The 57028-nt window shown below is 73.9% G+C and carries 53 protein-coding genes (1 of these 53 only partly in view); 22 read left to right on the top strand and 31 right to left on the bottom strand.

Translation table 11 applies throughout. From position 1 onward, the window contains the following. The 3 genes from ACZDWJ_RS03815 to ACZDWJ_RS03805 all read right to left on the bottom strand — a co-directional run. Positions 1–739, bottom strand: partial view of a type IV toxin-antitoxin system AbiEi family antitoxin domain-containing protein gene (locus tag ACZDWJ_RS03815; RefSeq protein WP_463519589.1) — the 5' portion only. Its footprint begins 209 nt before the window's first position; only the first 739 of its 948 coding nucleotides appear in the window; its start codon is at positions 737–739; the stop codon falls past the left edge of the window. 168 nt (positions 740–907) lie between these two features. After that, positions 908–2056 carry a class I SAM-dependent RNA methyltransferase gene (locus ACZDWJ_RS03810; RefSeq protein WP_463519588.1) on the bottom strand — a complete coding sequence of 383 codons (1149 nt, stop codon included), beginning with the start codon at positions 2054–2056 and terminating at the stop codon, positions 908–910. Continuing rightward, positions 2053–4098: an APC family permease gene (locus tag ACZDWJ_RS03805; RefSeq protein WP_463519587.1), complete on the bottom strand. Its 2046-nt coding sequence runs from the start codon at positions 4096–4098 to the stop codon at positions 2053–2055. Before ACZDWJ_RS03805 ends, ACZDWJ_RS03810 begins: the two co-directional genes overlap by 4 nt. A 116-nt stretch (positions 4099–4214) precedes the next feature. On the opposite strand from ACZDWJ_RS03805, the gene ACZDWJ_RS03800 reads away from it, so the two are divergent. Together ACZDWJ_RS03800 and ACZDWJ_RS03795 are read left to right on the top strand one after the other, a co-directional pair. Next, positions 4215–4877: a potassium channel family protein gene (locus ACZDWJ_RS03800; RefSeq protein ID WP_463519586.1), complete on the top strand. Its 663-nt coding sequence runs from the start codon at positions 4215–4217 to the stop codon at positions 4875–4877. Positions 4878–4879: 2 nt separating this feature from the next. Beyond that, complete coding sequence (locus ACZDWJ_RS03795) at positions 4880–5551, top strand: potassium channel family protein (protein WP_463519585.1); 672 nt, start codon at positions 4880–4882, stop codon at positions 5549–5551. Between the two features lie 142 nt (positions 5552–5693). Here ACZDWJ_RS03795 and galE read toward each other — a convergent pair whose 3' ends face one another. The 5 genes from galE to dut form a co-directional block, all read right to left on the bottom strand. Next, positions 5694–6716, bottom strand: coding sequence for a UDP-glucose 4-epimerase GalE (galE, locus tag ACZDWJ_RS03790; RefSeq protein WP_463519584.1), 1023 nt, complete (start codon positions 6714–6716; stop codon positions 5694–5696). A gap of 53 nt (positions 6717–6769) precedes the next feature. After that, positions 6770–7498, bottom strand: a complete 729-nt coding sequence (locus ACZDWJ_RS03785) for a DUF3159 domain-containing protein (protein WP_463519583.1) — start codon at positions 7496–7498, stop codon at positions 6770–6772. Further along, positions 7495–7857 (bottom strand): OB-fold nucleic acid binding domain-containing protein, encoded by a 363-nt coding sequence (locus ACZDWJ_RS03780; RefSeq protein ID WP_463519582.1) that lies wholly within the window; start codon positions 7855–7857, stop codon positions 7495–7497. Before ACZDWJ_RS03780 ends, ACZDWJ_RS03785 begins: the two co-directional genes overlap by 4 nt. A gap of 3 nt (positions 7858–7860) precedes the next feature. Beyond that, complete coding sequence (locus tag ACZDWJ_RS03775) at positions 7861–8502, bottom strand: DUF3710 domain-containing protein (RefSeq protein WP_463519581.1); 642 nt, start codon at positions 8500–8502, stop codon at positions 7861–7863. A 71-nt stretch (positions 8503–8573) separates the two neighbouring features. Further along, positions 8574–9053 carry a dUTP diphosphatase gene (dut, locus tag ACZDWJ_RS03770; protein ID WP_463519580.1) on the bottom strand — a complete coding sequence of 160 codons (480 nt, stop codon included), beginning with the start codon at positions 9051–9053 and terminating at the stop codon, positions 8574–8576. Between the two features lie 84 nt (positions 9054–9137). On the opposite strand from dut, the gene ACZDWJ_RS03765 reads away from it, so the two are divergent. Beyond that, positions 9138–9614, top strand: coding sequence for a DUF3093 domain-containing protein (locus ACZDWJ_RS03765; RefSeq protein WP_463519579.1), 477 nt, complete (start codon positions 9138–9140; stop codon positions 9612–9614). A 42-nt stretch (positions 9615–9656) separates the two neighbouring features. Next, positions 9657–9950, top strand: coding sequence for a DUF4235 domain-containing protein (locus ACZDWJ_RS03760; protein WP_463519578.1), 294 nt, complete (start codon positions 9657–9659; stop codon positions 9948–9950). 123 nt (positions 9951–10073) lie between these two features. Here the strand turns inward: ACZDWJ_RS03760 and ACZDWJ_RS03755 are convergent, their stop codons facing one another. The 3 genes from ACZDWJ_RS03755 to ACZDWJ_RS03745 all read right to left on the bottom strand — a co-directional run bounded on the left by ACZDWJ_RS03755 (position 10074) and on the right by ACZDWJ_RS03745 (position 12456). Continuing rightward, on the bottom strand, positions 10074–10364 hold the full coding sequence (locus ACZDWJ_RS03755) for a DUF4193 domain-containing protein (protein WP_463519577.1): 291 nt from the start codon (positions 10362–10364) through the stop codon (positions 10074–10076). 143 nt (positions 10365–10507) lie between these two features. Beyond that, a complete protein-coding gene (locus ACZDWJ_RS03750) occupies positions 10508–11335 on the bottom strand; it encodes an inositol monophosphatase family protein (protein WP_463519576.1) in 828 nt (275 codons plus the stop codon). Beyond that, positions 11332–12456, bottom strand: a complete 1125-nt coding sequence (locus ACZDWJ_RS03745) for a ferrochelatase (protein WP_463519575.1) — start codon at positions 12454–12456, stop codon at positions 11332–11334. Before ACZDWJ_RS03745 ends, ACZDWJ_RS03750 begins: the two co-directional genes overlap by 4 nt. Positions 12457–12542: 86 nt before the next feature. Here ACZDWJ_RS03745 and ACZDWJ_RS03740 point away from each other — a divergent pair, with 86 nt between their 5' ends. After that, positions 12543–13760, top strand: a complete 1218-nt coding sequence (locus ACZDWJ_RS03740; protein WP_463519574.1) for an MFS transporter — start codon at positions 12543–12545, stop codon at positions 13758–13760. A gap of 234 nt (positions 13761–13994) precedes the next feature. On the opposite strand, the gene ACZDWJ_RS03735 is transcribed toward ACZDWJ_RS03740, so the two are convergent. Continuing rightward, a complete protein-coding gene (locus tag ACZDWJ_RS03735; protein WP_463519573.1) occupies positions 13995–14630 on the bottom strand; it encodes a trimeric intracellular cation channel family protein in 636 nt (211 codons plus the stop codon). 125 nt (positions 14631–14755) lie between these two features. On the opposite strand from ACZDWJ_RS03735, the gene sepH reads away from it, so the two are divergent. Continuing rightward, positions 14756–15736 carry a septation protein SepH gene (gene sepH / locus ACZDWJ_RS03730; protein ID WP_463519572.1) on the top strand — a complete coding sequence of 327 codons (981 nt, stop codon included), beginning with the start codon at positions 14756–14758 and terminating at the stop codon, positions 15734–15736. A gap of 52 nt (positions 15737–15788) precedes the next feature. Further along, positions 15789–17798, top strand: coding sequence for an SDR family oxidoreductase (locus ACZDWJ_RS03725; RefSeq protein ID WP_463519571.1), 2010 nt, complete (start codon positions 15789–15791; stop codon positions 17796–17798). A 79-nt stretch (positions 17799–17877) separates the two neighbouring features. On the opposite strand, the gene ACZDWJ_RS03720 is transcribed toward ACZDWJ_RS03725, so the two are convergent. Beyond that, positions 17878–18696, bottom strand: a complete 819-nt coding sequence (locus tag ACZDWJ_RS03720) for a sulfurtransferase (RefSeq protein ID WP_463519570.1) — start codon at positions 18694–18696, stop codon at positions 17878–17880. 45 nt (positions 18697–18741) lie between these two features. On the opposite strand from ACZDWJ_RS03720, the gene ACZDWJ_RS03715 reads away from it, so the two are divergent. Then, the gene (locus ACZDWJ_RS03715) at positions 18742–19431 is read left to right on the top strand and encodes a thymidine kinase (protein WP_463519569.1); all 690 of its coding nucleotides are present in this window, start codon (positions 18742–18744) and stop codon (positions 19429–19431) included. Between the two features lie 9 nt (positions 19432–19440). Here the strand turns inward: ACZDWJ_RS03715 and ACZDWJ_RS03710 are convergent, their stop codons facing one another. From ACZDWJ_RS03710 to ACZDWJ_RS03690, 5 genes are all read right to left on the bottom strand, one after another. Further along, a complete protein-coding gene (locus ACZDWJ_RS03710) occupies positions 19441–20748 on the bottom strand; it encodes a phytase (RefSeq protein WP_463519568.1) in 1308 nt (435 codons plus the stop codon). 81 nt (positions 20749–20829) lie between these two features. Continuing rightward, on the bottom strand, positions 20830–21954 hold the full coding sequence (locus tag ACZDWJ_RS03705; protein ID WP_463519567.1) for an alkaline phosphatase family protein: 1125 nt from the start codon (positions 21952–21954) through the stop codon (positions 20830–20832). A gap of 5 nt (positions 21955–21959) precedes the next feature. Continuing rightward, positions 21960–22550, bottom strand: coding sequence for a DUF5998 family protein (locus tag ACZDWJ_RS03700; RefSeq protein ID WP_463519566.1), 591 nt, complete (start codon positions 22548–22550; stop codon positions 21960–21962). Positions 22551–22691: 141 nt separating this feature from the next. Further along, entirely contained in the window at positions 22692–25406 is a 2715-nt protein-coding gene (locus tag ACZDWJ_RS03695; RefSeq protein ID WP_463519565.1) for a bifunctional acetate--CoA ligase family protein/GNAT family N-acetyltransferase, read from the bottom strand. A 9-nt stretch (positions 25407–25415) separates the two neighbouring features. Further along, a complete protein-coding gene (locus tag ACZDWJ_RS03690; RefSeq protein WP_463519564.1) occupies positions 25416–28322 on the bottom strand; it encodes a glycosyltransferase family 8 protein in 2907 nt (968 codons plus the stop codon). 69 nt (positions 28323–28391) lie between these two features. Between ACZDWJ_RS03690 and ACZDWJ_RS03685 the strand changes: the two genes are divergently transcribed. From ACZDWJ_RS03685 to ACZDWJ_RS03670, 4 genes are read left to right on the top strand one after another with little or no spacing between them, the layout of a single operon-like run. Continuing rightward, a complete protein-coding gene (locus ACZDWJ_RS03685) occupies positions 28392–30896 on the top strand; it encodes a DNA gyrase/topoisomerase IV subunit A (protein WP_463519563.1) in 2505 nt (834 codons plus the stop codon). A 4-nt stretch (positions 30897–30900) separates the two neighbouring features. Then, on the top strand, positions 30901–31626 hold the full coding sequence (locus ACZDWJ_RS03680) for an LppX_LprAFG lipoprotein (protein WP_463519562.1): 726 nt from the start codon (positions 30901–30903) through the stop codon (positions 31624–31626). Further along, entirely contained in the window at positions 31623–33416 is a 1794-nt protein-coding gene (locus ACZDWJ_RS03675) for an MFS transporter (RefSeq protein ID WP_463519561.1), read from the top strand. Before ACZDWJ_RS03680 ends, ACZDWJ_RS03675 begins: the two co-directional genes overlap by 4 nt. Then, on the top strand, positions 33413–33916 hold the full coding sequence (locus tag ACZDWJ_RS03670; protein WP_463519560.1) for a beta-class carbonic anhydrase: 504 nt from the start codon (positions 33413–33415) through the stop codon (positions 33914–33916). Before ACZDWJ_RS03675 ends, ACZDWJ_RS03670 begins: the two co-directional genes overlap by 4 nt. A gap of 109 nt (positions 33917–34025) precedes the next feature. On the opposite strand, the gene ACZDWJ_RS03665 is transcribed toward ACZDWJ_RS03670, so the two are convergent. Further along, positions 34026–34400: a hypothetical protein gene (locus ACZDWJ_RS03665; RefSeq protein ID WP_463519559.1), complete on the bottom strand. Its 375-nt coding sequence runs from the start codon at positions 34398–34400 to the stop codon at positions 34026–34028. Between the two features lie 46 nt (positions 34401–34446). Further along, positions 34447–36510, bottom strand: a complete 2064-nt coding sequence (locus tag ACZDWJ_RS03660; protein ID WP_463519607.1) for a DNA gyrase/topoisomerase IV subunit B — start codon at positions 36508–36510, stop codon at positions 34447–34449. A gap of 626 nt (positions 36511–37136) precedes the next feature. Here ACZDWJ_RS03660 and ACZDWJ_RS03655 point away from each other — a divergent pair. The 3 genes from ACZDWJ_RS03655 (at position 37137) to ACZDWJ_RS03645 (ending at position 38823) form a co-directional block, all read left to right on the top strand. After that, complete coding sequence (locus ACZDWJ_RS03655) at positions 37137–37367, top strand: DUF7455 domain-containing protein (protein WP_463519558.1); 231 nt, start codon at positions 37137–37139, stop codon at positions 37365–37367. 131 nt (positions 37368–37498) lie between these two features. Continuing rightward, complete coding sequence (locus ACZDWJ_RS03650) at positions 37499–37975, top strand: DUF456 domain-containing protein (protein WP_463519557.1); 477 nt, start codon at positions 37499–37501, stop codon at positions 37973–37975. After that, positions 37972–38823: an EamA family transporter gene (locus ACZDWJ_RS03645; protein ID WP_463519556.1), complete on the top strand. Its 852-nt coding sequence runs from the start codon at positions 37972–37974 to the stop codon at positions 38821–38823. Before ACZDWJ_RS03650 ends, ACZDWJ_RS03645 begins: the two co-directional genes overlap by 4 nt. Before the next feature lie 70 nt (positions 38824–38893). Here ACZDWJ_RS03645 and ACZDWJ_RS03640 read toward each other — a convergent pair whose 3' ends face one another. The 3 genes from ACZDWJ_RS03640 to ACZDWJ_RS03630 all read right to left on the bottom strand — a co-directional run bounded on the left by ACZDWJ_RS03640 (position 38894) and on the right by ACZDWJ_RS03630 (position 41628). Then, positions 38894–40474, bottom strand: coding sequence for an RNA polymerase sigma factor (locus tag ACZDWJ_RS03640; RefSeq protein ID WP_463519555.1), 1581 nt, complete (start codon positions 40472–40474; stop codon positions 38894–38896). A 148-nt stretch (positions 40475–40622) separates the two neighbouring features. Further along, the gene (locus tag ACZDWJ_RS03635) at positions 40623–41201 is read right to left on the bottom strand and encodes an HhH-GPD-type base excision DNA repair protein (RefSeq protein ID WP_463519554.1); all 579 of its coding nucleotides are present in this window, start codon (positions 41199–41201) and stop codon (positions 40623–40625) included. A gap of 34 nt (positions 41202–41235) precedes the next feature. After that, positions 41236–41628 (bottom strand): universal stress protein, encoded by a 393-nt coding sequence (locus ACZDWJ_RS03630; RefSeq protein ID WP_463519553.1) that lies wholly within the window; start codon positions 41626–41628, stop codon positions 41236–41238. Positions 41629–41794: 166 nt separating this feature from the next. Between ACZDWJ_RS03630 and ACZDWJ_RS03625 the strand changes: the two genes are divergently transcribed. Beyond that, positions 41795–42334, top strand: a complete 540-nt coding sequence (locus ACZDWJ_RS03625; RefSeq protein ID WP_463519552.1) for a hypothetical protein — start codon at positions 41795–41797, stop codon at positions 42332–42334. A 20-nt stretch (positions 42335–42354) separates the two neighbouring features. Here ACZDWJ_RS03625 and ACZDWJ_RS03620 read toward each other — a convergent pair whose 3' ends face one another. Both ACZDWJ_RS03620 and ACZDWJ_RS03615 read right to left on the bottom strand, forming a co-directional pair. Further along, a complete protein-coding gene (locus ACZDWJ_RS03620; RefSeq protein WP_463519551.1) occupies positions 42355–43830 on the bottom strand; it encodes a glutamate--cysteine ligase in 1476 nt (491 codons plus the stop codon). A gap of 54 nt (positions 43831–43884) precedes the next feature. Next, entirely contained in the window at positions 43885–44952 is a 1068-nt protein-coding gene (locus ACZDWJ_RS03615; RefSeq protein WP_463519550.1) for a DUF4192 family protein, read from the bottom strand. Between the two features lie 111 nt (positions 44953–45063). On the opposite strand from ACZDWJ_RS03615, the gene ACZDWJ_RS03610 reads away from it, so the two are divergent. Beyond that, on the top strand, positions 45064–46470 hold the full coding sequence (locus tag ACZDWJ_RS03610) for a DNA polymerase IV (RefSeq protein WP_463519549.1): 1407 nt from the start codon (positions 45064–45066) through the stop codon (positions 46468–46470). Positions 46471–46476: 6 nt separating this feature from the next. Here the strand turns inward: ACZDWJ_RS03610 and ACZDWJ_RS03605 are convergent, their stop codons facing one another. The 3 genes from ACZDWJ_RS03605 to ACZDWJ_RS03595 are packed head-to-tail and all read right to left on the bottom strand — an operon-like array spanning position 46477 to position 48619. After that, the gene (locus ACZDWJ_RS03605) at positions 46477–47328 is read right to left on the bottom strand and encodes a 5-oxoprolinase subunit C family protein (protein ID WP_463519548.1); all 852 of its coding nucleotides are present in this window, start codon (positions 47326–47328) and stop codon (positions 46477–46479) included. Beyond that, complete coding sequence (locus ACZDWJ_RS03600; RefSeq protein ID WP_463519547.1) at positions 47325–47927, bottom strand: 5-oxoprolinase subunit B family protein; 603 nt, start codon at positions 47925–47927, stop codon at positions 47325–47327. The genes ACZDWJ_RS03605 and ACZDWJ_RS03600 overlap by 4 nt, the downstream gene beginning before the upstream one ends. Further along, the gene (locus ACZDWJ_RS03595) at positions 47924–48619 is read right to left on the bottom strand and encodes a 5-oxoprolinase subunit PxpA (RefSeq protein ID WP_463519546.1); all 696 of its coding nucleotides are present in this window, start codon (positions 48617–48619) and stop codon (positions 47924–47926) included. Before ACZDWJ_RS03595 ends, ACZDWJ_RS03600 begins: the two co-directional genes overlap by 4 nt. 77 nt (positions 48620–48696) lie before the next feature. Here ACZDWJ_RS03595 and ACZDWJ_RS03590 point away from each other — a divergent pair, with 77 nt between their 5' ends. Next, on the top strand, positions 48697–50862 hold the full coding sequence (locus ACZDWJ_RS03590; protein ID WP_463519545.1) for a S9 family peptidase: 2166 nt from the start codon (positions 48697–48699) through the stop codon (positions 50860–50862). A gap of 276 nt (positions 50863–51138) precedes the next feature. Further along, on the top strand, positions 51139–52101 hold the full coding sequence (locus ACZDWJ_RS03585) for a sigma-70 family RNA polymerase sigma factor (protein WP_463519544.1): 963 nt from the start codon (positions 51139–51141) through the stop codon (positions 52099–52101). A 63-nt stretch (positions 52102–52164) separates the two neighbouring features. Here ACZDWJ_RS03585 and coaE read toward each other — a convergent pair whose 3' ends face one another. After that, positions 52165–52749 (bottom strand): dephospho-CoA kinase, encoded by a 585-nt coding sequence (coaE, locus tag ACZDWJ_RS03580; RefSeq protein WP_463519543.1) that lies wholly within the window; start codon positions 52747–52749, stop codon positions 52165–52167. Between the two features lie 9 nt (positions 52750–52758). Continuing rightward, positions 52759–53682: an NAD-dependent epimerase/dehydratase family protein gene (locus ACZDWJ_RS03575; protein ID WP_463519542.1), complete on the bottom strand. Its 924-nt coding sequence runs from the start codon at positions 53680–53682 to the stop codon at positions 52759–52761. Between the two features lie 130 nt (positions 53683–53812). Between ACZDWJ_RS03575 and ACZDWJ_RS03570 the strand changes: the two genes are divergently transcribed. Both ACZDWJ_RS03570 and ACZDWJ_RS03565 read left to right on the top strand, forming a co-directional pair. Then, positions 53813–54508, top strand: coding sequence for a TetR/AcrR family transcriptional regulator (locus tag ACZDWJ_RS03570; RefSeq protein ID WP_463519541.1), 696 nt, complete (start codon positions 53813–53815; stop codon positions 54506–54508). Then, on the top strand, positions 54505–55800 hold the full coding sequence (locus ACZDWJ_RS03565; protein WP_463519540.1) for a class I adenylate-forming enzyme family protein: 1296 nt from the start codon (positions 54505–54507) through the stop codon (positions 55798–55800). The genes ACZDWJ_RS03570 and ACZDWJ_RS03565 overlap by 4 nt, the downstream gene beginning before the upstream one ends. On the opposite strand, the gene ACZDWJ_RS03560 is transcribed toward ACZDWJ_RS03565, so the two are convergent. Continuing rightward, positions 55763–56710, bottom strand: coding sequence for a helix-turn-helix domain-containing protein (locus tag ACZDWJ_RS03560; RefSeq protein WP_463519539.1), 948 nt, complete (start codon positions 56708–56710; stop codon positions 55763–55765). The genes ACZDWJ_RS03565 and ACZDWJ_RS03560 overlap by 38 nt on opposite strands. 93 nt (positions 56711–56803) lie before the next feature. Between ACZDWJ_RS03560 and ACZDWJ_RS03555 the strand changes: the two genes are divergently transcribed. Beyond that, the gene (locus tag ACZDWJ_RS03555) at positions 56804–56968 is read left to right on the top strand and encodes a hypothetical protein (RefSeq protein ID WP_463519538.1); all 165 of its coding nucleotides are present in this window, start codon (positions 56804–56806) and stop codon (positions 56966–56968) included. Positions 56969–57028 lie beyond the last annotated feature (60 nt).

Raw genomic sequence — 57028 nt, 5'->3', positions numbered from 1 at the left:
TCTCGACGAACAGCCCGAGCTCGGGCCACGCGAAGTCGACGCGCGCGACCAGGCGTCCCTGGTCGTCACGGATCTCGTACTGCACCTCCGGCTTCGGCAGCCCGGCCAGGAAGCAGAGGTGAAGGAAGCGGGACTCCGCGACGCTCTCGCACCGCCCGTCGGCCAGTCGGATGACGATCTGGTTGCGCAGGCTCCCGGGCTGGTGTCCCAGGCGTCGATGGGCGTCGACCAGGGCGCTGATGGTGACCAGGCCGCGATGGAGGAGGTCGTTGACGAGGACGAGCGCCGCCTCGGCGCTCAGGATCGTCACGGCGTCGATCGCGGTGCGGGCAGCCGAGGTCAGCGGCAGACCGGACACCTCGATGCGATCGATCCTGCGCAGCAGACCGCGATGCTGGACCACGCCCGCCTCGCGGCGGCCGGCACGCGAGTCCAGGCGGGTGACGTGGACGGCGGACAGGTCGAGACCCCAGGTCGGCGCCCCGAGGGCCACGGCCGCGGTCGTGTGGGACAGCACGCACTCGGAGTCAGCCTGGAGGAGGACGGCCCGCGCCGCGACGACGTGCTGCTCAGGTGCGTCGAGCGTGCGCCACGACGGGCCGTCGGCGTAGGCGCCGTGGCGGACACGATGGATCTCGCCCTTGGCGGCCATGCGGTAGATCGCGTTGACGTCGAGGCCGGAGTCGAGGAGGTCGGAGCGGCGCAGGACCGGGAGGGTCGGGATGCGGAAGGAGTCCATGCCCCTCACGTTCCGCGTCGGCGTCCACGCCAATCCGGCGGCTCTCCCGCCTGTGGAGGGAGCGGACTGCTGTGGACGCCGGGCAGGGATTGGTCAGGGGAAATTGGTCGTCGAGGCCGCCAAGTTCCCCTGACCAATGAGAAGTTCCCCGGTCAGCCGGGGAACTCCTCAGTCCCGCACCAGCAGCGCCACGCACTCCACGTGGTGCGTCATGGGGAACAGGTCGAAGGCGCGCAGGGCGTCGAGGGTGTAGCCCTGCTCGGCGAAGAAGGCGACGTCGCGGGCCAGTGCAGCGGGGTCGCAGGCGACGTAGGCGACGGCACGGGGACGACGGGCCGCGATCTGGTCGACCACGGCGCGGCGGGCGCCCTCGCGCGGCGGGTCGAGGACGACGAGGTCGAACGGCTCGTCGAGGTCGTCGGCGAGCACCCGGTCGACGGCGCCGCGCACGACGCGCGCGCCCGGAACGTTGGCCTTGGCGTGCCGGCAGGCGTCGCCGTCGGCCTCGACGAGGGTGACGCGGCGGGGGTCGCCGACGGTCTCGGCCAGGAACCGGCCGAAGAGGCCGACGCCGGCGTAGAGGTCGAGGGCGCGCTCGCCGGGCTGCGGGGCGAGCATCGCGAGCACGGTGTCGACGAGCACCTGGGGCGCGCGGGGATGGACCTGCCAGAAGCCGTCGACGGCGACCTCGAAGGTCACCGAGCCCCCGGGGCCCTCGACGACGTGGTCGGCCGGAGCGCCGGCGATGAGGCAGTCCTCGACCTCCACGACGTCGTGCGAGCGGTGCTTGCGCATGCCGCGGCGCCCGTCGCCGAGGTCGACGAAGACCTGCCGGGTGCGCCAGCGCAGGCCGGCGGCGAGGTCGGCGTCGTCCTCCCCCACCGGCTCGACGACGACGTCGCGCTCCAGGCGCGCCAGCCGCCGCAGCTGCTCGGACACGACGGCCGCCTTCAGCGCGCGCTGGGCGGAGAGGGAGGCGTGCTGGAGGTCGCAGCCGCCGCACCCGCCGGGACCAGCGACGGGGCACGGCGCCGCGACGCGGTCGGGCGAGGCCTCGAGCACCTCCACGGCGTCGGCGCGCCAGAACCGGTCGCCCTCGGCGCCCTCGGTGATCTGCAGGACGACGCGCTCGCCAGGCAGGCAGTGCCGGGTGAAGACGACGCGCGCCTCGGGCTCGGGCAGCCGGACGACGCAGTGGCCGCCGTGGGCGATCGGGCCGACCTCGGCCTCGAACCGCTCGCCGACGCGCGAGCGTCCGCGGTCGGCGCGCGGTCGGTTGGTGCGACGCCCGGGGGCGCGGCGCTGGTCGCGGCTCATCGCTGGATCTGTCCCTTGCTTCCTCGTTCGCGGACGCGGCCGGCCCGCAGGTCGCCAGGGCGCACGCGCATCTCGTCGCGCCGCTCCCGCTCGCGCGCGATCTCCGAGGAGCGCAGCTGGAACGGGACGGAGATGACCATGACGCCGGGGCTGAACAGCAGCCGGCCCTTGAGCCGCAGCGCGGTCTGGTTGTGCAGCACCTGCTCCCACCAGCGGCCCACGACGTACTCGGGGATGTAGACCGCGACGACCCCGCGCGGGTTGGCCTTGCGGATCTCCGCGGCGTACTGCACGACGGGGCGCACGAGCTCGCGGTAGGGCGAGTGGAGCACCTTGAGCGGCATCTCGATGCCGCGCTGGTCCCACTCGCGCAGCAGGCGGGCGGTGGCGTCGTTGTCGACCGAGACGTAGACCGCCTCGAGCACGTTGGGGCGGCTGGCCCGCGCGTAGGCCAGGGCCCGCAGCGTCGGCTTGTGCAGCTTGGAGACCAGCACGATCGCATGGACGCGGGTCGGCAGCACGCTGTCCTCGTCGTCGGCGGCGAGCTCGGCCTCGACGTTGTCGTAGTGGCGACGGATGCCGCGCATGACGAGGAAGAAGAACAGCATCGCCAGGATCGTGATCCAGGCGCCGGCCAGGAACTTGGTGATGATGACGATCACCAGCACGACGGCGGTGAAGGAGAGGCCGACGGTGTTGATGACCCGCGAGCGCACCATCCGTCGCCGGACGGCGGCGTCGCGCTCAGTGCGCAGCAGGCGCGTCCAGTGCCGGATCATGCCGAGCTGGCTGAGGTTGAAGGAGACGAAGACGCCGACGATGTAGAGCTGGATCAGGCGGGTGGTCTCGGCGTCGAAGAGGATGATCAGCACGATCGCCATCACCGCGAGGACGACGATGCCGTTGCTGTAGGCGAGCCGGTCGCCGCGGTTGCCCAGCGCACGGGGCGCCAGGCCGTCCTTGGCGAGGATCGAGCCGAGCACGGGGAAGCCGTTGAAGGCGGTGTTCGCGGCGAGCACCAGGATGATGCCGGTGACCGTGACGACGGCGTAGAAGCCGACCGGGAAGCCGGAGAACACCGCGTCGGCGATCTGCGCGATCACCGCGTGCTGGTCGTAGCCGGCCGGCAACGGCTTGCCGTCGATCGTGAGTCGATCGAGGTCGCCGGGGTCGACGTAGCGCAGCCCCATCTCCTTGGCCAGCGTGATGACGCTGAGCATCATCGTGATCGCGATCAGGCCCAGCAGCAGCAGCGTGGTGGCGGCGTTCTTGCTCTTGGGCCGTTGGAAGGCCGGGACGCCGTTGGAGATCGCCTCGACGCCGGTCAGCGCGGCGCAGCCGGACGAGAAGGCGCGCGCGAGCAGGAAGATCAGCGCGATGTTGGAGAGCTGGCCGTCGAAGCCGGGGTCCGGGACGATGTCGAAGCGGGCGCTCTCGACGTCGGGCAGGGTGCCCGAGAGCATGCGGGCGAAGCCGACCGCGCACATGCCGAGGATCGCGATCATGAACGCGTAGGTGGGCACCGCGAACACCGAGCCGGACTCGCGGATGCCGCGCAGGTTGATCGACATCAGCACCACCACGAGCACCGCGGCGAAGATCGCCTCGTGCCCCTGCAGGGCCGGGATCGCGGACGCCGCGTACTGGGCGCCCGAGGAGATCGACACCGCGACGGTGAGCACGTAGTCGACCAGCAGGGCGCTGGCCACGGTGGTGCCGGCGGTGCGTCCGAGGTTGACGGTGGCGACCTCGTAGTCGCCGCCGCCGCTGGGGTAGGCGTGCACGGTCTGGCGGTAGGAGGCGATGACGGCCGCCATCACCAGCGCGACCGCGATCGCGATCTTCCACGACCAGACGTACTGCGCGACGCCGGCGAGCGAGAGCATGATGAAGACCTCGTCGGGGGCGTAGGCCACCGAGGAGAGGGCGTCGCTGGCGAAGACCGGCAGCGCGATCCGCTTGGGCAGCAGCGTCTCCCCCAGCTGGGAGCTGCGGAGCTTGCGTCCCAGGAGGATGCGCTTGGAGACGTCGCCGACACTCACGTCGCGACACCCTAGACGCTCAGGGCCTCCGGAGCGCCCTCGACGAGGACACCCGCGTCGCGGCTCCTCCACCGCCGGGGCACCGCGCGCGGACGCGGGACGCTACGGTTCTGGACGTGCACGTTGTGATCATGGGCTGCGGACGCGTCGGGTCGACGCTCGCGCGCAGCCTCGAGGACCGGAACCACACGGTGTCGATCATCGACAGCGACCCCGACGCGTTCCGGCGGCTCGGGCCGGGGTTCAACGGCGACAAGGTCGCGGGAATGGGCTTCGACCAGGAGGTCCTGGAGAAGGCCGGCATCCGCCGTGCCGACGCCTTCGCGGCCGTCTCCAGCGGTGACAACTCCAACATCATCGCCGCCCGCGTCGCGCGCGAGACCTTCGGGATCGAGCAGGTCGTGGCCCGCATCTACGACCCCGGTCGCGCCGAGGTCTACCAGCGTCTGGGCATCACCACCGTCGCCACCGTGAAGTGGACCTCCGACCAGGTGCTGCGTCGGCTGCTGCCGGCCGGCGCGGAGCCGGACTTCCGCGACCCCTCGGGCACCATCCGCGTCGACCAGGTGCCGGTGCCGCAGGCCTGGATCGGCCACCGCACCGTCATCTTCCAGGAGCAGGCCCGCTGCCGGATCGCGTGGATCGACCGGCTCGGCGAGGGCATGCTGCCCACCCGGGAGAGCGTGCTGCAGGAGGGCGACTACCTCCACCTGGTCATGCGCGAGAACGACGCCGAGCACACCTACGCCGCGCTGTCGGCCGGACCCGAGGAGCACTGAGCATGCGCGTCGCCATCGCTGGAGCCGGCGCCGTCGGCCGCTCGATCGCCCGCGAGCTGATCGGCAACGGCCACGAGGTCCTGCTCATCGACAAGGCCCCCGCCTCGATCAAGCCCGAGCGCGTCCCGGACGCCGAGTGGCTGCTCGCGGACTGCTGCGAGATGTCCTCGCTGGAGGAGGCCCGTCTCGACCGCTGCGACATCCTCATCTCCGCCACCGGCGACGACAAGGCCAACCTCGTCGCCTCGCTGCTGGCCAAGACCGAGTTCGGCGTCCCGCGGACCGTCGGTCGGGTCAACCACCCCAGCAACGAGTGGCTGTTCACCGAGGCCTGGGGCGTGGACGTCAGCGTCTCGACGCCGCGCATCATGTCGGCGCTGGTCGAGGAGGCGGTGAGCGTCGGCGACCTCGTGCGTCTGTTCACCTTCCGCCAGGGCGACGCGAACCTCGCCGAGATGACGCTGCCCGCCGACTCCCCCTACGTCGGCAAGCCGGCCGGCCTCGTGCCGCTCCCGGACAACTGCGCCCTGGTCACGATCATCCGCGACGGGCAGGTCTACGTGCCCACTCCCGAGCAGCCGATCGAGGCCGGCGACGAGCTGCTGTTCGTCGTCCCCGCCGACCGCGAGGACGAGCTCGAGCGGATGCTCGCGCCCTCGACGCACGGCGGCTGAGCCCGCGTCGACCCGCGTCGATCGCGGGTCCGTCTGTGGATGGACCGGCGATTGGTCAGGGGAACTTGGGCGAGAACGGCCCGAAGTTCCCCTGACCTTCTAGAAGTTCCCCGGTCAGCCGGGGAACTTCTGCGTCCCCGGCTCAGGCGTCGGGGAACCCGTTCGGGTTCTGCGACTGCCAGCGCCAGGTGTCGGCGCACATGTCGTCGATGGTGCGGGTGGCGTGCCAGCCGAGCTCGGCGTGGGCGCGGGAGGCGTCGGCCCAGAAGGCGGGGAGGTCGCCGGGGCGGCGGTCGACGATCTCGTAGGGCAGCTCGTGGCCGACGGCGCGCTCGAAGGCGTGGAAGAGGTCCAGGACGCTGGTGCCGGTGCCGGTGCCGAGGTTGAAGGCACGGACGGGCTCGGCCATGGCGTCGAGGTGCTCGAGTGCGGCGACGTGGCCGGCGGCGAGGTCGACGACGTGGATGTAGTCGCGCTCGGCGGTGCCGTCGGCGGTCGGGTAGTCGCCGCCGAAGACCTGCAGCCGCTCGCGGCGCCCGACCGCGACCTGCGCGATGAACGGCATGAGGTTGTTCGGGATGCCCTGCGGGTCCTCGCCGATGTGGCCCGACGGGTGGGCTCCGACGGGGTTGAAGTAGCGCAGCAGCGCCACGCGCTGGCCGGGGGTGGCGTGGGTGACGTCGGTGAGCACCTGCTCGATCATCACCTTGGTGCGCCCGTACGGGCTGCTGGCCGCGAGCGCGTCGTAGGTCTCCACGTAGGGCACCGGCGCGTGCTCGCCGTAGACGGTGGCCGAGGAGGAGAACACCAGGCGCTGGACGTCGTGGCGGCGCATCGCCTCGAGGAGCGCGAAGGTGGAGTCGAGGTTGTTGCGGTAGTACTCCAGCGGCTTGCTGACGCTCTCCCCCACGGCCTTGAGGCCGGCGAAGTGGATGACGGCGTCGATCTCCTCGATCGCGAACAGCGCGTTGGTCTTGTCGACGTCGGTGAGGTCGAAGGCGTGCACCGGGATGTGAGCGCCGGAGAGCGACTCCAGCCGGGCGACGACCGTGGGCTTGCTGTTGGAGAAGTCGTCGACGACGACGACGTCGTGACCGGCCTCGATGAGGGCGAGGACGGTGTGGGAGCCGATGTAGCCGGCACCGCCGGAGACCAGGACGCGCATGCCTCGACCCTATCGAGGCCGGGCCGTCCCGCATCGACGGACCCGGCGGGCCCTCAGGTGGCGGGGACCACCGGGGTGCGGTCGCGCCCGAGGATCCACAGCATCGCGCCGAGCGTGGCCAGCTGCAGCGGCCAGCCGAGCACGATCTTGAGCACGCCGAGGGCCGCGACGGCGGTGTCGGCGTCGAGCGCCCCGCCGTGGGCGGCCAGCCAGATCGGCCCCTGGACGAGCACCCGCAGCACGCACGGGACGGCGAGCAGCCAGGTGAGGGTGGTGCACAGCCGCACGACCTGGCGGTCGGCGTGCCAGGCGGTGGGGTCGCCGGTGACGCTGCCGACCATGAAGCCCACCAGGGGCCAGCGGGTCAGGCAGCTGATCGCCATGCCGACGGAGTAGGCGAGGTTGTAGAGCAGGCCGGGCAGGAAGTACGCGAGCGCCTGGTCGTCGGCGTCGCCGCCGCCGCGCGCGGCGAGGTGCACGAAGAGCCAGCCGATGCCGATGCCGACGAGGGCGTTGACGCAGAACTGCACGGTGGTGCGCTGCACCAGCCGCACCACCAGCAGGGCCACCGCCGAGCCGACGCTGACGCCGAGGGCCCAGGTGAGCTCGCGCGTCGTGAGCCAGACGACGGTGAACAGGATCGTCGGCACGGCGGCCTCGACCATGCCGCGACGCCCGCCCAGGGCCTTGGCCAGCTGGGCGCGGACGACGGCCTCGACGGTCTGGGCCGACGCGACAGGCCGGGCCTCGGGCTGGGTCTCGGGCCGGGGCTCCTCGCTCACGGCAGCAGCTCGTAGCGCGGGTTGTAGATGACGCGCTGGCCGTCGTGCTCGCCGATGCGGCCCTCGACCATGAGCGAGACGCCGGGGCTGATGCCGGTGATCTGGCGGCGTCCGAGCCAGACGATGGTGAGCACGCCGCTGCCGTCGTAGAGCTCGGCCTCCAGGGCCGGGACGCCGCCGCGCGGGCGCAGCGTGACCGTGCGCAAGGTGCCGCGCAGCCGCACCCGGGCGCGCGTGGGGGCGTCGCCGATGCAGTCCAGCCCGGGCGCGGTGTAGGTGGTGCGCATGTCGCGCGCGTGCTGGTCGGTGCTGTTGGCCCAGGCGCTGATCGTGCGCCGCAGCCGGCTCTTCTCGCCCACGGTCTACTGCTCCAGTCGGCGCGCCTGCTCGGGCAGCGTCAGCGGCAGCGCCTCGCCCGGGGGCAGCGCCGACTGGCCGCGGCGCACGGCGACGTCGCGCACGAGGGCGTCCCAGGGCTCGGCGGCCTCGCCGCCCTGGACGGCCTCGCCGAGGAAGGTGGCGCGCAGCAGCCAGCGCGAGCCGTTGACGCCGACGATGCGGGAGGCCTGGACGCCCGTGCGGCCGTCCTCGAGCGGTGCGGTGATCTCGCACAGCAGCTCCTGGCCGAAGGAGCCCTCGGCGGGGGTGGCGGTGCCGCCACGGCGGGCCATGTCGGCGGCGATCGCCGGCCGGACCTCGCCCCACAGGTCGCCGCCCCGCGGGGCCGCGAACGCGCGCAGCTCGACGGCGGAGTCGGTGCCGGTCAGCAGCACCGACTGGACGGTGCCGCTCTCCTCGTCGACCTGGATGCGCAGCTCGGCGCCGGGCTGGGGCGCGATGAGCAGCGAGCCGAGGTCGACCCGCTCGGCCAGGGCCTGCTCGTCGAGGTCCTCGGCGTCGTAGGGGCCGGCGGGAGCGCTGGGCTCGGGGGTCCCGGCGTCCGGGGCGGCGTCCTCGCCGACCTGGGCGGCGTCGACGTCGGCGGACTTGCGGCGGAATCTCACGGCGGGCTCTCCTGGAGGCGGTAGGTCGGTGCTGCTCGGGCTGACGAAGGGCAGAGAGGAGGCGCGACGCCTCAGCGGGCGAGTCCTCCGGTAGAACCGTATCCGCCCGTGCCGCGGACGGAGTCGGGGAGGACCTCCACCTCGACGAACCGGGCCCGCTCGACGCGCTGGATCACCAGCTGGGCGATGCGGTCGCCGCGGCGCAGCTCGACGGGCTCGGCGGGGTCGAGGTTGACCAGCAGCACCTTGATCTCGCCGCGGTAGCCGGCGTCGACGGTGCCGGGGGTGTTGACGATGGAGACGCCGTGACGCGCCGCGAGCCCCGAGCGCGGGTGCACGAGCGCGACGAAGCCGTCGGGCAACGCGATCGCGACGCCGGTGGGCACCAGGGCCCGCTCCCCCGGCGCGAGGTGGACGTCGACGGTGGCATGGAGGTCGGCTCCGGCGTCGCCGGGGTGGGCGTAGGCCGGGACGGGCAGGTCGGGATCCAGGCGCACGAGCGAGACCTCGAGGGTCGCGACCGGCGCTGCGGCGGGCTCGTCGGCGGTCACGGTGCCCGACCCTAGCCCGCCGGAGCACCCGCACGGCCACCCCCTGCCCCACCTCGCCGGGGCGGGAGTGGGAGGATCCTCCCCGTGAGCACGCCCGAGGCCCCCGCGTACCGCGAGCGACTCAGCGTGCCCATCCGCTGGTGGGCCCAGGGCACGATGCTCGTGGCGTCGCTGGCGCTCGCGGTGATCGTCGCCGTCCCGCCGGTGGGCGCGGCCGTCATCACCGCCGTCGCCATCGCGCTGATGACCGGCCTGTTCGTGGCCTACGGCGCCGCGCGCATCGAGGTGGCCGACGGCCACCTGCGCGCCGGCCGGGCCCGCATCGATCTCGTGCACGTCGGCGAGGCCCAGGCGCTGGACGCCGAGGCGACCCGCCTGGCCTTCGGTCGCGACGCCGACGTCCGGGCCTACCTGCTGCTGCGGCCCTATCGCAAGCGCTCGGTCAAGGTGCGCATCCTCGACCCGCGCGACCCCGCGCCGTACTGGCTGCTGAGCACGCGGCGTCCCCGCGAGCTCGCCGCGGCCATCGAGGCCGCGCGCACCGCCCGTCCACGCGGGTGAGCGCTCACGCCCGACGCCCGCGCCGCCGCTAGGGTGGCGCGCATGGCATCCGGTGGTTCGTCGAAGTCGTACTCGATGTTGTCGGTCGTCTCGGCCCTGGTCGCGGCGCAGGTCGCGAAGCGGGCCCTCGACACGACCTGGAAGGCGGCCACCGGGCGCAAGCCCCCGGTGAACCCCGCAGACCCCGACGTCGCCGTCACCGAGGCCGTGGCGTGGGCCGTGGCCTCCGGCGCCACCGTCGCGCTGGTCCGCATGCTCGCCCAGCGCCGGGCCGCGGAGTACTACGTGAAGTCCACCGGCGAGCTCCCGCCGCAGCTGGCGGCCGACGGCCAGTAGGCCTCGCCGGCTCCGTCGCGCAGCCCCAGAACGGCTCGAGGCCCGCACCCCAGCAGGGGGTGGCGGGCCTCGTCGTCGTCCGGGTCCGGACCGCGCCGGAGGGCTCCGGGCGGGTCGGACTCGTCAGTCGCAGTCGCGGCAGATCATCTTCTTCTCGTCCGCCAGCTGCGAGCGGTGGTGCACCAGGAAGCAGCTCATGCAGGTGAACTCGTCGTCCTGCTTGGGCTTCACCTCGACCGCCAGCTCCTCATGGGAGAGGTCGGCGCCCGGCAGCTCGAAGGACTCCGCCGCCTCGGTCTCGTCCTCGTCGACCTTGCCCGAGTTCTTGTCGTGTCGACGAGCCTTGAGCTCCTCGATGCTCTCCTCGGACTGCTCTTCCTCGTTCTTGCGTGGTGCGTCGTAGTCAGTCGCCATCGTCGTTCACTCCCCTCATCCGGCCGGTCCCCAGACATCACGGCCGACAGACCGCTGTCGTCGGCGCCAGATTGTGCACCATGGCGACCGGCACGCGCACACCGGATCGGTGTCGCGGCTCGTGAACATCTGGTGACGCGTCCCTATTCCGCGTCGGCGGCGGTGAAACCGCAGGTCACGACGGCCTCGCGGAACTCCGCGAACGCCGGCGCCGGGGCGCACACCAGGAGGGTGAGGCCGCCCGCGCCGGGCAGGACCTCCGTGCGCGCGCCCGCCGCACGGGCGATCAGGCCGGCCGCGGCGTGGTCCCAGAGGTTGACGCCCTCCTCGACGTAGGCGTCGAGGCGGCCCTCCGCGACGTGGCACAGGTCGAGGGCGCAGGACCCGAGGCGACGAAGATCACGGATGCGCGGCAGCAGCCGCAGCACGGCCTCGGCCTGGATCGCACGCACGCCGCGGTCGTAGGAGAAGCCCGTGGCCACCAGCATCCGGTCCAGCGCGGCCGGGGGCGCGCAGGCGATCGCGACGCCGTCGCGGGTGGCGTGGGCGCCGTCGTCGTCGACCCAGCCGACGTACTCGACACCGGTCTCGACGTTGAGCACGACGCCCGCGACGGCCTCGCCGTCGACCTCCGCGGCGATGGACACCGCGTACTGCGGCAGGCCGTAGAGGAAGTTGACGGTGCCGTCGATGGGGTCGATGACCCACCGCACGCCGCTCGTGCCGGGGACGTCCTCCCCCTCCTCGCCGAGGAAGGCGTCGTCGGGACGGGCCTCGGCGAGCCGGGCGCGGATGAACCGCTCGGCGGCGCGGTCGGCCTCGGTGACGATGTCGATGTCGGTGGTCTTGGTGGCGGCCACGCTGACGCCGCCTGCCCGCGCCTCGGTGATCAGCGCCGCGGCCTGACGGGCCACCTCGAGCGCGAGGTCGGCGAGCACGCGCCCCGCCGGGCTCGGACCCTCCGCGCTCACAGGGGGTCCGAGCCGCACAGCGCGGGCCGCTCGGCGCGCGCGTTGCGGCAGCAGCCCACCGGGCACTGGTTCCACATCGGGCCGACCTCGCCGACCGCGGGACGCGAGGCGTCCGCCTCGGCCTCGCCGCGCTCGATGGCGGCACGCTCGAGCAGCAGCTCGCGCACGACCGCGACGAAGCGGGGGTCGACGCCGGCGGTGGCCGCGCGCCGGAACGGCAGCCCCAGCCGCTCGGCGGTCTCCTTGGCCTCGGTGTCGAGGTCGTAGATGACCTCCATGTGGTCGGAGACGAAGCCCACCGGGGCCACGACGACCGCGGAGGCGCCCTCGCCGGACAGCTCCTCGAGGCGGTCGTTCACGTCGGGCTCGAGCCATGGGATGTGCGGAGCGCCCGAGCGGGAGCAGAACACCAGCTCGTGCTCGTGGCGGGTGCCGGTGAGCTCGGCGACGCGGTCGGCGATGACGGCCGCGACGTCCTCGTGCTGACGCTGGTAGGCGCCGCCGCCGGCCTCGGGGTCGCCGCTGGCGTCGTTCATCGACGTCGGGATCGAGTGGGTGACGAACAGGATCCGGGCGCCGTCGCGGACGTCGTCGGGCAGGTCGGCGAGCGCGGTGACGACGGCGTCGACGTTGGGCTCCACGAAGCCGGGGTGGTTGAAGTAGTGGCGCAGCTTGTCCAGGCGGGGCGCCTCGACGCCGGCCTCCTGGGCGGCGGCGGTGGCGTCGAAGAGGTTCTCGCGGTACTGCCGGCAGGAGGAGTAGGAGGAGTAGGCGCTGGTGACGAAGCACGCGGCTCGCGTGACGCCGTCGGCGGCCATCTGCTGGAGGGTGTCGGCCAGGTAGGGGTCCCAGTTGCGGTTGCCCCAGTAGACCGGGAGGTCGATGTCGTGCTCGGCGAGGTCGGCGCGCAGGGCGTCGAGGAACTCGCGGTTCTGGTCGTTGATCGGCGACCTGCCGCCGAAGAGGAAGTAGTGCTCGCCGACCTCCTCCAGCCGCTCGCGCGGGATGCCGCGGCCGCGGGTGACGTTCTCCAGGAACGGCACCACGTCCTCGGGCTTCTCGGGGCCTCCGAAGGAGACCAGGAGCAGGGCGTCGTAGGGCTTCGCGTCCGGAGCGCTCATGGCTCTCATCGTAGGCAGGTCGCGGCGCCAGCCGGAGGACGGGCGACGAATGGTCTACCCCCGGGTGGGGGGCCTACCGTCCAGGGGTGCTCTCCACCTACGGCCGCGTGCTCTCCCGCCCCGGAGCGACCGCGTTCAGCCTCACCGGGCTGGTGGCGCGCCTGCCGATCTCGATGGCGGGGCTCGGCATCGTCCTGCTCGTGCAGGCCTCCGAGGGCTCCTACGGCGTCGCGGGCGCGGTCTCGGCGGCCTACATGGTGGCCAACGCCGTCGTCGCGATCCTGCAGGGCCGTCTCCTCGACCGGCTCGGCCAGGGACGCGTGCTCGGCACCGCGAGCGTCGCGTTCGCGGTGGCGATGAGCCTGCTGGTCACCAGCGTCGAGGCCGACTGGCCGATCGGCGCGTCCTACGTCGCGGCCGCCCTGGCCGGTGCGAGCCTGCCGCAGATCGGCTCGTGCGTGCGGGCGCGCTGGTCGCACGTGCTCGACTCCCCCGCCGACGTCCAGACCGCCTACGCCCTCGAGGCGGTCTTCGACGAGGCCGTCTTCATCTGCGGACCCATCCTCGTGACGCTGCTGGCCACCGCCATCGACCCCGTCGTGGGCCTGGCGACGGCCACCGTCGCAGGCACCGTCGGCGGGCTGGCCTTCGCCGCGCAGCGCGGCACCGAGCCGCCGGTGCACGCCCGCACCCACGCCGACGGCGTCCGACCGCGGCTCCCCTGGCGCACCGTCGTCCCGCTCGCGGTGGTCTTCGCCGCGCTGGGCGTGCTCTTCGGCGCCGCCGAGGTCACCACCGTCGCGTTCGCCGACGAGCAGGGCCACCGCTCCTGGTCCGGCGGCCTGCTGGCCCTGTGGGCGCTGGGCAGCATGCTCTCGGGTCTGGTCACCGGCGCGGTCGCCTGGCGTCGCGGCCCGACGCTGCGGGTCCGCGTCGGCGCGGCCCTCATGGCCACCGCCATGCTGCCGCTCACCTTCGTCGACTCCCTGCCGCTGATGGGGCTCCTGCTGCTCGTGGGCGGCGTCGCGATCGCCCCGACGATGGTGGCGGCGCTCTCGCTCACCGAGCGCTCGGTGCCGGCCGCGCGCCTCACCGAGGGCATGGCCGTCATGCAGACCGGCCTGGTCGCCGGCGTCGCGCCGGGCGCGACGCTGAGCGGCGTCGTCGTCGACGCGCACGGCGCCTCGGCCGCCTACCTGGTCTCGCTGGCCGCGGGCGTCGTGGCGGCGCTGGCGGCGCTGCTGCTGCCGCGCGAGAGCGCGCCGGCGGCCACCGAACCTGCCGAGGCACTCACCGCGTCCTAGGGGCAGAACCCCGTCGCCGGACACCGGCTCCCGCGACGCCTACTTCTCCACGGCCCGCCAGTGGCTCGACGGCGACCACGTGGCGGCGATCGCCCTGGAGTCCGAGCAGGGTCCCTCGGCGCTGCTGACCTGAGGACTGGACGAGGGCACCTGCCGCACGGAGGTGCGGCTCGACACCACCGACGGACTCGTCCTGCCCGTCGGTGACCAGATCGACTGAGCCCCGGCGTCCGCTCAGACGCTGGCAGGTCCCGTGGGCATCGGGGCCTGCCAGCCACGACGCACGGCGACCAGTCGCCACACCAGGCACACCGCGGCGCCGGCGATCGTGCCGACGAGCGCGGTGATGTCGAGCTGGTGGGCGACGACGGCGACGCCCGCACCGGCCAGCGCCGGGGTGGCGTAGAGCTCGCCGCGGAAGATCACCGGCACGCGGCCGGCCAGGACGTCGCGGATCATGCCGCCGCCGATGCCGGTGGTCATGCCCATCAGCGCCGCCGGCAGCGGACCCAGGCCGTAGTCGAGCGCCTTCAGGGCGCCGGCGACGCAGAACAGCGCGAGGCCGGCGGCGTCGAAGACCGTGACGGTCCGCTCCATGCGGCCCAGCGTCGGGTGGTAGACGAAGGTCACCAGCCCCGCGGCGGTCGGCACGAGCAGGTAGCGCCAGTCGGCGAGCGCGGCCGGCGGCGTCGCGCCGATGAGCACGTCGCGCAGGAAGCCGCCGCCCAGCCCGGTGATGCCGGCGAGCACCAGCACGCCGAAGAGGTCGAGCTCCTTGCGCACCGCCACGAGCGCGCCGGAGATCGCGAAGACGGCGATGCCGAGGAGGTCCAGGACGACGAGGATGCTCGCGGGCTCAGGGGTGGCCACGGCGAGACCCTAGTGCCGACGAGGCAGTCCGCGACGGTCCGGCCCGCCTCCCCGGACGCACGCACCGGCTGGCGTAGGCTCGGCGGTCACGAGGACGCCGTCGACGGCGACGAGGGAGCAGGGAGGTGGGCGCGGTGCATCTGACCCTGGCCGGCATGAGCGCCGATCGCCAGCGGCTCCTCCTCGTCGATCCCGCCGGGAACGAGTTCACCCTCGACGTCGACCACCGCCTCCGTGCCGCCCTGCGCGGCGAGACCTCACGCCTCGGCCAGTTGGAGATCCCCATGGACAGCGTCCTGCGCCCCCGCGACATCCAGGCCCGCATCCGCGCCGGCGAGACCCCCGAGGCCGTCGCCCAGGCCGCCCAGACCAGCCTCGAGCGGATCCTGCCCTTCGCCGGGCCCGTGCTCGCCGAGCGTCAGCACGTCGCCGAGCGGGCCCAGCGCTCCTCGCTGCGCCGCCGCAGCCCCGGCGAGACCGGCGCCCGCGTGCTCGGCGACGCCGTCGCCGCCCACCTGCGCTCCCAGGACGTCGACCCCGCCTCCGTGGTCTGGGACGCCTGGCGTCGCGAGGACGGCCGGTGGGCGCTGGCCGCGGAGTTCGCCACCATCAAGCGCAGCGGCACCGCCCAGTTCACCTTCGACATGCCCGGCAACTTCGTGGTGCTGGAGAACGACGAGGCCCGCTGGATCGTCGGGGAGGTGCTCGAGGCCCCGGCCCCGCAGCGCGACGACCTCGAGGACGTCCGCCGTCGCCGTCGCGCCACCGACGAGGGCGAGCTCGGCGACGACGTCCTCGGCCTGGTCGAGGAGGCCGAGAGCCACCCCGTCGAGTCCTTCCTCGACGCCCGCCCCGCCGCCGACGAGCACGCGCTCGTGCAGGAGGCGGCCGACGCCGCGGCGCTCGACGAGCAGGGCGGCACCGCCGCTGACGCCGCCGCCGATCTCGCCCCGGACACCACCCCGGCCCAGGACGTCGAGGAGACCACCGAGCTCCCCGCCACCGCCGACCAGCCCCCGGCCCCGCGCCGCCCGGCCAAGGGCCGCCGCGGCCGCGCGTCGGTGCCGAGCTGGGACGAGATCATGTTCGGCGGCAAGCAGGACTGACCGCCTGTCCGGACCGGTCCCCAGACGGCCCGCGGAGCGGTAGCCTCCGCGCATGTCGTACTTCGTGACCGGCGCCACAGGCTTCATCGGCCGCCACCTCGTCGAGGAGCTCCTCGACCACCGTGAGGGCGAGATCTTCGTCCTCGTGCGTGCCGGCTCGCTGAGCCGCATGGAGACCCTCATCCGCCGCTGGGGCACCGACCGCGTCGTCCCGGTCGTCGGCGACCTCGGCTCCCCCGCGCTCGGCGTCGACCCGGCCTGGGTGGCCGAGCACGCCGGCTCGATCGAGCACGTCATGCACCTCGCGGCGATCTACGACATGACCGCCGACGACGCCACCAACGAGGCGCTCAACGTCGGCGGCACCCGTCACGCCCTCGAGCTGGCCACGGCGCTGCGGGCCGGCTGCTTCCACCACGTCTCCTCGGTGGCCGCCGCGGGCGAGCACCCCGGACGCTTCTCCGAGGACATGTTCGCCGAGGGGCAGCACCTGCCCTCGCCCTACCACCGCACGAAGTACGAGTCCGAGCGGATCGTCCGCGAGGAGTCCACGACGCCGTGGCGCGTCTACCGGCCCGCGATCGTCGTCGGCCACAGCGAGACCGGCGCGATGGACAAGGTCGACGGGCCCTACTACTTCTTCCCGCTGCTCAAGGCCCTGCGCGACCGACTGCCGGCCTGGCTGCCGCTGGTGGGCGTCGACCTCGGCGACACCAACGTCGTGCCGGTCGACTACGTCGCCGCCGCCATGGACCACCTGGCTCACCTGCCCGGCCGCGACGGCGAGGCCTTCCACCTGGTCAACCCCGAGCCGCAGCCGGTCGTCGAGACCCTCAACGCCTTCTGCGCCGCCGCCGGCGCCCCGCGGTTCGCGACGCCCGTCGACCGCCGCGTCACCACCGCCGGTCCGCTCGCGCTGGTGCCGCGACGTCTGCGCCCGCTCAGCCTGTTCACCACCGCGATGCAGAACTCCTCGGTGCAGGCCGTCCTCGACCTGGTCACCTCGCGCATCGGCGTGCCGGCCGAGGTCATCGGCCACAGCTCGTTCACCGCGACCTTCGACTCCCGCGCCACCGAGCGGGCGCTGGCCGGCTCCGGCATCGCGGTGCCCGACCTCGAGAGCTACGCCCGCACGCTGTGGGGCTACTGGGAGGAGCACCTCGACGACTCCGTGCGCCGCGACCCGAAGGCCCGCGAGGCGCTGGCCGGCAAGCACGTCGTCATCACCGGCGCGTCCTCGGGCATCGGCCAGGTCACCGCGCTCAAGGTCGCCCAGGCGGGCGGCATCCCCGTGCTCGTCGCGCGCGGCAAGGACAAGCTCGAGGAGACCCGCGCCACCATCGAGCTGCGCGGCGGCCAGGCGCTGGTCTACCCCTGCGACCTCTCCGACCTCGAGGCCATCGACCGGCTCTGCGAGCAGCTCGCCGAGGAGCTGCCGTCGGTCGACTTCGTCGTCAACAACGCCGGACGCTCGATCCGCCGCTCGCTGCGGCTCTCCCAGGACCGCTTCCACGACTTCGAGCGCACCATGCAGCTCAACTACTTCGGCGCGATCCGCCTCGTGATCGGGCTGATCCCGGCGATGCGGGCCAGCGGCGGCGGCCACGTCGTCAACGTGTCCTCCATCGGCGTGCAGACCAACCCGCCGCGGTTCTCGGCCTACATCGCCTCCAAGGCCGCGCTCGACGCATGGAGCAACGTCGTCTCCTCCGAGCTGATCGGCGAGGGCATCACCTTCACCGGCATCCACATGCCGCTGGTGCGGACGCCGATGATCGCGCCGACCAAGATCTACGACAAGTTCCCCACGATCTCCCCCGCGCAGGCCGCCGATCTCCTCATCGAGGCGATGGTCGAGCGTCCGCACGAGATCAACACCCTGCTCGGCAACGCCGGCGCGATCGCCCACACCGTCGCCCCGAAGCTGGCCTTCCGGGTGCTCAACATGGCCTACCACGTCTTCCCCGACTCCGCGGCCGCCCGCGGTCAGGCCGGCGAGGCCGGAGCCCGGGAGAGCGAGCAGATGATGCTGGCGCGGGTCTTCAAGGGCATCCACTGGTGATCGAGCCGCCCCTCCGGTGATCGAGCCGCTCCTCCGGTGATCGAGCCTGTCGAGATCCCCGCACCCGCGAGGACTGCGCTCAGCCGCGCTGCACGGGCCTCGCGGGGTCGGTGATCCAGCCGCTCCAGCTGCCCGGGTAGAGCGCGGCGCGGATGCCGGCGAGCTCGAGGGCGATGAGGTCGTGGGTGGCCGTGACGCCGGAGCCGCAGTACACCGCGACGTCCTCCTCGCCGGTGACCCCGGCCGCGGCGTAGAGGGCACGGAGCTCCTCGGGGCTGCGGAAGGTGCCGTCGGCGCGCAGGTTGGTGCTCGTGGGCACGTTGACCGCACCCGGCACGTGACCGGCGACGGGATCGACCGGCTCGGTCTCGCCGCGGAATCGCTCGGGGGCGCGGGCGTCGACGATCACCGGGACGCCGAGCAGCTCGTCGGCCTCGACCTTCGGCATGCTCCCGGGCACGGCGGTGAAGTCGCCGGGCTCTGGACGTGCGAGCACCGCCTGGACGGCGCCGCCGGCCTCGCGCCACGCGGGCCAGCCGCCGTCGAGCACCCGGACGTCGCGCTGGCCGTGGAAGCGCAGCAGCCACCACGCGCGGCCCGCCGCCAGCCCGTTCCAGTCGTCGTAGACCACGACCGGACGCTCGTCGCTGACGCCCGCAGCGCGCATCGCGGCCTGGAAGACCTCGACGTCCGGCAGCGGGTGACGTCCGCCCTCGCCCGGCGGCGCGGCCAGGGCGGTGTCGAGGTCGACGTAGACCGCGCCCGGCACGTGGCCGAGCGCGTGCTCGCGCTCCCCCGGCGGGCCGCCCATGCGGTAGCGGACGTCGAGCACGGTGGGCGGCTGGGGCGCGTCGAGCAGCGTGCGCAGCTCGGCGGCGGTGACGAGCGGTCCGGTCATGGCCCCCATCCTGCCCGGCGCTCGTCCATGACAGGATCTGCCCCCGTGGCGGAACTGCACTTCTTCACCGGGACCATGGACTCCGGCAAGAGCACCCTGGCCCTGCAGACGAACCACAACCACGCCGTCCGCGGCCGGATCGGGCAGATCTTCGTGACGCGCGACCGGGCGGGCCGTGGCCTCATCTCCAGCCGCCTGGGCCTCACCCACGACGCCATCGAGGTCGACGCGTCCTTCTCGTTCTGGCGCCACGTCGTGGAGACCCTCACCCGCGGCGGCCGGGTCGACTACCTCATCTGCGACGAGGCGCAGTTCTACACCCGCGCCCAGGTCGACGACCTCGCGAAGATCGTCGACGAGCTGCAGCTCGACGTGTTCGCCTTCGGCATCCTCACCGACTTCCGCACCCAGCTCTTCGCGGGCTCGGCACGGCTCGTCGAGCTCGCCGACCGGATGCACACCCTGCAGGTCGAGGCGCTGTGCTGGTGCGGCAAGCGCGCCACCCACAACGCCCGCACCGAGAACGGCGTCATGGTCACCGAGGGCGACGTCATCGTGGTCGGCGACGTCGAGCAGCCGGGCGACCCCGGGCAGCCGACGCTGGCCGGCGTCTCCGAGGCCGAGACCGACGTCGCCTACGAGGTGCTGTGCCGCCAGCACCACCGGCGTCGGCTGACGGCCGCCCGGGCGAAGGCGGTCTCGCTGACGCCCGAGCAGCCGCTGCCGTTCGGCTGACCGGCGCGATCAGCGCAGGACCCGCAGCACCCGCTCCAGCGGCACGAACGCGAAGCCGGTGGTGGCCAGCTCGGCGCCGTCGGCGTCGGTGGCCGCGGGACGACGCTCGCCGTCGTGCACCACCAGCAGGCCGTGCGGGAAGAGCCGACCCAGCGGCCGCGTGGTGATCGCCGAGCCGTCGGAGTGCTCGACGGAGTCGGTGCGCTCTCCCGCGACGACGCGCAGGTCGGCGGTGCGGCGAGGCCCGTAGAGGACGAAGCGGGAGTCGCCCTGGCTGGAGGCGAGAAGGGTGTCGCCGGCCAGCGCGAGGCCCTCGGCGTCGGCGACCAGCCAGCGTCCGCCGAAGCCGCGGTCGGGGCCGGAGACGACGCACTCCTCGGCGTCGGCGTCCCAGCGGGCCGGGACGCCGAAGGACTCCACGCGGTCGATCAGCCGCGGGCGGCCGAAGCCGGTGGCGGTGAGCGGGACGCGCCAGATGCCCACGTCCTCCTGGGCGGTGTAGAGCACGCGGTGGGACGCGTCGATCACGCTGCCCTCGAGCTGCGGGCCCTCCCCGGGCTCCTCGCACGGCGACCAGCGCGAGCCGTCGGGCAGTCGGAAGGTGCTCGGGAGGTCGAGCACGTCGAGACGACGGGTGCCCACGACGCCGCCGCGCGAGCGCAGCCCCAGGAGGGCGACGCGCGCCTCGTGGCGCTGGGTCACCGCCACCCAGCGGGTGCCGCTGCGCGGGTCGCGCGCGGCGGCCAGGCCGTAGGCGGTGCGCTGCTCGTCGACGGCGGCCTCGGAGGCGGCGAAGACGGGCGCGGCCTGCGGGTCGGTGACGTCGGTGAGCACCGCGGCGCCGGCGCGGGAGCCGCGCGGGTCGATGCGATAGACCCGCACCCGGTCGCGTCCGCGGTCGCTCACGACCGCCAGGTCGCCGACGACGTCGACGTTGTTGAAGCGGCCGGGCGCGGCGTCCTCGGTCGGGGCGGCGGGCGCCGCGACGCGCTGGATCAGGCGGGCATGGAGGTCGAAGGCGGCCAGTCCGCCCTCCTTGAGGGTGCCGAGGACGACGCTGCGGGCGGGGTGCTCGCGATCGACCCAGATCGCGGGGTCGTCGGCGTCGGCGTTCGCGGGCGAGGCGGAGGCGTCGTCGACGAAGGCCCGGGTCTGGGCGGTGGCCACGACGTGCGCCGTGCCGCCGGCGGGCCGGGCGACTGGTGCGGGGGGCCCGACAGGCTCGACCACCGAGGACGGGGCGGCGGCTGCGGAGACGAGGGGGGCGAGGAGTCCGAGAGGTGCCAGCACGAGGGCGAGGCGGGAGGTCTGGTTCACCGGCGGGACGGTAGGGAGCCCCGGCGACGCGGAGGCGACCTCCCGGCGACGACCCGGCATCCGTCGACGGACGGCCGACCGTCAGTCGACCAGCACCGGGATGAGCATCTCCGCCGGCGTCAGCGAGCCGTGGAAGCCCACCAGCCCGGCCTCGTAGGACCAGCCGACGCTCGAGACCACCGTGTGGTCGTCGTGGCAGGCCACGAGCACGTCGCCGACGCGGGGCAGCACCGCGGGGCTCATCGCGCCGAACCAGCCGCGGGCGATGCCCTCCTCGCGGGTCAGCACGTCGGCGCGGTCGCCGAGGACCTCGCGCCAGGTGGCGACGACGTCGTCGACGGCGCCGCGCGAGCAGTAGAGCTGGCGGAAGCGCGCCTCGCCGCCCAGCAGGTCGACGCCGTCGAGGAGGGCGGTGTCGCGGTCGACGTCGACGCGGCTCTCCTCGGGGGAGTCGACCATGCCGTGGTCGGCGACGACCACCAGCCGCACCGACGGCGGCAGCGCCTCGCGCAGCTGCTCGGCCTCGGCGTCGATCATCGCCAGCTGCTGCATCCAGGCGGTGGACGCGACGCCGTGCCGGTGACCGGTCCAGTCGAGGTCGGAGTCGTAGAGGTAGGTGAGCGAGGGCTGGTCGGCGGTGGCGGCGAGCGCGGCGGCGATCCGCTCGCCGGCGCGGTCGGCGCCGACGTACTCCGCGCCGCGGTGGGCGGCGATGGTCAGGCCGCTGCGGGCGAACTCCCGCTTGTTCACGACCGTGACGGCGACGCCGCGCTCGCGCAGGCGGTCGAAGGCGGTCGGGTGCGGCTGCCACGCCACCGGGTCGACGTCCTTGGACCACTGCAGGGCGTTCATCAGCCGCCCGGTGCCCGGAACCCGCGTGCTGAAGCCGATGACGCCGTGCGCGCCGGGCACCAGGCCGGTGCCGAGCGAGGTCAGGCTGGTGGCGGTGGTCGACGGCACGCCGCACGTGGCGGGCTCCTCGCGCACCAGCGAGGAGAGGTAGGGCGCGACGTGGGCGTACCGCTCGAGCAGCCGCGCGCCGAGCCCGTCGACGAGGAAGACGACGTAGGCCGGCGCCGGGGGCAGCGTGAGCCGAGACGGCGGGCCGAGCGGATCGGCCAGCGGGACGCCCAGCGCCTGCGCGACCGCGGGCACGACGTCGGCCAGGGAGCGCTCCCCGTAGGCCGGGTCGAGCAGCGGGCTCATCCGGGTCAGGCCGGCGCCTGGGTGCGCGCGGACAGCGCGGCGGCGAACCCGACGAGCTCCGCGACGGCGTCGTGACCGTCGGCGGCCGCCGAGACGCGCAGGGTGAAGTCGTCGGAGGACAGCACGCCGGTGTAGCCGTGGTCGGCGTCGCACTCGGGGTCGGCGCACCCGGCCGGCTCGAGGTCGACGCGGGCCACGCCGCCCCAGCCCACGGTGAGGTTGACCTCGGCGAGGCGGCCGGGCCCCTTGGCGGGGCTGGTGACCATGCGCGTGACGACCACCGACTTCACCGCGTCGAGCGCGACGGCCTCGGTGGAGGTGGAGGTGTAGGGCTCGGGCAGGAGGTCGTCGCCGGGGTGCTCGTCGGTGTGCGCGAGCACCAGGCGGGTCGGCGTCAGGACGACGACGGAGAGGTGGCGGCGCACCTCGTCGTGCTCGAAGGTCGGCTCGTGCTGCACGAAGTAGGAGACGACCGTCTCCCCCGCCACCGCGTCGTCGACCGCGGAGGCGACGATGTCGGGGTAGTAGCCGGTGCGGTCGATGCTGGCGCGCAGCTCGCGCTGGCGGTCGCGGTCGTCGGTGCGGGTGGTGCGCATGGAGGTGAGTCTGTCACCTGCGCCGCCGCAGGCCCTCCCCCGCCCTCACGGCGCTGCGCGGGTGCGGGGATCTCGACAGGCTCGATCACCGGAGCCGACGCTCCATCACCGGAGCCGACGCTCGATCACCGGAGCAGGGCCTCAGGTCGGCAGCGTGTCCCCGGCGGGGGTCGGCATCCGGCGCACGAACCAGTCCGAGCGGGAGTCGCCGACGTCGTCGAGGCGCGCGGAGGCGGTGAGGACGGTGGAGCCGTCGGCGCCGGCGAGCACCAGGCCGAGCTCCAGGGAGCTGATCTGGGGCAGGTCGTGCTGGAGCTGGGAGACCCGCAGGATCAGCCGCTCGACCTCGGCGATGTCGACGACGTCGCTGCCGCGGTAGCCGAAGAGCATGGGCGCGGACTTGATCTCGCGCACCATCGCGGAGGCGTCGCGCGGGCTCAGCGGCGGGATGCGGTAGGCCTTGTCGGCCAGGAGCTCGATGACCGGGCCGGAGATGCCGAAGGACACCACCGGGCCGAAGAGCGGGTCCTCGATGCTGCGGATCGTGATCGGGACGCCCGGCGGCGCGTGCTTCTGGACGACGAAGCCGGCGCGGTCGGGGTCGCCGACCAGCTCGACGAGCGCGCGCCAGGCGTCGCCCATCGCCTGGGCGGAGTCGATGTTGCGCCACACGTGAGCGAGGTCGGGACGCTCGCGCAGATGGTCGGCGGTGGCCTTGAGCACGACGTCCCAGCCCAGGGCCTCGCCGGCCGCCGCGGCCTGGTCGAGGTCGTGGACGGGGTGCGTGGGCCACAGCGTGACGCCGTAGGAGGCCAGCAGGCGGGTCAGCGCCTCCTGGGGCATCTCGAGGCCCTCGGGGTGCTCCAGCAGCAGCTCGGCGACGACCTGGCGGGCCGCGGCCTCGTCGACCTCGGGGTCCTCGGGCAGAACGACGTCGGGGGCGCGCAGCCACACGGCGTACTCGACGACCCGGGCCAGCGCCCGCACCGCGGCCTCGACGGCCGGGTAGGACGGCACCGAGCCGCGGCCGGCGGTGGAGCCGGCGACGTCGGGGACGCGCAGCAGCTCCGGGACGCCCTCGACACCGAGGAAGGTGGAGACCAGCGGCTTGTCGGACTGCTCGCCGATGGCCGCCAGCACGTTCGCGACCTCCTCGCCGGAGGTGTTGAGCGGCGGGATGTAGACCGCGACGACGGAGTCGACGTCGGGTGAGTCGATGGCGGCGTCGAGGGCGTCCTCGAAGTCCTCGGCGGTGGCCTCGGCGCCGAGCGCCACCGACCGGTTCACCACGAGCCCGACGGCCGCGGCGGCGTCGGCGGCCAGCAGGCCCAGCGCGTCGGAGTTGCCGACGATCGCGACGCGGCGCCCGCGCGGCAGCGGCTGGTGGGCGACGAGCTGGGCGACGTCGAACATCTCCTCCAGCGTGTCGACCTGGATGATGCCGGCCTGTCGGAACATGGCGTCGACCGCCGGCGGCGGCGCGGCGATGCGCCGCACGGCGTGGCCCATCGGGACGCCCTGGGTGGTGCGGCCCGAGCGCACGGCGATGATCGGCTTGCGCTGGGAGACCCGGCGGGCGATCCGGGAGAACTTGCGCGGGTTTCCGATCGACTCCAGGTAGAGCAGGACCACCTCGGTGGAGTCGTCCTCCTCCCAGTACTGCAGGAGGTCGTTGCCGGAGACGTCGGCGCGGTTGCCGGCGCTGACGAAGGTCGAGAGGCCCAGGCCGCGGTTCTGCACCTTCTCCAGGATCGCCGAGCCCAGCGCGCCGGACTGGCAGAAGAACCCGGCCCGGCCGCGCGGCGGCATGACCGAGGAGAGCGAGGCGTTGATCGAGACCGCGGGGTCGGTGTTGATGACGCCCAGGCAGTTCGGGCCGATGAGCCGCAGCCCGTAGGAGCGGCTCAGCCCGACGAGGCGACGCTGCCGCTGGCGGCCCTCCTCGCCGGTCTCGGCGAAGCCCGAGGAGATGACGACCAGGCCGTGCACGCCCTTGGCGGCGCAGTCGAGCACGACGTCCTGGACGGCCTCGGCGGGCACCGCCACGATCGCGACGTCGACCTCGTCGGGGATGTCGCTGACCGTCGGGTAGGTGGGCAGGCCGGAGACCGCGCGCGCCGAGGGGTTCACGGCGTAGACGCGGCCGGTGTAGTCGCCGGTGACCAGGTTGCGCACCAGCGTCTGGCCGATGGTGTCCGAGCGCCGCGAGGCGCCGATCACCGCGACGCTGCGGGGGTTGAAGAACCGCTCGATCGAGGCGGACTCGGCCCGGTGCTCGCGGTCCTGCATGACGCCGATGGCGGTGTCGGTGGGGGTGATCGGGAACTCCAGCACCAGGACGCCGTCCTCGTACTCGCTGGCCACGCGGTAGCCGGCGTCGCGGAAGGTCTGGATCATCCGGGTGTTGTCGGGCAGCACCTCGGCGACGAACCGGTCGAGGTCGCGCTCGCGGGCGGCCTGCGCGAGGTGCTCGAGGAGCAGCTGGCCGATGCCGCGGCCCTGGTGGGCGTCCTCGACGAGGAACGCCACCTCGGCCTCGCCGGGGCGCACCACGTCGTAGCGGCCCACCGCGATCATCCGGTCCTGCAGCGTGAGCACCAGCGCCACCCGCTCGTGGTGGTCGACGGTGGTGAAGCGGGCGACGTCGCGGTCGGACAGCTCGGGCATCGGCGAGAAGAACCGGTAGTACTTCGAGCGGTCGGAGACCCGCGCGTAGAACTCGACGAGCAGGCCGGCGTCGTCCGGCGTGATCGGGCGGATGTGCGCGGTGCCGCCGTCGCGCAGCAGGACGTCGGCCTCCCAGTGGCGGGGCGGTGCCACCGCGTCGGGAGCCTCGGCGTGCGGGTCGGACGTCACGTCCGGAATCTATCGCGCGCGGGCGGCGGCCCGCTGGACCGCTCGCTCCCACGCCTCCCCGAACGGCACGAACCCGGGGTCCCAGGGCTTCTGGCCACCGGCCCAGTGGACGATCCTCGGCTCGGCGACGCTCTCCTGGCTGGGCCGGGAGTTCCACTCCGGCGCCAGCGCCACCCGCCGGGAGCCGACATAGCAGTTGAGGACGTACTGGTCGTGCATCCCGAACTCCGAGGCGTAGGGCAGGAAGCGACGGCAGAAGTCGTCGTCGCGCATCCGCTCGAGGTCGAGCACCAGGACGCCGGCGTTGAAGCCGGTGAAGTCGCCAGGGTGACGGGCCAGCTCGCGCCGCAGCAGCTCGAAGGCCTTCGCCGGGGCCTCCCGCAGCCGCTTGGCCGACTGGTAGACGTTCTCGTGGCCGCTGGCGAACAGCGAGGCCTCGGAGTCGCGCGCGGCCAGCGCCTGACCGCCGAGGTCGAGGTCGAAGAGCGGCGCGAGATCGGCTAGCGGCAGGGCGTCGATGTCGTGGTAGACCACCCGCTCCAGCTCGGGCAGCAGCACCGGGAGCAGCAGGCGGTCCATCGTCGAGATCGTGACGTGGCGCAGCATCGTGCCGATGTCGCCGTAGTCGACGTCGTCGCACGGCAGCCAGTCCCACGTGACCTCGGGGAACTGCGCGGCCAGGCGGGCGTGGTCGTCGGGGCCGTGGTCGCGGCTGAGCACGTGCAGCACCACGGGCCGCGAGGCGTGGTCGACGACGCCGGACACGACGGCGGCCAGCTGGGTGCGCAGGTTCCCGTCGAGGGCCAGGACGACGTCCATCGGCTCGCCCTCGGGGGCGGGCGCCGTGCGCTCCAGGCGCACCCGGCGTCCCAGCACGGTGGCGACGGCGGCGTCGAGGTCGAAGGGCAGCGGCAGCTCGACCTGGGCGTCGCGGCGCGCCTGGGCCTGCGCGACCCGCTCGGCGGTGACCTCGCTCCACACGGCGCGGACGGCGGCCTCGTCGGCGCCGGCGAGGATGGTCGTGAACACCGGCTCGAGCAGGTCGGCGATGCCCTGGCCCATGGCGTGCACCTCGTCGTCGTCGAGCGCCGCGGGGCGCGTGCCGTCGACGTGGGCGAGGCCGTTGAAGCGGGTGTCGGCGAGGTTGGTGGGGCAGAAGTCGACCGGACGGCCCAGCGCCCGCGCGGGCAGGTAGGCGTGCAGCCGCTTGGTGACGATCGACGCCGCGCCCGTGGCGTAGCCGTCGAGGATGCCCAGCGCCTCGCGCAGGTTCGCCTCGAGCCCGGCCAGAGCCACCTCCGGGCGCTCGTTGAGCACCTTCGTCGCCCCGGCGGGCGGCTCGGCGTCGACGTAGACCACCGGGGCGTCGGGGCCCGGGGTCGGCAGGTCGGACGGCTTCACGAACCGCACCGTCGTCGTCAGGCAGCCGGAGAAGAAGGCCGGGACGTCGAGGGAGAGCAGCAGGTCGACCGTCGACCAGTCGCGGCAGCCGATGGGGCCGTGCGCGCGCAGGTGCTCGATCGCCTCCGGGGAGAGGATCGTGCGGCGGTTGACGTGGAAGGAGACGTAGAGCGGACGGATGCGGGCGTCGAAGGGGAAGTCGTGACGCACGCCGCCGACGGTGTGGGCGTACCAGCCGAAGCCGAGCATCCAGGTGCCGTCGGGGATCTCGGCCAGCGACGAGGCGTCGCGGTCGATGCCGAAGAGGTGGACCTCGGGGCCCTCTCCCCCGTCGCCGCCGTCTCCCCCGGGCACGGCGGGCACCCGCAGGTCCTGCGGCACGCGCGCCGCGAGGTCGCGCAGGAACGGCGCGAGCGGGCCGTCGGCGTAGCGGACGCCGGTGCGGCGGGCCAGGTGCGAGAGCGAGCCGATGGTCTGGACGAAGTCGCCGATGTTGGTGGAGGTGCGCGAGAGGTCGGGCTGCTGGTAGCCCATGACGCCGATCGCGACGGCGCCCTCGAGCAGCGTCGGGGTGGCCGGCGTGCCGGTGACGCGCGGCAGCCAGTGGTCGAGCCAGGCGAGCTCGGCGGCCCAGCGCTCGTCGACCTCGGGGGTCGTGCGACCCGCGGCCTGCTCGCGGGCGACGGCGGCGCGCAGGCCGGCGTCGAGGTCGGCGAGGCGCTCGTGGGCCCGCAAGCCCACGGCCAGGCGCACCAGCTGCAGCCACACCTGCGGGTCGAGGTCGACCTGGGCGGCGAGCACGGCGTCGACGGCCGCGGGGATGCGGTCGGGCTCCTCGCTGCCGACGAGCTCGAGGTGCTCCGCCGGGGCGTGGGCGATCCAGACCTCGTCGGGCAGCGAGCGCAGCTGCTCCCAGGCGAAGCCGGGCACGCCGGTGTGGTGGGCCAGCAGGCCGACGCCCAGGGCGCCCGCGATCGCGGCCTCCGAGCCCGGGGCGGCGTGCTCGAGGAGCGCCTGGGCCACCCGCCGCGAGGCGGCGACGCGGTCCTGGCCCTTGCCGTTGCGCACCATGGCCGCGACGGCACCGGGGAGCGTCGCGCCGTCGGCCAGGGCCCGGCCGAGGACGGCGTGGTGCTGCACCATCAGGGCCTCGCGCTCGACCTCGGCCCGCTGCTCGTCGGTCGGCGCGGCGCCCTGGGGCTTGCCGAGCGCGGAGGGCAGCACGTGCTGCTGGGCGGCGCGCAGGCCGCGGTAGGCGTAGGCGAAGGACGAGAGCGCCGAGCGCTGCTCGGCGAGGCGCTCGTCGCGGGAGGCGACCTTGCGCGTGAGCGCCGCGATCTCCGCACGGGCCGCGGCGAGCTCGGTCTCGAGCTCCTCCTGGCGGCTCCGGGAGGCCGGGACCAGCGATCCGGCGTCGCGCTTGAGGCGACGCAGCGCACGGCGGGCGACGTCGCCACCGGCCTGGGTCGAGGGGTCCGCGTCGGGGTGGGGGTCGGTCGCGTGGTTCTCCGGCACGTCCGCACGCTATCCGGTGTCGGCGCGCCCCTGCACCACGACGGGCGGGCGACCGGGGACAATGCCGCCATGGCACGACGTAGCGCACCGCCCCCGGTCGAGGACGACTTCGAGGAGCACATCCTCGACATCGACGTGGGCGAGGAGATGCGCTCCTCGTTCCTGGAGTACGCCTACTCGGTCATCTACTCCCGCGCGCTGCCCGACGCGCGCGACGGCCTCAAGCCCGTGCAGCGCCGCATCCTGCACACGATGAACGACATGAGCCTGCGGCCCGACCGCGGGCACGTGAAGTCCGCCCGCGTCGTCGGCGAGGTCATGGGCCGGCTGCACCCCCACGGCGACGGCGCCATCTACGACGCCCTGGTGCGGATGGCCCAGCCGTGGTCGATGCGCCTGCCGATGATCGACGGCCACGGCAACTTCGGCTCCCCCGACGACCCGCCCGCCGCGATGCGCTACACCGAGTGCCGCATGGCGCCCCCGGCGGTGGCGATGACCGCCGGCATCGACGAGGACACCGTCGACTTCCGGCCCAACTACGACAGCCGCGAGATGGAGCCCTCCGTGCTCCCGGCGGCGATCCCGAACCTCGTCGTCAACGGCACCACGGGCATCGCGGTCGGCATGGCCACCAACTGCGCCCCGCACAACCTCGTCGAGGTCGTGCAGGCGCTGCGCCACCTCATCACCCACCCCAAGGCCGGCGTGGACGACCTGATGCGGTTCATCCCCGGCCCCGACCTCCCCACCGGCGGCAAGATCGTCGGCCTCGACGGCATCCGCGACGCCTACGAGACCGGACGCGGCAGCTTCCGCATGCGGGCCACCGCCCGCGTGGAGACGATCGGGCGCCGCAAGGCGATCGTCGTCACCGAGCTGCCCTACGGCGTGGGCACCGAGAAGGTCGTCGAGCGCATCAAGACCCTGGTGCAGGGCAAGAAGCTGCAGGGCATCTCCGACATCAAGGACCTCACCGACCGCGTCCACGGCCTGCGACTGGTCATCGAGGTCAAGAACGGCTTCGTCCCCGAGGCGCTGCTCGAGCAGCTCTACAAGCAGACGCCGATGGAGGACTCCTTCGGCATCAACGCCGTCGCGCTCGTCGACGGCCAGCCGCGCACGCTCGGCCTCAAGGACATGCTGGAGGTCTTCCTCCAGCATCGCTACGACGTCGTGCGTCGCCGCTCGGCCTATCGCCGAGCGCGCAAGGCCGAGCGCCTCCACCTCGTCGACGGCCTGCTCATCGCGCTGCTCGACATCGACGAGGTCATCGCGGTCATCCGCTCCAGCGACGACACCGCCGCCGCCCGCGAGCGGCTCATGGGCGTCTTCGACCTTTCCCAGCTGCAGGCCGAGTACATCCTCGAGATGCAGCTGCGCCGCCTGACCCGCTTCAGCCGCATCGAGCTGGAGAAGGAGCAGGAGCAGCTGCGTCGCGAGATCGAGGAGCTCGACGCGATCCTCGGCGACGACGCCCTCCTGCGCCGGGTCGTCAGCGACGAGCTCAAGGAGGTCGCCTCCACCTACGGCACCCCGCGTCGCACCGTGCTGCTGGAGTCGGCCGGCGTCGCCGTCACCGCCTCCCAGCCGCTCGAGGTCGCCGACGACCCCTGCCTCGTCTACCTCTCCGCCTCCGGCCTGGTCGCCCGCACCACCTCGGCCGAGGCGCCCGGCTCGGGCGGCGACCGCGCGAACCACGACGTCGTCGTCTCCGTGGTGCGGGCCACCGCCCGCGGCGACATCGGCGTGCTCACCGACCGCGGGCGCCTCGTGCGGCTCGGCGTGCTCGAGCTGCCCACGCTGCCGCCGTCGGCCAACGACCCGCAGCTGCAGGGCGGGCTCCCGCTCACCGATCTGGTGGTCCTCGAGCCGAACGAGCGCGCCCTCGCCCTGTGCACCCTGGCCGCCGAGGGGCCGGGCCTGGCGCTCGGCACCCGGCAGGGCGTCGTCAAGCGGGTCAACCCCGAGGTGCTGACCCGCGACGAGTGGGAGGTCATCCGCCTCGCCGACGGCGACGAGGTGGTCGGCGCGGTCGAGCTGGTCACCGGCCAGGAGACGCTGTGCTTCGTCTCCTCCGACGCCCAGCTGCTGCACTTCGGCGCCGACGCCGTGCGTCCCCAGGGCCGTGCCGGCGGCGGCATCGCCGGCATCCGGCTCGCGGCCGGCGCCCGCGTCGTGTGGTTCGGCGCCGTCGACCCCGACTCCGGCGAGGGCGCGGTCGTCGTCACCGTCTCCGGCTCCTCCACCGCGCTGCCCGGCACCGAGCCGGGCCTGGTGAAGGTCGCGCCGTTCACCGAGTACCCCGCCAAGGGACGGGCCACCGGCGGCGTGCGCTGCCACCGCTTCCTCAAGGGCGAGGACGCCCTGCTGCTGGCCTGGGTCGGCACCGCGCCGGCGCGCGCCGCGGCCGCCAGCGGGGCGCCGGTGCCGCTGCCGGAGGCCACCGGCCGTCGCGACGGCTCGGGCGTCCCGGTGGCGCAGCCGATCCTGGCCTGTGCGGGCCCGGTCGCGCTGCGCGTCGGCGGGGAGGCTCCTGGCTCCGAGACCGTTTCTCCCCCTGTGGAAGGCTGAGGCCATGCGCGCCACCACCCAGTCCGTGCGACGACGGGCCGCGCTGGCCACCGTCGCGCTCCTCGCCGTCCCCGCCCTCGCGGCCTGCAGCGGATCCGACTCCGGCTCGTCCTCGAGCTCCCCGGCCGACGCGCTGGCGGCGGCCAAGAAGGCCTTCGACGACACCAGCGGCGTCCACCTCGAGATCGCCTCGAAGGGGGTGCCCGAGGGCACCACCGCGCTGCTCTCGGCCACCGGCGACGGCACGCACGCACCGGCGTTCGACGGCTCGATCAAGGTGGCGTTCTCGGGCCTGGAGCCCACCGTCCCGGTGATCGCGGTCGACGGCAAGGTCTACGCCCAGGTGCCGCTGACGCCGGGCTGGCAGACCATCGACCCCGCCCAGTTCGGCGCCCCCGACCCCGGCGCCCTGCTGAGCAAGGACGGCGGGTTCTCCTCGCTGCTCACCGCCACGCAGTCGCCTAAGAAGGGCGACCAGGTGCGCGGCGGCGAGGGCAACAAGGACATCCTCACCGAGTACTCCGGCACGATCGACCAGAAGGCCGCCCGCTCGATCATCCCCAGCGCCACCGGCGACTTCGACGTCACCTACACGCTCTCCGACGACGACGAGCTGCGCTCGATGGTCGTCACCGGCGACTTCTACGACAAGGGCGCGCAGACCACGTACACGATCGACTTCAGCGACTACGGGTCGAGCCCGAAGATCACCGCCCCGAAGACCTCGTGAGCACCTCCACCGCCGTCCCCCGCTCCTCCCGGCTGCTGCTGGGCCTGGCCGCGGGGGCGGTGGCGTTCGCGGCCGCCGACACCTACGTCGTCGTGCTGGCGCTCGTCGACATGATGCAGGGCGTCGGCCTCTCCCCCGACCAGCTGCAGCGGGCCGCGCCGATCATCTCCGGCTTCCTGCTCGGCTACGTGGCGATGCTGCCGCTGATCGGCCGGATCGCCGACCTGCGCGGACGCGCGCCGGTCCTCGTCGCCTCGCTGGTGGTCTTCGCGATCGGCTCGCTGATCACCGCGTTCTCCTACGACATGGCCTCCATGGTGCTCGGGCGCTTCCTGCAGGGCCTGGGCGGCGGCGGCCTGGTGCCCGCGACCCTCGCTCTGGTGGCCGACCTCTACCCGCGCGAGCGCCGCGCGATCCCGCTCGGGCTGGTCAGCGCCGTCCAGGAGATCGGCAGCGTCCTCGGCCCGCTCTTCGGGGCCCTCGTGCTGGCCGTCGCCGACTGGCGGGCGATCTTCGGCATCAACCTCGCCGTCGGGCTCGTGCTCGCGGCGGCCATCGTCGCGGCCGTGCGCGCGGCACCGCTCTCCCCCGACGCCGCGGGCGCCCCACCCGCCCGGCGGCTGCCCGATCCCATCGGCGTCGTCCTGCTGCTGGTGATGCTCGGCACCGCGGCGCTCACCGTCATCGCGCCCGCGGGCCTGGTGCGCGACATCCAGTGGGGACGCCTGTTCATCCCCGTCACCGGCTTCGGGGTGCTCGGCGACCGCTGGTCGGTGCCGCTGGGCCTCGCCGCGATCGCGGCGCTGCTGCTCCTGCTGCTGCGCTGCCTCACCGCGGCGCACCCGCTGGTCGACCTGCGCGGCTGGGGCCGCAGCCTGCGCGAGGCAGACGCGTTCGGCGCCACCCTGCTCGCGCTCGCGCTCGGCGGCGTCATCCTCGCCTTCGCCACCGCCGACCCGAAGGTGCAGGTCTTCTCCGACGCCGGGCTCTGGTACCTCCTGGGCGCCGCGATCGCCGCCGTCGCGTTCGTCGTCCACCTGCGCCGGGCGGCCAACCCGCTGCTCCCCCGCGGCGCGCTCGCCGCCACGCCCGCCTGGGGCGCCGTCGTCGTCAGCCTCTTCATCGGCGCCGCGCTCGTGGCCGCGCTCATCGACATCCCGCTCTTCGCCCGCACCACGATCTACGAGGACTCCCAGCTGCTCGCGGCGCTGGTGCTGGTGCGCTTCCTCGTCGCCCTGCCCGTCGGCGCGGTGATCGGCGGCTGGCTGACGCGCACCGTCCCCGCCGGCACCGTCACCGCCGTCGGCATGCTGCTGGCCGCCGGCTCCTTCTACTGGATGTCGACGTGGGACGTCGACAGCCTCCGCTCGCTGGTGGCCACCGTGCCGCTGGTGATGGGCGGCCTGGGCTTCGGCCTGGCGCTCGCGCCGGTCAACGCCGCCGTGCTGGCCAGCACCGCCGACGCCGTGCACGGCGTGGCCAGTGCGATGGTCGTCGTCGCCCGCATGGTCGGCATGCTCGTGGGCATCTCCGCGCTCACGACCCTCGGCCTGCGCCGCTACTACGCGGAGTCCGCCGACATCCCGCCCGTGCAGCAGGTCTGCGACGGCCGATCGCGCTGCGACGCCTACACCGACCTGCTCAAGACCGCCGGCATCGCCCAGGAGCACACCGTCTTCCTGGGCGCCGCCGTGTGCGCGCTCGTGGCCGCCGCCCTCGCCGTGCTGCTGTTCCGCACCGCGGCCACCCGCGCCACCGACGTCCCGGCGTCGGTAATCTCGGCCCCGTGACCGACACGACCGACTTCGACGACCTGCTCGCCGCCAACCGCGAGTTCGCCTCCGACTTCGCCTACTCCGGCTTCGACGGCGTCGCCCGTGCGGGCGTGGCCCTCGTGACCTGCATGGACTCCCGCATCGACCCGCTGCGGATGATCGGCCTGCAGCCCGGCGACGCGAAGATCTTCCGCAACCCCGGCGGTCGCGTCACCGAGGCCGCCCTCGAGGCGATCGTCCTCGGCGTGCACCTCCTCAACGTCCAGCGCGTCCTGGTGATCCCCCACACCCGCTGCGCGGTCGCCTCGAACTCCGAGGAGACCCTCCGCGAGCGCGTCACCGACTCCGCCGGCGTCGACGCCACCTGGCAGCGCTTCCACGTCATCGAGGACCAGGTCGCCACCCTCGGCCTCGACGTCCACCGCGTCGTCAGCCACCCCCTCGTGCCCGCGCACGTCAAGGTCGGCGGGTTCATCTACGACGTCGACTCGGGTCTGCTGGAGCAGAAGTACTGATCCGGGACGTGCAGGTTTCCCCGGTCGACCGGGGAAACCTGCGCTTGACAGGCGAAGCCTCGCCCTTCCTCCGCAGGTTCTGCCTGTCCTGATCCGTGTCGTCGGGCGCTCAGAGCCGCTCGCGCAGCACCCGGTCGACGAGCGCGTCCGGACGCTCGGCGATCCAGCCGGCCAGCGCGCCCAGGTCGCCGACGCCCTCGACGTCGTCGACGACGCCGCCCACCGCCGCCAGGACGTCCTCGCCCGCCGGGGTCTCCCACAGCAGCGGGCAGTCGATGGCGCCGCCCTCCGGCTCGGGCGTCAGCCCGGGCACCCAGCAGCCCACCTCGAGCGTCCAGCCGGCGGCCGAGCCCCGACCCTCGACGCGCAGGTCGACGAACCACGTCAGCTCGCCGAGGACGAGCGGCAGCCGCCCCCGCTTCGCCTTGGCCCCGCGCTTCTTCAGCAGGGCGGAGACGGCGGTCCGGTCGCGCGGCGAGATCACGCCGTCAGCCTGTCACGTCCGGAGTGCCGGACTCTCGCAGGCCGCCTCACGCGTCGAGCGCCTCCATGTCCACCTCGTAGGCGCCCTGCACGATGAACTCCTTGCGCGGCGCCACCTCCGAGCCCATGAGCAGCTCGAAGACCCGCGAGGCGGCGTCGGCGTCGTCGACGGTGATCCGGCGCAGGGTGCGGTGGCGGGGGTCCATGGTGGTCTCGGCCAGCTGGTCGGCGTCCATCTCGCCGAGGCCCTTGTAGCGCTGGATGGGGTCCTTCCAGCGGACGTTCTTGCGACGCAGCTCGGCGAGGGTGCGGCGCAGCTCGTCGTCGGAGTAGGTGTAGACGTACTTCTCCATGCCCTTCTTGGGGTTGGAGAGCTCGATGCGGTGCAGCGGCGGGACGGCGGAGTAGACGCGGCCCTCGCGCACCAGCTCGGGCATGTACTTGAAGAAGAGGGTGGCCAGCAGGCAGCGGATGTGGGCGCCGTCGGAGTCGGCGTCGGCCATGAAGATGATCCGGCCGTAGCGGGCGGCCTCGAGGTCGAAGGTCCGGCCGGATCCGGCGCCGACGACCTGGATGATCGAGGCGCACTCGGCGTTCTTCAGCATGTCGCCGACCGACGCCTTCTGGACGTTGAGGATCTTGCCGCGGATCGGCAGCAGCGCCTGGAACTCCGAGTTGCGGGCCAGCTTGGCGGTGCCGAGCGCGGAGTCGCCCTCGACGATGAACAGCTCGGTGCGCTCGGGGTCGCTGCTGCGGCAGTCGGCGAGCTTGGCCGGCAGCGAGGAGGACTCCAGCGCGTTCTTGCGGCGCTGGTTCTCGCGGTGCTGACGGGCGGCCAGGCGGGTCTTGGCGGCGCCGGAGACCTTCTCCATGACGAGCTTGGCCTGGGCCTTCTCGTCGCGCTTGGTGGAGGTGAGGAACTTCTTCAGCTCCGCGGCCACGACCTTGCGGACGATGCCGCGCACCGCGGGCGTGCCGAGGATCTCCTTGGTCTGGCCCTCGAACTGCGGCTCGGCCAGGCGCACGGTGACGACGGCGGTGAGGCCCTCGAGGACGTCGTCCTTGATGACGTCGGCGTCGGCGGTCTTGAGCACCTTGGCGTTGCGCATGACGTCGTTGAAGGTCTTGGTGAGCGCGGTCTCGAAGCCGCTGACGTGCGTGCCGCCCTTGGGGGTGGCGATCACGTTGACGAAGGAGCGCACCTCGGTGTCGTAGCCCATGCCCCAGCGGCAGGCGACGTCGACGGCCAGCTCGCGCTCGACCTCCTGCGGGGTCATGTGGCCCTGCGCGTCGAGGAGCGGGACGGTCTCCTTGAACGTGTCGGTGCCCTGCAGGCGCAGCACGGAGGTGACCGGCTCGTCGCCGGCGAGGAACTCCGCGAACTCGCCGATGCCGCCGGCGTGGCGGAAGGACTCCTCCACCGGCTCCTCCCCGCGCAGGTCGCGCAGCACGATCTCCAGGCCGGGGACGATGAAGGACGTCTGGCGGGCGCGGGTGACGAGCTCGTCGTAGACGAAGCGGGCGTCCTTGGTGAAGATCTGACGGTCGGGCCAGAACCGGATGCGGGTGCCGCTGCGACCCTTGGCGACGCGGCGGCCCTTGCGGGTCAGTCCGGACTGCGGGGCGAAGGAGCCGTCGAGGGCGTCGGCGTCGAAGACGCCCGGGACGCCGCGCTGGAAGGAGATCCCCTGGATCGCCGGCGAGCGCTCGACGTCGATGTCCATGCGGCTCGACAGCGCGTTGACCACCGACAGGCCGACGCCGTGCAGGCCGCCGGTGGCGACGTAGGAGCCGCCGCCGAACTTGCCGCCGGCGTGCAGCTTGGTGGCCACGACCTCGACGCCGGGCAGGCCGGTCTTGGGCTCCTTGTCGGTGGGGATGCCGCGACCGTCGTCGTGCACCTCCGCCGAGCCGTCGGGGTGCAGGATCACCTCGACGCGCGACGCGGCGCCGGCGAGCGCCTCGTCGACGCCGTTGTCGATGATCTCCCACAGGCAGTGCATGAGGCCCCGGGTGTCGGTGGAGCCGATGTACATGCCCGGCCGCTTGCGGACCGCCTCGAGGCCCTCGAGGACCAGCAGGTGCGCGGCGTTGTAGGTGTTGTCGGCGATGACGGGGCTCCTGGCGCTACGGGGCCGGCGCGGGTCCGGCGTGGTGGTGCTCGACGTGCGGCTGCGGCCAACGGACGACGCCGTCCGGGCCGGGCACCAATCTAGGCGACGACACGCCGACCGCCCGTGCAGGCTCGCCTGCGCCGCGGGGTTGGATCCCCGGGCTAGGTTGGCGCCACCTCGCACGAGGCGCGTCTCCCGCGACGCCGCAGCCTGACAACCGCATCCGCACACCCGAGGACGTCGATCCGCCCGGGGCCGCGCGCGGCCCGGCACGGATCGCGTCGAAGGCCGGACGTGACGCCGATGTCGCCGTCACACTGGTCGCACGACCATCGGCCCACAGCGACGTCGGCCGAGGTCGTCACCCGCTCCACGGCGACGCCGACCACCCTCTCGGAGGCGTGGGAGGCGCCGGATCGTGGAAGAGGTGGGCTAGAAGCGCTCAACCAGATCGCATCCCTGCCGTAGCCATCCACGACAGCTCCCGCATCCACCGGGGAGTCGGTGGTGACGGACCAGGGTCACCATGATGGGATGGAGGTGTCACGCACCACACGCGAGAGGGAATCTTGCTCCCCGTCGCTACGTTGTGCAGGACACCGAGACCAGGAAATGAGGCCGATGTGACCACTGCCGTTGCCCCCAGCACCCCGCTGACCGCCGCGGATCGCTGTGACCGTTGCGGAGCCCAGGCCTACCTCCGAGTGGAGCTGCGCTCCGGCGGTGAGCTGCTCTTCTGCGCGCACCACGCCCGCGAGCACGGCGAGAAGATCAAGGAGCTCGCGATCACCGTGATCGACGAGACCCACAAGCTCACCGGAACTCCCGCTCCGGCCACCGACGCGGAGCGCTGAGCCTCCCACCCACGGGCGCCCCGGCGTCCCCCGATCGTCCACGACGGCCCCGGTCATCCGACCGGGGCCTTCGTGCGTCCCGGGCCGGCGCCGATGGGCGTTGGGGCCCGGGTCGGTGAGAGGGTGAGGCAGTGCTGTTGACCGACCTGCTCGTCGCCCTCGTGATCGCCCTCGGCCTGGTCGGCGTCCTCGTGCCGCTGCTGCCCGGCACGATCCTCATCGCCGGCGCCGTGCTCGTCTGGGCGCTGGTGCTGCAGTCGACCACCGGCTGGGTGGTGCTCGGCGTGGTCCTCGCCCTGCTGGCCCTCGGCACGGTGCTGAAGTACGCCGTCCCGGGACGCCGTCTCCAGCAGGCCGGCATCCCCGCCTCGACGCAGTGGTGGGGCGCGGGGCTCGGCGTCGTCGGGTTCTTCGTCGTGCCCGTGATCGGGCTCCCGCTGGGCTTCGTGCTCGGCGTCTACGCGGCCGAGGTCCGCCGGGTCGGCACCGCGGACGCGGCCGCCTCGACCCGCCGCGCGCTCGCCGCGGTGGGCCTGAGCATCCTCATCGAGCTGGCGGCCGGCCTCCTGGCCGCCGGCACCTGGGCCGTGGGCGCGGTGATCGCGTGATCGCCGTCCTCCTGGCCCTGACCTGCGCCGTCGCCTACGGCCTGTCGGACTTCGTCGGCGGCGTCGCGTCCAAGCGCACCTCGCCGTGGGCGGTCGGCGTCGCCGGCCAGCTGTGCGGCGGCGTCCTGATCGTGCTCCTGGGCCTGACCGTGGCCTCCGGGGACGTCCGCCCCGCCGACGTCGGCTGGGGTCTGCTGGCCGGCGTGGGCAGCGGCTTCGGCATCGCCTACCTCTACCGCGGCCTGGCCGGCGGCCGGATGGGCGTCGTGGCGCCGGTCTCCGGCGTCGCGGCCGCGATCGTCCCCGTCGTCACCGGGCTCGTGCAGGGCGAGCGTCCCGGAGCCTGGGTGATCGGCGGCATGGTCGCCGCGCTGCCGGCCATCTGGCTGGTCGCCTCCGAGCCGGCCGATCCCGCCCGGGACGGCGGTTCCGGCGCCGACCGCGCCGGCATCGTCGACGGTCTGCTCGCCGGTCTCGGCTTCGGCCTGATGTTCGCCGCCGTGGCCCAGATCCCCGAGGAGTCGGGCGTCCTCCCGCTGGCGGCCAACCAGTGGGGCGGCGCCGTGACGCTGGTCGTCCTGGCGATGCTCTCGCGTGCCGCCTGGCTCCCCCGCGACCGTCACGCCGCCCTCGGCGCGGCCACCGGCCTGCTCGGCTCCCTGGCCGTGCTCGCCTTCCTCGCCGCCACCCACCACGGCTACCTCACGGTCGTCGCGGTGATCTCCGCGCTCTACCCGGCCGTCACGGTGATCCTCGCGGCAGCGGTCCTGCGCGAGCGCGTGCACCGCGCCCAGGGCGTCGGCCTGGTGCTCTGCGGGCTCGCCGTCGCGCTGGTCGCCGCCGGCTGAGGCCGGCGGAGACGACGCAGGCCCCGACCTGCCGGAGCAGATCGGGGCCAGACGTCGAGGACGTCGTGGGTCAGTCGAGGTAGTCGCGCAGGACCTGCGAGCGGCTCGGGTGACGCAGCTTCGACATGGTCTTGGACTCGATCTGGCGGATGCGCTCGCGCGTGACGCCGTAGACCTTGCCGATCTCGTCGAGGGTCTTGGGCTGGCCGTCGGTGAGGCCGAAGCGCATGCTGACGACGCCGGCCTCGCGCTCGGAGAGCGTGTCGAGGACGGCGTGCAGCTGCTCCTGCAGCAGGGTGAACGACACGGCGTCGGCCGGGACGATCGCCTCGGAGTCCTCGATGAGGTCGCCGAACTCGGAGTCGCCGTCCTCGCCGAGCGGGGTGTGCAGCGAGATGGGCTCGCGACCGTACTTCTGGACCTCGATGACCTTCTCGGGGGTCATGTCGAGCTCCTTGGCGAGCTCCTCGGGCGTGGGCTCGCGGCCGAGGTCCTGCAGCATCTGGCGCTGGACGCGGGCGAGCTTGTTGATGACCTCGACCATGTGCACCGGGATGCGGATGGTGCGGGCCTGGTCGGCCATCGCGCGGGTGATCGCCTGGCGGATCCACCACGTGGCGTAGGTGGAGAACTTGTAGCCCTTGGTGTAGTCGAACTTCTCGACCGCGCGGATCAGACCGAGGTTGCCCTCCTGGATGAGGTCCAGGAAGAGCATGCCGCGGCCGGTGTAGCGCTTGGCCAGGGAGACGACGAGGCGCAGGTTGGCCTCGAGCAGGTGGTTCTTCGCGCGGCGGCCATCCTCGGCGATCCACTCCAGCTCCTCGCGGAGCTTCTCGGTGATCTTGCCGCCCTTGCCGAGCTTCTCCTCCGAGAACAGGCCGGCCTCGATCCGCTTGGCGAGCTCGACCTCCATCTCGGCGTTGAGCAGCGGGACCTTGCCGATCTGCTTGAGGTAGTCCTTGACGGGGTCGGCGGTGGCGCCGGCCACCATGACCTGCTGCTCGGGCTCGTCGGTGTCGTCGGCGGCGGAGACCACGAAGGTGGCCTGCTTCTCGTCCTCGACGATCGTCGGGTCGGCCTTGACGTCCTTCTCGAACTGGTCGTCGGGGATGTCGGGCAGGATCTTCTTGCCGTCGGGGCCCACGGTGGCCGCCGGGGCCGGGGTCTCGTCGACCTCGAGGTCGTCGAGGACGATGACCTCCTCCTCGAGCTCGTCGGGCTCGTCGGCGTCCTGGGACGCCGTGGCCGGCGCGGCCTTCTTCGCGGCGGTCTTCGCGGCGGTCTTGGCTGCCGTCTTCGCGGCGGTCTTCTTCGCGGCGGGGGCCGCGGTCTCCTCCGCCGGAGCCGCCGCCTTCTTGGCGGGCGCCTTCTTGGCGGCCGTCTTGGCGGTGGTGGTCTTGCGGGTCGACGTGGCCGCCGCCGCGCGGCGAGGGGCCGCGGCGGAGCTGATGGTCACGGTGATCCCGAGCCCGCTGAGGTGAGCGAGGAGGGACTTGAGGTGGCGCGGCTCGATGGCGGCGTCCTCACTGGCCTGCCGGACCTCGTCGGGGGTGACGGTGCCGGTGGGAGCTGCTCGCTCGACCAGGGCGGCGACGGCGGGGTGGGAGAGCACCTCGGCAGGGATCTTGCGCGCGTTCGAGGACACGAACACCTCTCGTGGCAGTGGATGGGCGCGGCAAGGCCCGGAGTCGTCAAGAGCCGCGTGGTCATTCTGCCATGCGGGCGAAGCGCTCCGAAGCCAGGTCCTCGATCCCGGGCGTGGTGCGGCGACGGACGTGCTGCCGTGCGCCGACGACCCCTTACCCCGTGGGGTTCTTGGCGGCCTTCGCGGCGGCCTTCATCGCCTGCTTGTGATCGCGCACCTTCTGCAGGGACGCGCCGTCGACGACGTCGGCGACCGAGCGGTGACCGGCCAGCGCGTAGTCGCCCGCGGCCTTCTCCCAGCCCTCGGGGGTGGCGCCGAGCTGCTTGGCCACGAGCGCGGTGAAGATCTGCGCCTTCTGCCGGCCGAAGCCCGGCAGCGCCTGGATGCGCTTGAGCAGGTCGGCGCCCGAGGACGCCTCGGTCCAGATGCGGGAGGCGTCGCCGTCGTACTGCTCGGCGACGATGCCGGCGAGCTCCTGCAGACGCGCGGCCATCGAGCCGGGGAAGCGGTGGATCGCCGGCGTCTGCGAGCACAGGGCCGCGAACTCCTCGGGGTCGGCCGCCGCGATCGCCGCCGGCTCGAGGCTGCCGAACCGCTCGAGGATCTTCGCCGGGCCGCGGAACGCGTGCTCCATCGGGTACTGCTGGTCGAGCATCATCCCCGCCAGCAGGGCGAACGGGTGCTCGGCCAGCACCTGGTCGGCGGTGGGGTCCTGGGCGATCTGGAGGGCCATGGGGCGATGGTGCCAGATGCCCCGGCCAGTGGGCTCAGCCCGCCTTGACCGCCAGCACCGGGCAGGGGGCGTCGAGGAGGATGCGCTGGGCGTTGCTGCCGAGGATGAGCTTGCCGACGGGCGAGCGGCGGCGCAGGCCGATCACGAGCAGCTCGGCGTCGTTGGCCTCGGCGACCGAGAGGAGGTCCTCGGCGGGCTCGAAGCCGCGGGAGAGCTGGCGCAGGTCGTAGGGGATCTCGGAGTCGTCGAGCTTGGTGCGGACGGCCTCGAGCGGGTCCTGCTGCGGGGTCGGGGCGCCGTGGTGGGCCTCGCGGGCGGAGTTGACGACCACCAGCCGGCAGCCGCGCAGCCGCGCCTCCGCGATGGCGGTGCGCAGGGCGGCGTCGCCCTCGGGCTTGGCGACGTATCCCACGACGACGGTTCCCATGATGGGCCTCCCCTGATCCGGTGCCGGCGGTGTCCGAGCAACCTAGCCGACCCGACGCCGGGCAGGGACCGGCCTGAGGGTGAGCAGGGCCTGTGGATCGCCGGCGAGGTCGGTCGCGGTTCCGGGGCAGGGTGAGGACCTGCCCGACCGAGCCGTGGAGACCCCGATGCCGCACTCCCCCGCCGCCCGCCCGACCCGCCCGACCCGACCGTCCGGCGTCCGACCGGTCGACCCCTCCGTGCGCGCCCTGCTGCACCTGCCTCCGGGGGCCGAGGAGCTCGCGGCCCTGCGCACGGCCGTCGCGCTGCACGCCCGCGGCGAGACGCGCCGTCGCTTCGCCCCGATGCTGCACGCCGGCGTGCCCGGCGGTGGTCCGGGGCAGGAGGTCGTGCTCGGCCTGGCCGACGGCGGACGGCTCGACCACGCCCTGCGCACCGACCTCGTCGAGGCGGTGCTGCGGCGGACGGCGCGACCAGCGACCCAGGCGGCCACCGAGGCAGGGGATGACCAGGCCCGGTGGCCGCTGCTGTGGCTGACCCGCCCGGGCTCGCTCGACCTCGAGGACGTCGACCTCGCGTGGTCGGCCGCGGCCGCGGCGGCCCGCGAGGAGACCGGCCTGGCCCACCGGTTCGTGATCGTGACCCGACACGGATGGCGCGATCCGCTCAGCGGCGCGCGCCGCCAGTGGCGGCGCATCCGCGGCTGATCCCCGCGGGCGCAGGCGGGTCAGTCCAGCGGCCAGGTGTGCACGGGCTCGCCGCCGCTGGCATGGTCGCGGTACTCCAGCACCATCCGACGCAGCGCCTCGCGCCGATCGTGGCCGTCCTGCTCCAGGGCGCGGGTGCGACGCACGCTCCAGGCGGCTCCGTTGACGCCCGTGCGGCAGCGACCCTCGATGACGCCGAGGTAGCGCGAGCGCTCGGTCGCGCCGACGCCCCAGGCCTCCAGCCCCGCGTGGGCCAGCGGCAGCAGCCGCTCGAGCACCAGGGTGCGGACGTCGGTCTCGCCGACCTCGGGCCAGATCAGCCGCGCCTCGATGCCCTCGCGCGCCGCGCGGACCAGATTGGCCTCGGCGTCGGCGAAGTCCAGCCGCTCCCACACCGGCTCGTCGGCGTCGGAGAGGGCGCGGACCAGACCGAACCACAGGGCGGCGTTCGCGACGGTGTCGAGCAGGGTCGGTCCGGCCGGGAGGAGGCGGTTCTCCACCCGCAGGTGGGCGGCGTCGTCGACGACGTCGTAGACGGGTCGGTTCCACCGGTAGACGGTGCCGTTGTGCAGGCGCAGCTCGGCGAGGTCGGGGGTGCCGCCGGCGTCGAGCACGACGTGGGGCTCCTCGTCCTCGGTGACGGGCAGCAGCGGCGGGAACCACCGCACGTTCTCCTCGAAGAGCTCGACGACGGAGTCGATCCACCGCTCGCCGAACCACACGCGAGGTCGCACGCCCTGGGCGCGCAGCTCCTCGCTGCGGGTGTCGGTGGCCTGCTCGAACAGCGGGAGCCGGGTCTCGCGCCACAGCTCGCGACCCAGCAGGTAGGGCGAGTTGGCACCCAGCGCGATCTGGACGCCGGCGATCGCCTGGGCGGCGTTCCAGTGGGCGGCGAAGCGACGCACCGAGGTCTGCAGGTGCACCTGGGCGCTGGTGCAGGCCGCCTCGGGGAGGATCGTGTCGGTGGTGAGCTCGAGGTGCTCGGCACCGTGGAGGTCGAGGTGGACGTCCTCGCCGCGCGCGGCGAGGATCCGGTCGCTGAGCATGCGGTAGCGCGGCTCGGGCGTGAGGTGCTCCTCGCGCAGGTGCTCGGCCTCCAGCGTCGGGAGGATGCCGATGGTGACGACCTCGGCGTCATGGGCCGCGGCCGCCGAGCCGGCGACCTCGAGCAGGGCTCGCAGCTGCTCCTCGAAGCCGCTGAGGGCACCGTCGTCCAGACGCGCCGGGGCGGCGTTGACCTCGAGGTTGAACCGGCCGAGCTCGCTCTGGAGATCGGGATGGTCGGCGGTCTCGAGCACCTCGACGCCGACCGAGGCGGGGCGGCCCTCGGCGTCGACCAGGTTGAGCTCGAGCTCCAGCCCGGCCATCGGGCGGTCTGGCTCGAGGGCGTCGTCCTGGACCATCCGCGTCAGCGCCTCCAGGCCCGCGCGCAGTCGCTCGCGGTGGCGGGTGACGTCGGTGCCGGTGAACCGCTGCTCCTCGACCTCCTCCCCCATGCCGCTCACCGTAGGGGGTGGCGACCGAGACCGGCAGCGCCTGGCGGGGTGGGCTCACGCCGAGCGGGCCCAGCGCGGTGCGTACTCGTCGGGATGGGTCGCCGACATCAGCAGGGAGGCGACGAAGGACGTCAGCTCGTCGCCGGGATGGTCGTCCTGGGCGCGGTCGATCGCGCACCAGGCGAGCGCGCCGTCACCGGCGTAGGCGGCCGCGAGGGCGAGCAGCCCCGCCGGCCCGGCGACCCAGCCCGGCGGCGTCGCGCGGACGACGCCGGCCCACAGGTCGGCATGGGCCCGCGCCTCGCGGCGCGAGCGCGGGCACCAGGCCCGGGCGTACTGGTGGGGCGACTGGAGGAGGTCGAGCAGGTCGGCCACCTCACGGGCCGAGAGCACGCCGCCCCGGGCCGCCAGACCACGCACCTGCTCGACGACGTCGACCGTGCCGGGGGCGGCGATCGGATGACCGCGGTCGGACCACGCAGCCCGGACGGCGAGCGTGCGGGCGGCGTCGGGGGCCACCGACGCCTCGACCTCGCCCCGCGAGCCGGCCACCACATGGCCCGCGAGGACGAACTCCGCCAGGAACGGGTGGCTCCAGGGATCGCTGACCCGGCCCTCCCAGCCGACCTCGAGCGGGCTGCCCACCATGCCGTCCTCGGCATGGGCGCCGGGCGGGAAGACCCGGCCCTCGGACTGGCGCACCTGGGCCACGATCTCGATGCCGACCGCGGAGAACTCCTCCACCAGCCGGTGGGCCAGCGGGCCGGTGCGCGCGGGCTCGTCGCACCAGAACACGAAGGCGACCTGCTCGATGCGGTGCTTGACCGCGGGTGCCAGCAGCGCCTCCATCAGTCCGGTGATCGCCGCGGGCGGGGCGTCGGGCGGCGGCAGGTCGACGCGGGCGTGGAAGCAGGGGCCGCTGCCGAAGGTGAGCATCACCAGCGACTCCTCCGGCGCGAAGCCGAGCATGACGACGGAGACGGCGACGAGGTCCTCCGGCTCGGAGGCCCGGAAGCGCAGGTCCTGGCCGGGGGCGGGGCTCGCGGAGGGCGCGGCACGGGAGCCGGCGTGGGAGCCGGGACGGGAGCGGGGACGGGCGGGGCGTGAGGGGCGTCGGGTCATGGCTCCACGCTCGTCGGCGCAGGACGCCGGGCCCACCCCCTGGATCGGATCTGGGGAGGAGGGGTCCTGGCCGGGGGCTGTGGACGACTCGCGGCCCGCTAGGTTCGGGGGGTGCGCGCGACGGCCTCGGTCCTGCACCTGGACCTCGATGCCTTCTTCGCCGCCGTCGAGCAGCGCGACAAGCCGTCGCTGCGCGGCAAGCCCGTGGTCGTCGGCGGCGTCGGCGGGCGCGGCGTCGTCGCGACGGCGTCCTACGAGGCGCGGCGCTTCGGCGTCCGCTCGGCGATGTCGACCCGCGAGGCCCGGGCCCGCTGCCCCCACGCCGCCTACCTCTCAGGCCGCTTCGAGGCCTACCGGGCGACGAGCCGCGCGGTCATGGCCGTCCTCCGCGAGGTCTCGCCGCTGGTCGAGCCGCTCTCCCTGGACGAGGCCTACGTCGACCTCGCCCGCAGCGACTCCCCCGACCTCCCCGATCTCGAGGTGCCGACGGTGACGGCCTTCGCCGAGGACCTGCGCGAGCGGGTGCGCGAGGCCACCGGCGGCCTCACCGCCTCGGTCGGGCTGGGCTCGAGCAAGCTCATCGCCAAGATCGCCAGCGACCTCGACAAGCCAGACGGCCTGGTCGTCGTCGCCCCCGGCACCGAGCTCGAGCTGCTGCGCCCGATGGCGGCCGGCATCATCCCCGGCGTCGGTCCGGCGACCGTCGAGCGGCTGCGACGCGCGGGGCTGCGCACCGTGCGCGACCTCGAACAGGCCAGCATCGAGGAGCTCGTCTCGCTCCTGGGCCGCGCGCACGGCGAGGGGCTGCACCGCCTGGCCCGCGCCGAGGACGACCGTCCGGTCGTGGCCGAGCGGGAGGCGAAGTCGGTGAGCGTCGAGAGCACCTACGAGACCGACCTCATGGAGCGTCGGGTGCTGGAGAGCATCGTCACCCGGCAGGCCACCGAGGTGGCCGGCCGCCTGGCCAAGAGCGGCCTGTCCGGGCGCACGGTCACGCTCAAGGTGCGCCTGCACGACTTCACCACCCTCAGCCGCTCCTCCACGCTGCCCGAGCCCACCGACAGTCCCGGCACGATCGGCCGGCTGGCCCGCACTCTCATCGACGAGCTCATCGACCAGCAGGTCACCGCCGGCGGCGTGCGACTCCTGGGGGTCGGCGTCTCCGGCCTGGCCGACTGGGTGCAGGAGGACCTCTTCGGCGAGTCCGGCCTCGAGGGCGAGCCCACCTCCACCACGGTCGAGGACGCCGAGGACGAGGTCGAGGTGCCGCTCCCCCGGGGCCGCGCGTGGCCGCCGGGCGCCGACGTCGAGCACGACGAGCACGGCCGCGGCTGGGTGTGGGGCGCCGGCCGCGGCGTCGTCACCGTGCGCTTCGAGACCGCCCTCACCCCGCCCGGCCCCGTGCGGTCCTTCCGCGAGGACGACCCCGCCCTGCGCCGCTGGCACCCGCCGAGCGCCGAGGAGAGCGTCGAGACCGACCAGGAGGACCAGGACAGCGGCGGGTACGCCGACGCCTGACGACGCTCAGACGCGCGCCAGCAGCACGACGTCGCCGGGCAGCAGCTGCGCGCAGCGGTCGAGGTCGGCGGGGTCGACGACGCCGACCACCGGGTAGCCGCCGGTGGTCGGATGGTCGGCGAGGAAGACGACCGGTAGCCCGTCCGGCGGCACCTGCACGGCGCCGAGCGGCATGCCGGCGCTCGGCAGCTCGCCGGGACGTCGCGGCACCGGCGGACCGTCGAGTCGCAGCCCGATGCGATCCGAGGCGGCGCCCACGGAGTAGGCCACGCCATCGAGACCGCGCAGGACGTCGTCGGGGAACCGGTCGCCGTGCGGACCGGGGTGCAGCCGCAGCACCGCGGGGCCGGGCGTCGGGGGCAGCAGCGTCGCGGTGGACGGTGCGCCGAGGACGGCGCCCAGCGGGATCCGCTGCCCGGCGGCGAGTGGCGCCGGACCGAGTCCTGACAGCGTGTCGGTGGAGCGCGAGCCGAGCACCGGAGCGGGCTCGAGCCCGCCCGCCACCGCCAGGACGACGCGCGCGCCCCGCCGCGGTCGTCCGATGCGCAGCACCGCTCCGGGCGGCGCCCACACGGCCTCGCCCCACGGCCGCGCCCGGCCGTCCATAGTGAGCGGCGCCTCGGCACCCGCGAGCGCGACCCAGCGGCCCTCCGCGTCCAGACGCACCGCGAGCCCGCCGAGCAGGCACTCGACGACGGCGGCGTCCGGCGCGTTGCCCACCAGCCGATTGGCCGCAAGGAGCGCGGCCCGGTCGAGGGCGCCGGCGCGCGGCACCCCGAGGTGCGCGTGCCCGGGTCGTCCGAGATCCTCGACGAGGGCCCCCGGGCCCGCGGCGAGCACCTGGAGCGCGCCGGTCACCGCGGCATCCCCTGCAGTCGCACCCGGGTTCCCGGCGCCAGCAGGGCCGGCGGGTCGGCGGCGAGGTCCCACATCGGGACGTCGGTGCGCCCCAGCAGCAGCCAGCCGCCCGGCGAGGCCGTCGGGTAGACCCCGCACCAGGCGTCGGCGATCGCCACCGAGCCGGCCGGCACCCGCGGCCGCGGGGTCGATCGCCGCGGCACCGCCAGCTCCTCGGGCAGCCCCGCGAGGTAGGCGAAGCCGGGTGCGAAGCCGCAGAAGGCCGAGACCAGCGGGGTCGACTCCAACCGCGCGACGACCTCCGCCGCCGAGCACGCCCACAGCTCTGCGACGACGGGCAGGTCCTCGCCGTCCCAGGTCACCGGCAGCACGACCTCCCGCGCCTCGGGAGTCTCGACGCCGACCGGGCCCGCCAGCGCCGCCTCGACGACGCCGACGTCCAGCGCGGCGTCCGGGTGCTCCACGAGCACGGAGTCGGCCCCGGGCACCACCGCGCAGCCGGTCAGCGCCGCTCTGATCCGCGCAGCGACGTCGGCGGCCTCCCGCGGGCCGCCCACCGGCACGAGCACGGCGCGCGGGCCGCAGCGGACGGCGCTCACAGCCCCCGGAGCCCCAGCCCGGCCGCCTCGAGCGCGGCCCGCACGGCCCGGGCGTGCTCGACCGCGCCGGGGTGGTCGCCGTGCACGCACACCGAGTCCACCGGACGCGTCTGGTCGAGCGCCAGGGCCACCGCGCGGGCGGCGATCGCGTCGGCGTCGTGGAGCACCGCTCCGGGCTGGTCGCGGGGCACGAGGCGTCCCGACGGGAGGCTGGCGCGGTCGGGGAACCCCTCCAGGTGCACCGCGCGACCGGCCTGCGCGGCCAGCGTCAGCAGCCGTCCGGGCATGCCGAGCACGGGGAGCCCCGGCGAGCCGTCGAGCACGGCCCGCGCCTGGTCCTCGTCGTCGAGGGTGCGGTGGTAGAGCGCGCCGTGGGGCTTGACGTAGCGCACCTGCGTGCCGGCCTCGGCGGCGATCGTGGAGAGCGTGCGCACCTGATCGGCCACCTGGTCGCGCAGCACGGCGTACGGCACGTCGAGCGCGATGCGTCCGAAGCCCGCACGGTCGTCGTAGGAGACCTGGGCGCCGACGCTGACGCCGCGGGCCGCCGCCTCCCGGCACACCTCGCGCATGATCGCCTCGGAGCCCGCGTGGTAGCCGCAGGCCACGTTCGCGCTCGTGACGACGGCCAGGAGCGCGGCGTCGTCGGTGATCTCCTCGCCGAGGTCGGCGTTCAGGTCGACCGCTCTCACGGCGCCGAACCTAGTGCTCCACCGCCGCGCCCACGACCCCGCGGCCGGAGCCTGGACCGCCTGCGTAGGGTCGCGACATGCAGTCCGAGCAGGCCAGCGCCCCCACCGCTCCCCCGGTCGCCGACCGGCGTCCGACCACCCGCACCATCCACGGCCGCGAGCGCGTGGACGACTACGAGTGGCTGCGCGCCAAGGAGGACCCCGAGGTCATCGGGCTCCTCGAGGCCGAGAACGCCTGGACGCAGGCCCGCACGGCCCACCTCGCCGACCTCCGCGGCCGCCTGTTCGAGGAGATCCGCACCCGCACCCGCGAGACCGACCTCTCGGTGCCCACGCGCAACCGCGGCCACTGGTACTACGGGCGCAGCTTCGCCGGCCGCGAGTACGGCGCCACCTGCCGAGTCCCGATCAGCGGCCCCGACGACTGGACGCCGCCGGTGCCGGCCGAGGACTGCGCGCCCGACCAGCCCGCCCTGCCCGGCGAGGAGATCCTGCTCGACCTCGACGCGCTCGCCGAGGGCCATGACTTCTTCTCCCTCGGCGGCGCCGCGGTGAGCCCCGACGGCACCCGCCTGGCCTACGCCGTCGACGTCGTCGGCGACGAGCGGTTCACCGTGCGCATCAAGGACCTCGCCACCGGCGAGCTGCTCGACGACGAGCTCACCGGCGTCCTCGGCGGCGGCACCTGGGACCGTGAGGGCGAGAGCCTCTACTACGCCACCGTCGACGACTCCTGGCGCCCGGACAAGATCTGGCGCCACGTCGTCGGCACCGCGCAGGCCGACGACGAGCTGGTGCACCACGAGCCCGACGGCCGCTTCTTCGTCGGGGTCGGCCGCACCCGCTCCGACCGCTTCCTCGTCACGGTCTCGGGCTCGAAGACCACCTCGGAGTACCGCTACCTCGACGCCGAGGACCCCGATGCCGGCTGGCGGCTCTTCGCCGAGCGCGTCGAGGGCCTGGAGTACTCCCTCGACCATGCCGTGCTCGCCGGACGCGACGCCTTCCTGGTCACCCACAACGCGACCGGCCCGGACTTCGAGGTCGGCGTCGCACCGCTCGAGCCGACCCCGGCCGCCGGCTGGGAGCCGCTGATCGCCCACGACGCCTCCGTGCGCATCGAGGACGTCGACGCCTTCGCCGGCCACCTCGTCGTCCACCAGCGCAGCGCGGGCCTGACCCAGCTGCGGATCCTCGAGCTGGGGCCTGACGGCGTGGCCGACGACTTCCTCGTCGAGTTCGACCACGAGGTCTACACCGTGGGCTCCGGCTCCAACCCCGGCTTCCACCAGCCCACGGTCCGCCTGGGCTACACGACGCTGGCGGTGCCGTCGTCGGTCTATGACTTCGACGTGCGCACCCGCGAGCTGCACCTGCTCAAGCGCACGCCCGTGCTCGGCGGCTACGACCCCGCCGAGTACGAGGAGCACCGCCTGTGGGCCACCGCGCCCGACGGCGAGCAGGTGCCGATCTCGCTGGTCGCCCGCCGCGGCGTCCACGACGGCGGTCCGGTGCCGCTCCTGCTCTACGGCTACGGCTCCTACGAGGCCTCGATCGACCCCTACTTCTCCGTCGCCCGGCTCTCGCTGCTCGACCGGGGCGCCGCCTTCGCCATCGCGCACGTGCGCGGCGGCGGCGAGATGGGGCGTCGCTGGTACGACGACGGCAAGCTGCTGGCCAAGCAGCACACCTTCGACGACTTCATCGCCTGCGCCCGGCACCTCGTCGAGGTCGGCTGGACCCGGCCGGAGGTGCTCGTCGCCGAGGGCGGCAGCGCCGGCGGCCTGCTCATGGGCGCGGTGGCCAACCAGGCGCCCGAGGCGTTCGGCGCCATCGTGGCGGGCGTGCCGTTCGTCGACAACCTGACGACGATGCTCGACGCCTCCCTGCCCCTGACGGTCACCGAGTACGACGAGTGGGGCAACCCGGAGGCCGACCCGGAGGTCTACGACTACATCGCCTCCTACGCGCCCTACGACAACGTCACCGCGCAGACCTACCCGCAGATCCTCGCCGAGACCTCGCTCAACGACACCCGCGTGCTCTACGTCGAGCCGGCCAAGTGGGTGGCACGGCTGCGGGCCACCGCCGAGGACGGCCGTCCCGACGTGCTGTTGCGCACCGAGATGGCCGCCGGCCACGGCGGCGTGTCCGGGCGGTACCAGGCCTGGCACGACCGCGCGTTCAGCCTGGCCTGGATGCTCGACCGCATGGGCCTCGCGGACACCGCGCCGACCTCCTGACCCCGCCCTCGAGGCGTAGGTGAGACGTCACTCACCCGAACGGGGGGAGCCATCCGTCCCGCGCCCGGCCCCGAACGGCAGTCGAGGCGTGGACGCCCGTCTCGCCCTGAGAACTGGCTGAGTTTCGACCCCGCCGGGAATCTGGGGGCCGACTCGGACGTCGAACCTCACGAGAGCCCACCCCCTCGGTGGATTGCCGAACGGGAATCCGGAGCAAGGAGTGGGCGTTGGCACCAGTGGGCCCCTCGGAGGGGCCCACACACGAGGAGGGTTCACATGGCTAGCACCGCCCCCGCCACCCGCTCGACCGGACGAGAGATCGAAGGCCGCGACTCCGTCGGCCTCTACCTGGACGAGATCGCCCGCAACCCCCTCCTGGACGCCGCAGCCGAGGTCGAGCTGTCCAAGACGATCGAGGCGGGCCTCATGGCCGAGCACCTGCTCGCCGAGGGCCGCATCGGCCGCCGCAAGGGTGGAGCACCGGGGCAGGCGAACCAGGAGGAGCTGGAGTGGCTGGCCGAGGAGGGCCGCCGCGCCGTCGACCAGTTCATCACCGCGAACCTGCGCCTGGTCGTCTCGATCGCCCGCAAGTACGGGCGTGCGCAGATGCCGATGCTCGACCTGATCCAGGAGGGCAACACCGGCCTGATCCGCGCGGTCGAGAAGTTCGACTACACCAAGGGCTACAAGTTCTCCACCTACGCCACGTGGTGGGTGCGCCAGGCCATCACCCGCGGCATCGCGCAGCAGGCCCGCGTCGTGCGGCTTCCCGTGCACGTCGTCGAGGAGCTCAACCAGGTCGGCGGCGCCCGCCGCACCCTGGAGCGTCAGCTCGGTCGCGACCCCGAGCCCGCGGAGATCGCCGCCGAGCTCGGCATGGAGGTCGACCGCGTGCTCGACCTGCTCTCCTGGGGTCGTGAGCACGTCAGCCTCGACACCCCGGTGGACGAGGACGGCGACACCTCGCTCGGCGACCTCATGGCGCAGGAGACCTCGCCCGGCCCGGATCTCACCGTCCTCGACGTCGAGTCCCGCGAGCGCCTCAGCGCCCTCGTCGGCCAGCTCGACGAGCGCGCCGCCGACATCATCCGCTCGCGCTACGGCCTCGTCGACGGTCGTCAGCACAAGCTGGCCGACATCGGCGTGAAGCACGGCATCTCCGCCGAGCGGGTCCGCCAGCTCGAGCGGGAGGCGCTGCAGAAGCTGCGTCGCTTCGCCGACCCGGACCTCGCCGCCTGATCCTGGGCACAGCGCTCGACGGCCCCCGTCCCACCAGGGACGGGGGCCGTCGTGCGTCCCGGCTCAGCCGACGAGCGCGGCGTGGATCTGCTCGACGCGGGCGCGCAGCTCCTCGAGGGAGCCGGTGTTCTCGATGACGTGGGTGGCCACCGCGAGGCGCTGCTCGCGGGTGGCCTGGGCGGCGATGCGGGCCTCGGCGTCCTCGAGGCTCATGCCGCGGTCGCGCAGCATCCGCTCGACCTGCACCTCGCGCGGGGCGTCGACGACGATCACGGCGTCGAAGCCCTCGGCGCGCCCGGACTCGGCGAGCAGGGGGATGTCGTGGACGACGAGGGCGCCCTCGGGCGCGCCCTCCTCGAGCGCCGCGTACCGCTCGAAGACCAGCGGGTGCACGATCCCCTCGAGGGTGCGGCGGGCCTGCTCGTCGGCGAAGACCAGGCGGCCGACGGCCGGCCGGTCGAGGTCGCCCTCGGGCGTGAGCACCTCCGGCCCGAACGCCTCGACGACGCGCGCCAGGCCCGGGGTCCCCCGGGCGACGACGTCGCGGGCGAGCTGGTCGGCGTCGATGACGACGGCGCCGAGCTCGGCCAGGATCCGGGAGACGCTGCTCTTGCCCGAGGCGATGCCGCCGGTGAGTCCCACTCGCATGGCTCGACCCTAGAGCGCGGCGCTCGCGCGGCAGACCTCGTCCCAGGGCGTCGGCTCGACGCCGAGGGCGCGGGTGGTGGCCGAGGAGTCGACGACGTAGGGGCGCTCGAACTGGTACACGGTCTCGCGCATCTCCCGCAGGAAGGGCATGACGGCGCCGCCCACGGTGAGCATCGCGCGGGGCCAGGGCCGCACCGTCACCGGCGGCCGGCCGGCCACGCGGCACACGTCGCCGATGGTGTCGGCCTGGGAGCGCGCCGGGTTGGTCGGCGCGAGCCAGACCCGTCCCCAGGCCTCCGGTCGCTCGATGACGGCGACCATCGTGCGCGCCATGTCGCGCACGTCGGTGAAGGAGTGCGGCAGGCGCGGGTCGCCGAACATCCGCACGGCCTTGCCCTTCAACGCCTTCGGCACGACCGCCGAGACGTGGGCGCTGGTGACGCCCGGGCCCATGTAGTCCGAGCCGCGCACCTCCACGGCGCGCAGGCGACCCGCGCGGTGACGCGCAAGGGCCTCGGCGGTCATCGCGGCCCGCAGGCCGCCCTTGACGCCGGGCGCGGCGTCGGGGAGGTCGGCGGTCATCGCGCCGTCGACGGGCCCGTAGGCGTAGAGCGGAGCGGCGGTCACCAGCAGCGCGCCGGTGCGCTCGGCGGCCTGCAGGAACGCCTCGGCCACCGGCGGCCACCAGGAGCCCCAGACGTCGTAGGACGGCGGGTTGACGGCGTTGTGGATCGACACCGCGTCGGTGGCCAGCGCGGTGAGCGCGTCGGCGTCGGCGGCGTCGACGGCCACCCGCTCGACGCCGGCGAGGGCGTCGCCCTCGCCGCTGCGGCTGGCGAGCACGACCCGCTCGCCGGCCGCGGCCAGGTGCAGGGCGACCTGGCGGCCGACGGGACCGGCGCCGACGACCAGGTGGTGGGGGCGGTGGGACATGGCGGACCTCCTACGAGAATGAGAGAGCACTGCTCTCTGAACACCTGAAGCATGCTCCCGGTCGAGAGGAAATGCAAGAGCAGTGCTCTCTTTCGTTGTCACTGCTCTCTCAACGCGCGAGGATGGACCCATGACCGCGCCCCGCACCGCCCGCGACCGAGCCCGTCTCGAGGTCGGCCGAGCCATCCAGGAGGCCGGACGCCGCCAGCTCGCCGAGGTCGGCCCGGCCGCGCTGTCCCTGCGCGCCATCGCCCGAGATGTCGGCATGGTGTCCTCCGCGGTGTACCGCTACTTCCCCAGCCGCGACGACCTCCTCACCGCGCTGATCATCGAGGCCTACGACGAGCTCGGCGACGCAATCGACGACGCCGACGCCGCGGTCCGGCGTCGTGGCGACCTCGTCCGTCGCCTCCGGGCCTACGGCGACGCCCTGCGCGGCTGGGCCCGGGCCCACCCCCACGAGTACGCCCTGCTCTACGGCTCCCCCGTGCCCGACTACGCGGCGCCGCCGACCACGGTCGTCCCCGCCGGCCGGGTCACCGGCGCGCTGCTGCGCCTGGCCGAGCGGGCCCAGGACGACGGCCGCACGCCGATGGCCACCCGCCGCCTCACCCCCGCCGAGAGCGCGGCCCTCGAGGGCGTGCGCCCGGCGGTCGCCACCCCGCTCGACGACGCCCTGCTCCTGCGCTGGCTGATGGCGTGGACCACCCTGTTCGGCCACCTCAGCCTCGAGCTCTTCGGCCACATGCACCGCGGCGTGCTCGACTACGACGCCCACTGGGCGCAGGTGCTCGACCAGCTCGCCGACGACCTCGGCCTGCGATGAGCACGCTCGAGCCCGGCGATCGCGTCGCCCTCCTGGTGGCCGGCTCCCAGGACTACCTCGACGCCGTGCTCGGCCTGCTGGCCGGCGGCGTCGTCCCCATCCCGCTCGACCCGCGGCTCACTCAGGTCGAGCGCGAGCGGATCCTCACGCCGCTCGCCCCCGCGCTCCGGGTGGAGGACGAGGCGACCCTGGCCGCCGTGCTCGAGGCGCACCCGTGGACCCCCGGCGCGCTCCCCCGCGCCCGGCCCATGCACTGCACCAGCGGCACGACGGGCGTCCCGAAGGGCGTCTGGTCCGGGCTGCTCGACGACGACGCCGCGGCCGCGCTCGTGGCCGAGGAGCGCGACCTGTGGGGCTTCCGCGCCGACGACGTCAACCTCGTCCTCAGCCCGCTCTACCACTCCGCACCGCTGCGCTTCGCGATGGGCACCCGCCTCGCGGGCGGCCGCGTGGTCATCCCGGGCCCCTTCGACCCGGCTCGGATCACCGAGGCGTTCCACGAGCACCGTCCGACGACGCTGTTCTGCGTGCCCACCCACCTCCAGCGCCTCTTCGCGCACTGGGACGAGGCTGGCGTCCCGCCGCTGGACTCCGTCCGGCTGCTCGCCCATGCCGGCGCCCCGTGCCCGCGAGAGGTCAAGGAGCGCCTCATCGCGACCTTCCCCGCCGGCAGCACCTGGGAGTTCTACGGCTCCACCGAGGGACAGTTCACCGCCTGCCGCAGCGAGGAGTGGCAGGCGCGTCCGGGCACGGTCGGGCGCGCTCGTCCCGACCGCACCCTGCAGGTCGATCCCGACGGCCAGATCTGGTGCACGGTGCCGCCCCACGCCCGGTTCGAGTACTTCGCCGCCCCCGAGAAGACCGCCGCCGCGTGGCGGGAGACGCCCAGCGGGCCCGCGTTCAGCGTCGGCGACCTCGGCCGCCTCGACGACGACGGCTACCTCTACCTCGAGGGTCGCCGCGAGGACCTCGTGATCAGCGGAGGCGTCAACGTCTACCCGATGGAGGTCGAGGAGGCGCTGCGCGAGCACCCGGCGATCGACGACGTCACCGTCTTCGGCGTCGAGGATCCCCAGTGGGGCCAGCGCGTCTGCGCAGCCGTCGTGCTGCGCGCGCCGGTGGACGAGGCGAGCCTCGCGGAGTTCGCCCGCGGGCGGCTCGCGCCACCGAAGCGCCCCAAGACCTGGCTCGTGCTCGACGACCTCCCGCGCACCCTCACCGGCAAGGTGCGCCGCGACGACCTGCGCGCGACCCTCAGCAGGCGAACTGACGGCGGTACTGCTGCGGGCTGAGGCCCCGCTGACGACCGAAGTGCACCCGCAGGGCCGCGGCGTTGCCGAAGCCCACGCGGGCGGCGACGGCGTCGATGGTGAGGTCGCTGCGCTCGAGCAGCTCCTCGGCGGCACGCACCCGCGCCGCGGTGACCCAGGCATGCGGGGTGGCGCCGGTCTCCTGGCGGAACCGGCGGGCGAAGGTGCGCGGCGACATGTGCGCCCGGCGCGCCAGTGCCTCGACGCCGAGGTCCTCGGCCAGGTGCTCCTCGATCCAGGCCACCAGCGGCGCGAAGGAGTCGCTGCAGCGCTCGGGCACCGCGCGCTCGATGAACTGCGCCTGGCCGCCGTCGCGCTGCGGCGGGACGACCATCCGCCGGGCGATGGCGGCGGCCACCGCCGCGCCGTGCTCCTGGCGCCACACGTGCAGGCAGGCGTCGAGTCCGGCCGCGGTGCCCGCGCTGGTGACGACGTCGCCGGCGTCGACGTAGAGCACCTCCGGCACCACGCACGCGCGCGGGAAGCGCTCCTGCAGGTCGGTGGTGTAGCGCCAGTGCGTGGTGCAGTCGCGGCCGTCGAGCAGTCCGGCCTCGCCGAGCGCGAAGGCCCCCGAGCACACCGAGAGCAGCCGGGCTCCGCGGGCGTGGGCCTCGACGAGGGCGTCGAGCACGGCCGTCGGCAGCGGCAGGTCGCGCGGCACGGCGGGGACGGCGACGAGATCGGCCTCCGCGAGGCGCCCGAGGTCGTGGTCGACGCCGATGCGCAGACCCGGGACGTTCGTGGCGAGGGTGCCCGCCCGCTCCCCGCACACCGCGAACTCCAGCCGCGGGACGCCGTCGTCGCTGCGGTCGAGCCCGAAGGCCTCGCACAGCACGCCGAGCTCGAACGGGGCGACGCCCTCGACGGCGACGGCGGCGACGTTGGTGAGCATGGGAGGAGGCTAGCGCGCGCGTGGCAGGAAATCGATGTACTCCGGCATCTCTGCCACTCGTGGCCGGATCACGATGGTCACATGATTGAGGACATGACCTCCCTGATCGTGCTACTGAGCCTCCTGCTCCTCGCCACGATCGTCCTCGCCGCCGCCGTCTGGTCGATGGTGCGCGCGGACGACCCCCGTCGGATCCCCGGCCACCGTCCCCCGGCCAGCCACCACCTCGACGAGTTCGGACTCGCCGCCCGGCACTGAGTCGACGCACCCGCCCGCCACAGCCCGCCACAGCCCGCCACACAGCACAGCGGCCCCCGA

The sequence above is a fragment of the Nocardioides sp. B129/18 genome, from assembly GCF_055282735.1.
The sequence above is the reverse complement of the archived record's forward strand: the minus strand, read 5'-3'. Positions and strand labels throughout refer to the sequence as shown.

Coding starts and splice junctions, on each gene's coding strand:
- ACZDWJ_RS03625 (WP_463519552.1), top strand. CDS start 41,795: ATGCCGCACTCCCCCGCCGCCCGCCCGACCCGCCCGACCCGACCGTCC.
- ACZDWJ_RS03635 (WP_463519554.1), bottom strand. CDS start 41,201: ATGGCCCTCCAGATCGCCCAGGACCCCACCGCCGACCAGGTGCTGGCC.
- ACZDWJ_RS03680 (WP_463519562.1), top strand. CDS start 30,901: ATGCGCGCCACCACCCAGTCCGTGCGACGACGGGCCGCGCTGGCCACC.
- coaE (WP_463519543.1), bottom strand. CDS start 52,749: ATGCGAGTGGGACTCACCGGCGGCATCGCCTCGGGCAAGAGCAGCGTC.
- ACZDWJ_RS03575 (WP_463519542.1), bottom strand. CDS start 53,682: ATGTCCCACCGCCCCCACCACCTGGTCGTCGGCGCCGGTCCCGTCGGC.
- ACZDWJ_RS03565 (WP_463519540.1), top strand. CDS start 54,505: ATGAGCACGCTCGAGCCCGGCGATCGCGTCGCCCTCCTGGTGGCCGGC.
- ACZDWJ_RS03560 (WP_463519539.1), bottom strand. CDS start 56,710: ATGCTCACCAACGTCGCCGCCGTCGCCGTCGAGGGCGTCGCCCCGTTC.
- ACZDWJ_RS03570 (WP_463519541.1), top strand. CDS start 53,813: ATGACCGCGCCCCGCACCGCCCGCGACCGAGCCCGTCTCGAGGTCGGC.
- ACZDWJ_RS03720 (WP_463519570.1), bottom strand. CDS start 18,696: ATGACCGGACCGCTCGTCACCGCCGCCGAGCTGCGCACGCTGCTCGAC.
- ACZDWJ_RS03585 (WP_463519544.1), top strand. CDS start 51,139: ATGGCTAGCACCGCCCCCGCCACCCGCTCGACCGGACGAGAGATCGAA.
- ACZDWJ_RS03795 (WP_463519585.1), top strand. CDS start 4,880: ATGCGCGTCGCCATCGCTGGAGCCGGCGCCGTCGGCCGCTCGATCGCC.
- ACZDWJ_RS03630 (WP_463519553.1), bottom strand. CDS start 41,628: ATGGGAACCGTCGTCGTGGGATACGTCGCCAAGCCCGAGGGCGACGCC.
- ACZDWJ_RS03810 (WP_463519588.1), bottom strand. CDS start 2,056: ATGAGCCGCGACCAGCGCCGCGCCCCCGGGCGTCGCACCAACCGACCG.
- ACZDWJ_RS03705 (WP_463519567.1), bottom strand. CDS start 21,954: ATGAGCCCGCTGCTCGACCCGGCCTACGGGGAGCGCTCCCTGGCCGAC.
- ACZDWJ_RS03620 (WP_463519551.1), bottom strand. CDS start 43,830: ATGGGGGAGGAGGTCGAGGAGCAGCGGTTCACCGGCACCGACGTCACC.
- ACZDWJ_RS03555 (WP_463519538.1), top strand. CDS start 56,804: ATGACCTCCCTGATCGTGCTACTGAGCCTCCTGCTCCTCGCCACGATC.
- ACZDWJ_RS03725 (WP_463519571.1), top strand. CDS start 15,789: ATGTCGTACTTCGTGACCGGCGCCACAGGCTTCATCGGCCGCCACCTC.
- ACZDWJ_RS03760 (WP_463519578.1), top strand. CDS start 9,657: ATGGCATCCGGTGGTTCGTCGAAGTCGTACTCGATGTTGTCGGTCGTC.
- ACZDWJ_RS03590 (WP_463519545.1), top strand. CDS start 48,697: ATGCAGTCCGAGCAGGCCAGCGCCCCCACCGCTCCCCCGGTCGCCGAC.
- galE (WP_463519584.1), bottom strand. CDS start 6,716: ATGCGCGTCCTGGTCTCCGGCGGTGCCGGCTACATCGGCTCCCACACC.
- ACZDWJ_RS03685 (WP_463519563.1), top strand. CDS start 28,392: ATGGCACGACGTAGCGCACCGCCCCCGGTCGAGGACGACTTCGAGGAG.
- ACZDWJ_RS03755 (WP_463519577.1), bottom strand. CDS start 10,364: ATGGCGACTGACTACGACGCACCACGCAAGAACGAGGAAGAGCAGTCC.
- ACZDWJ_RS03615 (WP_463519550.1), bottom strand. CDS start 44,952: ATGACCCGACGCCCCTCACGCCCCGCCCGTCCCCGCTCCCGTCCCGGC.
- ACZDWJ_RS03745 (WP_463519575.1), bottom strand. CDS start 12,456: ATGAGCGCTCCGGACGCGAAGCCCTACGACGCCCTGCTCCTGGTCTCC.
- ACZDWJ_RS03700 (WP_463519566.1), bottom strand. CDS start 22,550: ATGCGCACCACCCGCACCGACGACCGCGACCGCCAGCGCGAGCTGCGC.